Source organism: Shinella sp. WSJ-2 (assembly GCF_003432075.1).
Taxonomy (GTDB): Bacteria; Pseudomonadota; Alphaproteobacteria; order Rhizobiales; family Rhizobiaceae; genus Shinella.
In genome coordinates, this window is the sequence record NZ_QWBU01000015.1 from 1 (window position 1) to 57671 (window position 57671).

The 57671-nt window shown below is 59.3% G+C and carries 45 protein-coding genes and 10 pseudogenes (1 of these 55 running past the window's edge); 33 read left to right on the forward strand and 22 right to left on the reverse strand.

Going from position 1 to position 57671, the window contains the following annotated elements; translation table 11 throughout:
* Positions 1 to 155: 155 nt before the first annotated feature.
* From D0Y60_RS21775 to D0Y60_RS21810, 8 genes are all read right to left on the reverse strand, one after another.
* Positions 156 to 2309 carry a NosR/NirI family protein gene (locus D0Y60_RS21775; RefSeq protein ID WP_117372056.1) on the reverse strand — a complete coding sequence of 718 codons (2154 nt, stop codon included), beginning with the start codon at positions 2307 to 2309 and terminating at the stop codon, positions 156 to 158.
* Between the two features lie 613 nt (positions 2310 to 2922).
* A complete protein-coding gene (locus tag D0Y60_RS21780; RefSeq protein WP_117372057.1) occupies positions 2923 to 3981 on the reverse strand; it encodes an SAM-dependent methyltransferase in 1059 nt (352 codons plus the stop codon).
* A complete protein-coding gene (locus tag D0Y60_RS21785; RefSeq protein WP_117372058.1) occupies positions 3953 to 6610 on the reverse strand; it encodes a nitrate reductase in 2658 nt (885 codons plus the stop codon). Before D0Y60_RS21785 ends, D0Y60_RS21780 begins: the two co-directional genes overlap by 29 nt.
* A gap of 1 nt (position 6611) precedes the next feature.
* The gene (nirD, locus tag D0Y60_RS21790; RefSeq protein WP_117372059.1) at positions 6612 to 6941 is read right to left on the reverse strand and encodes a nitrite reductase small subunit NirD; all 330 of its coding nucleotides are present in this window, start codon (positions 6939 to 6941) and stop codon (positions 6612 to 6614) included.
* A gap of 10 nt (positions 6942 to 6951) precedes the next feature.
* Positions 6952 to 9402: a nitrite reductase large subunit NirB gene (nirB, locus tag D0Y60_RS21795; protein WP_117372060.1), complete on the reverse strand. Its 2451-nt coding sequence runs from the start codon at positions 9400 to 9402 to the stop codon at positions 6952 to 6954.
* 15 nt (positions 9403 to 9417) lie between these two features.
* Complete coding sequence (locus D0Y60_RS21800; RefSeq protein ID WP_117372061.1) at positions 9418 to 10644, reverse strand: nitrate/nitrite transporter; 1227 nt, start codon at positions 10642 to 10644, stop codon at positions 9418 to 9420.
* Between the two features lie 328 nt (positions 10645 to 10972).
* A complete protein-coding gene (locus D0Y60_RS21805) occupies positions 10973 to 12187 on the reverse strand; it encodes a CmpA/NrtA family ABC transporter substrate-binding protein (RefSeq protein WP_117372062.1) in 1215 nt (404 codons plus the stop codon).
* Positions 12184 to 12786 (reverse strand): ANTAR domain-containing response regulator, encoded by a 603-nt coding sequence (locus tag D0Y60_RS21810; protein ID WP_117372063.1) that lies wholly within the window; start codon positions 12784 to 12786, stop codon positions 12184 to 12186. The genes D0Y60_RS21805 and D0Y60_RS21810 overlap by 4 nt, the downstream gene beginning before the upstream one ends.
* Before the next feature lie 716 nt (positions 12787 to 13502).
* Here D0Y60_RS21810 and D0Y60_RS21815 point away from each other — a divergent pair.
* From D0Y60_RS21815 to D0Y60_RS21845, 8 genes and pseudogenes are all read left to right on the forward strand, one after another.
* Positions 13503 to 15455, forward strand: a complete 1953-nt coding sequence (locus tag D0Y60_RS21815; protein ID WP_117372064.1) for an EAL domain-containing protein — start codon at positions 13503 to 13505, stop codon at positions 15453 to 15455.
* A 96-nt stretch (positions 15456 to 15551) separates the two neighbouring features.
* Positions 15552 to 16040, forward strand: coding sequence for a transposase (locus D0Y60_RS21820; RefSeq protein WP_245409264.1), 489 nt, complete (start codon positions 15552 to 15554; stop codon positions 16038 to 16040).
* A pseudogene (gene tnpB / locus D0Y60_RS21825) lies at positions 16037 to 16393 on the forward strand (IS66 family insertion sequence element accessory protein TnpB). The gene D0Y60_RS21820 and the pseudogene tnpB (D0Y60_RS21825) overlap by 4 nt, the downstream one beginning before the upstream one ends.
* 71 nt (positions 16394 to 16464) lie before the next feature.
* A pseudogene (locus D0Y60_RS21830) lies at positions 16465 to 17778 on the forward strand (IS66 family transposase); the annotation flags it as partial.
* A 151-nt stretch (positions 17779 to 17929) separates the two neighbouring features.
* Positions 17930 to 18247: pseudogene (locus D0Y60_RS25265) on the forward strand (transposase); the annotation flags it as partial.
* On the forward strand, positions 18244 to 18597 hold the full coding sequence (gene tnpB, locus D0Y60_RS24655) for an IS66 family insertion sequence element accessory protein TnpB (protein ID WP_147324552.1): 354 nt from the start codon (positions 18244 to 18246) through the stop codon (positions 18595 to 18597). The pseudogene D0Y60_RS25265 and the gene tnpB (D0Y60_RS24655), both read left to right, overlap by 4 nt.
* Before the next feature lie 69 nt (positions 18598 to 18666).
* Positions 18667 to 20268 carry an IS66 family transposase gene (locus D0Y60_RS21840; RefSeq protein WP_117372066.1) on the forward strand — a complete coding sequence of 534 codons (1602 nt, stop codon included), beginning with the start codon at positions 18667 to 18669 and terminating at the stop codon, positions 20266 to 20268.
* Positions 20269 to 20455: 187 nt separating this feature from the next.
* Positions 20456 to 20710, forward strand: a complete 255-nt coding sequence (locus D0Y60_RS21845) for a hypothetical protein (RefSeq protein WP_117372067.1) — start codon at positions 20456 to 20458, stop codon at positions 20708 to 20710.
* A gap of 39 nt (positions 20711 to 20749) precedes the next feature.
* On the opposite strand, the gene D0Y60_RS21850 is transcribed toward D0Y60_RS21845, so the two are convergent.
* On the reverse strand, positions 20750 to 21463 hold the full coding sequence (locus D0Y60_RS21850) for a Crp/Fnr family transcriptional regulator (protein ID WP_117372068.1): 714 nt from the start codon (positions 21461 to 21463) through the stop codon (positions 20750 to 20752).
* Between the two features lie 254 nt (positions 21464 to 21717).
* Here D0Y60_RS21850 and D0Y60_RS21855 point away from each other — a divergent pair, with 254 nt between their 5' ends.
* Positions 21718 to 22086 (forward strand): response regulator, encoded by a 369-nt coding sequence (locus D0Y60_RS21855; protein WP_117372069.1) that lies wholly within the window; start codon positions 21718 to 21720, stop codon positions 22084 to 22086.
* 332 nt (positions 22087 to 22418) lie between these two features.
* Here the strand turns inward: D0Y60_RS21855 and D0Y60_RS21860 are convergent, their stop codons facing one another.
* Positions 22419 to 23681, reverse strand: a complete 1263-nt coding sequence (locus D0Y60_RS21860) for a DUF763 domain-containing protein (protein ID WP_117372070.1) — start codon at positions 23679 to 23681, stop codon at positions 22419 to 22421.
* A 556-nt stretch (positions 23682 to 24237) separates the two neighbouring features.
* On the opposite strand from D0Y60_RS21860, the gene D0Y60_RS21865 reads away from it, so the two are divergent.
* The 6 genes from D0Y60_RS21865 to D0Y60_RS21890 all read left to right on the forward strand — a co-directional run bounded on the left by D0Y60_RS21865 (position 24238) and on the right by D0Y60_RS21890 (position 30501).
* Positions 24238 to 24696, forward strand: a complete 459-nt coding sequence (locus tag D0Y60_RS21865; protein ID WP_147324553.1) for a hypothetical protein — start codon at positions 24238 to 24240, stop codon at positions 24694 to 24696.
* A 27-nt stretch (positions 24697 to 24723) separates the two neighbouring features.
* On the forward strand, positions 24724 to 25836 hold the full coding sequence (locus D0Y60_RS21870; protein ID WP_117372072.1) for a YihY/virulence factor BrkB family protein: 1113 nt from the start codon (positions 24724 to 24726) through the stop codon (positions 25834 to 25836).
* A gap of 97 nt (positions 25837 to 25933) precedes the next feature.
* Positions 25934 to 26551 carry a flavodoxin family protein gene (locus tag D0Y60_RS21875; protein ID WP_117372110.1) on the forward strand — a complete coding sequence of 206 codons (618 nt, stop codon included), beginning with the start codon at positions 25934 to 25936 and terminating at the stop codon, positions 26549 to 26551.
* 159 nt (positions 26552 to 26710) lie between these two features.
* Entirely contained in the window at positions 26711 to 27226 is a 516-nt protein-coding gene (locus D0Y60_RS21880; RefSeq protein WP_117372073.1) for a 2Fe-2S iron-sulfur cluster-binding protein, read from the forward strand.
* The gene (locus tag D0Y60_RS21885) at positions 27223 to 28239 is read left to right on the forward strand and encodes a xanthine dehydrogenase family protein subunit M (RefSeq protein ID WP_117372074.1); all 1017 of its coding nucleotides are present in this window, start codon (positions 27223 to 27225) and stop codon (positions 28237 to 28239) included. The genes D0Y60_RS21880 and D0Y60_RS21885 overlap by 4 nt, the downstream gene beginning before the upstream one ends.
* A gap of 9 nt (positions 28240 to 28248) precedes the next feature.
* Positions 28249 to 30501, forward strand: coding sequence for a xanthine dehydrogenase family protein molybdopterin-binding subunit (locus tag D0Y60_RS21890; protein ID WP_117372075.1), 2253 nt, complete (start codon positions 28249 to 28251; stop codon positions 30499 to 30501).
* 417 nt (positions 30502 to 30918) lie between these two features.
* Here D0Y60_RS21890 and D0Y60_RS21895 read toward each other — a convergent pair whose 3' ends face one another.
* Positions 30919 to 32649: a DEAD/DEAH box helicase gene (locus D0Y60_RS21895; RefSeq protein ID WP_117372076.1), complete on the reverse strand. Its 1731-nt coding sequence runs from the start codon at positions 32647 to 32649 to the stop codon at positions 30919 to 30921.
* Positions 32650 to 32725: 76 nt separating this feature from the next.
* On the opposite strand from D0Y60_RS21895, the pseudogene D0Y60_RS21900 reads away from it, so the two are divergent.
* A pseudogene (locus D0Y60_RS21900) lies at positions 32726 to 34076 on the forward strand (IS3 family transposase).
* Positions 34077 to 34737: 661 nt separating this feature from the next.
* Here D0Y60_RS21900 and D0Y60_RS21905 read toward each other — a convergent pair.
* The gene (locus D0Y60_RS21905) at positions 34738 to 34986 is read right to left on the reverse strand and encodes a type II toxin-antitoxin system VapB family antitoxin (protein WP_117372077.1); all 249 of its coding nucleotides are present in this window, start codon (positions 34984 to 34986) and stop codon (positions 34738 to 34740) included.
* Between the two features lie 597 nt (positions 34987 to 35583).
* On the opposite strand from D0Y60_RS21905, the gene D0Y60_RS21915 reads away from it, so the two are divergent.
* The 6 genes from D0Y60_RS21915 to D0Y60_RS21935 all read left to right on the forward strand — a co-directional run bounded on the left by D0Y60_RS21915 (position 35584) and on the right by D0Y60_RS21935 (position 40491).
* Positions 35584 to 36108, forward strand: a complete 525-nt coding sequence (locus D0Y60_RS21915) for a 2'-5' RNA ligase family protein (RefSeq protein WP_245409267.1) — start codon at positions 35584 to 35586, stop codon at positions 36106 to 36108.
* A gap of 121 nt (positions 36109 to 36229) precedes the next feature.
* Entirely contained in the window at positions 36230 to 37339 is a 1110-nt protein-coding gene (locus D0Y60_RS21920) for a PAS domain-containing protein (RefSeq protein WP_117372079.1), read from the forward strand.
* An 11-nt stretch (positions 37340 to 37350) separates the two neighbouring features.
* Complete coding sequence (locus tag D0Y60_RS21925) at positions 37351 to 37776, forward strand: response regulator (protein ID WP_117372080.1); 426 nt, start codon at positions 37351 to 37353, stop codon at positions 37774 to 37776.
* Between the two features lie 33 nt (positions 37777 to 37809).
* Positions 37810 to 38892 carry a GAF domain-containing protein gene (locus D0Y60_RS25140; protein ID WP_245409268.1) on the forward strand — a complete coding sequence of 361 codons (1083 nt, stop codon included), beginning with the start codon at positions 37810 to 37812 and terminating at the stop codon, positions 38890 to 38892.
* Positions 38893 to 38974: 82 nt separating this feature from the next.
* Complete coding sequence (locus D0Y60_RS25145) at positions 38975 to 40111, forward strand: HWE histidine kinase domain-containing protein (RefSeq protein WP_245409269.1); 1137 nt, start codon at positions 38975 to 38977, stop codon at positions 40109 to 40111.
* Positions 40111 to 40491, forward strand: coding sequence for a response regulator (locus tag D0Y60_RS21935; protein WP_117372081.1), 381 nt, complete (start codon positions 40111 to 40113; stop codon positions 40489 to 40491). Before D0Y60_RS25145 ends, D0Y60_RS21935 begins: the two co-directional genes overlap by 1 nt.
* A 3-nt stretch (positions 40492 to 40494) precedes the next feature.
* On the opposite strand, the pseudogene D0Y60_RS21940 reads toward D0Y60_RS21935, so the two are convergent.
* Positions 40495 to 40791, reverse strand: a pseudogene (locus D0Y60_RS21940) (hypothetical protein); the annotation flags it as partial.
* A gap of 107 nt (positions 40792 to 40898) precedes the next feature.
* Between D0Y60_RS21940 and D0Y60_RS21945 the strand changes: the two are divergent.
* Positions 40899 to 41222, forward strand: a complete 324-nt coding sequence (locus tag D0Y60_RS21945) for a hypothetical protein (RefSeq protein WP_117372082.1) — start codon at positions 40899 to 40901, stop codon at positions 41220 to 41222.
* 1175 nt (positions 41223 to 42397) lie between these two features.
* On the opposite strand, the pseudogene D0Y60_RS21955 reads toward D0Y60_RS21945, so the two are convergent.
* From D0Y60_RS21955 to D0Y60_RS21970, 4 genes and pseudogenes are all read right to left on the reverse strand, one after another.
* A pseudogene (locus D0Y60_RS21955) lies at positions 42398 to 42606 on the reverse strand (DUF2945 domain-containing protein).
* Positions 42607 to 42648: 42 nt separating this feature from the next.
* Positions 42649 to 42951 (reverse strand): hypothetical protein, encoded by a 303-nt coding sequence (locus D0Y60_RS21960; RefSeq protein ID WP_117372084.1) that lies wholly within the window; start codon positions 42949 to 42951, stop codon positions 42649 to 42651.
* Between the two features lie 67 nt (positions 42952 to 43018).
* The gene (locus D0Y60_RS21965; protein ID WP_117372085.1) at positions 43019 to 43498 is read right to left on the reverse strand and encodes a pyridoxamine 5'-phosphate oxidase family protein; all 480 of its coding nucleotides are present in this window, start codon (positions 43496 to 43498) and stop codon (positions 43019 to 43021) included.
* A gap of 276 nt (positions 43499 to 43774) precedes the next feature.
* A complete protein-coding gene (locus D0Y60_RS21970; protein ID WP_117372086.1) occupies positions 43775 to 43984 on the reverse strand; it encodes a hypothetical protein in 210 nt (69 codons plus the stop codon).
* 81 nt (positions 43985 to 44065) lie between these two features.
* Here D0Y60_RS21970 and D0Y60_RS21975 point away from each other — a divergent pair, with 81 nt between their 5' ends.
* The 4 genes from D0Y60_RS21975 to D0Y60_RS21990 all read left to right on the forward strand — a co-directional run bounded on the left by D0Y60_RS21975 (position 44066) and on the right by D0Y60_RS21990 (position 46335).
* Entirely contained in the window at positions 44066 to 44578 is a 513-nt protein-coding gene (locus D0Y60_RS21975) for an Rrf2 family transcriptional regulator (RefSeq protein WP_117372087.1), read from the forward strand.
* 11 nt (positions 44579 to 44589) lie between these two features.
* Positions 44590 to 45342: an NAD(P)H-binding protein gene (locus D0Y60_RS21980; protein ID WP_117372088.1), complete on the forward strand. Its 753-nt coding sequence runs from the start codon at positions 44590 to 44592 to the stop codon at positions 45340 to 45342.
* 15 nt (positions 45343 to 45357) lie between these two features.
* Entirely contained in the window at positions 45358 to 45795 is a 438-nt protein-coding gene (locus D0Y60_RS21985; RefSeq protein ID WP_117372089.1) for a cupin domain-containing protein, read from the forward strand.
* Between the two features lie 93 nt (positions 45796 to 45888).
* Entirely contained in the window at positions 45889 to 46335 is a 447-nt protein-coding gene (locus D0Y60_RS21990) for a carboxymuconolactone decarboxylase family protein (protein ID WP_117372090.1), read from the forward strand.
* A gap of 64 nt (positions 46336 to 46399) precedes the next feature.
* On the opposite strand, the pseudogene D0Y60_RS25150 reads toward D0Y60_RS21990, so the two are convergent.
* Positions 46400 to 46677 (reverse strand): annotated as a pseudogene (locus tag D0Y60_RS25150) (oxidoreductase); the annotation flags it as partial.
* A 127-nt stretch (positions 46678 to 46804) separates the two neighbouring features.
* Here D0Y60_RS25150 and D0Y60_RS22000 point away from each other — a divergent pair.
* Together D0Y60_RS22000 and D0Y60_RS22005 are read left to right on the forward strand one after the other, a co-directional pair.
* Positions 46805 to 47065 (forward strand): LysR family transcriptional regulator, encoded by a 261-nt coding sequence (locus D0Y60_RS22000; protein ID WP_117372091.1) that lies wholly within the window; start codon positions 46805 to 46807, stop codon positions 47063 to 47065.
* Between the two features lie 309 nt (positions 47066 to 47374).
* Positions 47375 to 47848 carry a GNAT family N-acetyltransferase gene (locus tag D0Y60_RS22005; RefSeq protein ID WP_117372092.1) on the forward strand — a complete coding sequence of 158 codons (474 nt, stop codon included), beginning with the start codon at positions 47375 to 47377 and terminating at the stop codon, positions 47846 to 47848.
* A gap of 60 nt (positions 47849 to 47908) precedes the next feature.
* On the opposite strand, the pseudogene D0Y60_RS25155 reads toward D0Y60_RS22005, so the two are convergent.
* Both D0Y60_RS25155 and D0Y60_RS22015 read right to left on the reverse strand, forming a co-directional pair.
* Positions 47909 to 48355 (reverse strand): annotated as a pseudogene (locus D0Y60_RS25155) (transposase domain-containing protein); the annotation flags it as partial.
* Positions 48356 to 48698: 343 nt separating this feature from the next.
* Positions 48699 to 49574 (reverse strand): LysR family transcriptional regulator, encoded by an 876-nt coding sequence (locus D0Y60_RS22015; RefSeq protein WP_117372094.1) that lies wholly within the window; start codon positions 49572 to 49574, stop codon positions 48699 to 48701.
* Positions 49575 to 50165: 591 nt separating this feature from the next.
* Between D0Y60_RS22015 and D0Y60_RS25160 the strand changes: the two are divergent.
* Positions 50166 to 50459, forward strand: a pseudogene (locus tag D0Y60_RS25160) (dihydrofolate reductase family protein); the annotation flags it as partial.
* A 274-nt stretch (positions 50460 to 50733) separates the two neighbouring features.
* Here the strand turns inward: D0Y60_RS25160 and D0Y60_RS22025 are convergent.
* Positions 50734 to 51483 (reverse strand): formylglycine-generating enzyme family protein, encoded by a 750-nt coding sequence (locus D0Y60_RS22025; protein ID WP_245409270.1) that lies wholly within the window; start codon positions 51481 to 51483, stop codon positions 50734 to 50736.
* 196 nt (positions 51484 to 51679) lie between these two features.
* On the opposite strand from D0Y60_RS22025, the gene D0Y60_RS22030 reads away from it, so the two are divergent.
* The 3 genes and pseudogenes from D0Y60_RS22030 to D0Y60_RS25165 form a co-directional block, all read left to right on the forward strand.
* Positions 51680 to 52441 carry a DeoR/GlpR family DNA-binding transcription regulator gene (locus tag D0Y60_RS22030; RefSeq protein ID WP_117372096.1) on the forward strand — a complete coding sequence of 254 codons (762 nt, stop codon included), beginning with the start codon at positions 51680 to 51682 and terminating at the stop codon, positions 52439 to 52441.
* Positions 52442 to 52488: 47 nt separating this feature from the next.
* The gene (locus tag D0Y60_RS22035) at positions 52489 to 56064 is read left to right on the forward strand and encodes a TonB-dependent receptor (protein WP_245409271.1); all 3576 of its coding nucleotides are present in this window, start codon (positions 52489 to 52491) and stop codon (positions 56062 to 56064) included.
* A 310-nt stretch (positions 56065 to 56374) separates the two neighbouring features.
* Positions 56375 to 56652, forward strand: a pseudogene (locus tag D0Y60_RS25165) (IS21 family transposase); the annotation flags it as partial.
* A gap of 215 nt (positions 56653 to 56867) precedes the next feature.
* Here D0Y60_RS25165 and D0Y60_RS22045 read toward each other — a convergent pair.
* A protein-coding gene (locus D0Y60_RS22045; RefSeq protein ID WP_117372099.1) for a calcium-binding protein crosses the window boundary here: on the reverse strand, positions 56868 to 57671 show its 3' portion. The gene runs 606 nt beyond the window's last position; 804 of the gene's 1410 nt are visible here — the last part of the coding sequence; its start codon lies off the right edge, out of view; the stop codon is at positions 56868 to 56870.

Consider the following 57671-nt stretch of genomic DNA (forward strand, 5'->3'; position numbering starts at 1 on the left):
CGCGGGCCGGCGTCGCAAGGCCAGCGGCGCCGAGGCCGAGGGCGGCCGGCCCCATCGTGCCGGCGAGAACCGCCGAGCCTGCCGTGGCGCTGAAGAGCGCGCGGCGGCTCAGCCCCTTGTTTTCCTTCGATTCCATGGTCGGGTTCCTTCTTTGGTTAAACTCTGGCTGCGGGTTCCGGGACCGGGCCCCCGGGGCTCGCCGCGAGCTTGGCTCGCGACTTCATCTTCTTGATCACCACGGGGCATACGGTTGTGGATTGGTAGAGCACTTGGCAGTGCAGGCAGTTGATGCACTCGTTCGGGTTGATCTCGCCGGTCTTGTGGATCGCCTGAACCGGACACTGGATGGCGCAGGTCTGGCAGGGGTTTCCGCACTCGTGGTAGCGCTTCAGCCAGTCGAACATGCGCATGCGCGCAGGGATCGCGAGCGCCGCGCCGAGCGGGCAGAGGTAGCGGCAATAAAACCGCTCGACGAAGAGCCCGGCGACCAGCAGTGCTACGGCATAGGCCACGAACGGCCAGGCGCGGATGAACTTCAGGATGATCGCGGTCTTGAAAGGTTCGATCTCGGCGAGATGTTCGGCCTGCTCGACGCTCATCAGCGAGACGCCGAAAAGACCGAGAAAGATCATGTATTTGACCGGCCAGAGGCGCTCGTGCAGTCCCCAGGGCAGCGTCCATTGCGGAATGCGCAGCTTGCGGGCGATCTGGTTGGTCAGTTCCTGCAGGGCGCCGAAGGGGCAGAGCCAGCCGCAATAGGCGCCCCGACCCCAGAAAAGCAGCGCGGCGGCAACGGCAAACCAAAGGATAAAGGTCAGCGGATCCAGCAGGAACGCCTGCCAGCTGAAGCCGTTCACCAGGCTGCCGAACAATGCCATCAGGTTGACGACCGAAAGCTGCGCATTGGCGTACCAGCCGAGAAAGATCAGTGTGAATGTCAGGAAGACAATACGGAAGATATAAAAGCCCTTGGCGTTCTTGACCGCATAAGTCTGGAAGAAGAACACGCCTGTCAGCACCACCAGCATGGCGGTGAGAACCACGATCTTCAGCTTGGAATCGCGCCAGATGCGTTTCCAGAGATCTGCCTGCGCGCTCACCTCTTCTTGCGGTGAGGCGACGGCATCCTGCTGCACGGGTGGCGCGATCGCGCGCAGGTATCTCTGCGGCAGCTGGTAGCCGAGATCGAAGGTGTGGAAGACCTTCTCGATCGGCCCGACCTCGCGTTGTGCCAAAAGCTGAATGCGGAAGGGCCTGGCTGGATCAAAGCCGAGGCCGGCGGGAATGCGGAACATGTCCATTTCTGAAAATTCCGGCGCGCCAACAAGCGCGATACCGCCGAGCCGGCGATGATCGCGGTCGCGGAACCGCACGGAAACGTCGTCCTGTATAAGCACGATGCGGTCGAAGATGCCGCCGCGCACATAACCCGAGCCCTTGAAGGAGTAGAGGCCGCGTCCTACGACGGCAATGGCGTTCTCACCCTCCTTCAGCCAGCTCCTCAGATTTGCATCCTGGGCTGGACCGAGCAGTGTCTTGCCGATTGCGGGAACCGAAACCAGCGCGGCCTGCATGTCGATGAAGGTGGTCTGCGGCGCTTCGGTGATGGAACGATCGCGCGCGCGTTCGTCGGGATGTTCGGCAAAGGCTGCGTTGACCTGAGCGACATCGAGCGTTAACCGGCGCAGCGTGCCGTCGCCCTCGGCCTCCGCCCAATCGGTAGGACCTGCGGCATCCCGGTCAATCTCAAAGCGCGGCCCAGCCGCGTCCGCTTCCGGCGCGAGCCCTCCGAGACCAAGCGCACGCGCGACCTTCAGTCCAGAGCGGACGATGGAATCGTCGATCACCATCACCGTCACCGTCGCCCCGGAGATGATGTCTACCTCATGTCCCGTGCCACCGGATTTCGCCTCGGCAACGATGTCCAGGCCGGCATAGCTGGCCACCAACGCATTCACCTTCGCTTCGGGTATGCCGATGAGGACGATGGGCTCGGAATGCTTGACCAGCTTGACACCGACAATCCTGGCGTCCGTGCCGATCGCGACGAGCGTATGGATTGGCTTACCGGAATAGCCGGTGGTCCCGACGAAGTCCGATGTCATGAAGACCCAGGCCACCGTCTGGCCGCGCTTCAGCACCGGCGCCACCGCTAGGTCCTCGCGAATCGAACCGAAACCCTCCGCACCGGGCACGAGGTCTGACGCGGCTGCAGCAGGCAGGTACTGCTCCAGAACCGTACGGGCATGGGCGGGCGCCACCAAGCACAGACTGGCACACAGCAAAAGAAGGAGACGTACGATTTTCATTCCAAGGCATTCCCGCGGATCGTTGCGAGACCATTGGATCGTTAGCTCCGGTCAGTCGTTGACTTGTGTCAAATAAAGAACAACTAACTAGACAGTATCGCTGGGTCTGCGAACGGCCGGAAATTCGACGAATGGTCCTCCTTCTCAGACGGTTCGCGCGGCCGTCGAGCACGGTCGCTCCGCGAAACCTGAAGTCAAACAGGCAGTTTACTGTTCCACCGCCTGAGCGCCTATGATTTCCACCTAAGAGCCGCACAGTCGGAAACGAGGAGATGACGAGGGCGTTAACTTCTCCCGGCGTCCCAAATGGAGCCGAAGGGCACCAGCTAGTCGAGGCCGCCATATGGAGTCTGGAGCGTTTCACTCCGGCTTCCGGCATGGCTGGTTCGATTACGCTGGTTAATGATGATTGCAGGCCTCTACCGCCGCAACTTATCGGTGACTTCTCTACGATCAGACCTGTTGTCGCAAGTTCATGTAGAATGCCGCGACGGTCCCAACCTCTGCGACGCCTCTCCAGGCGACATTATTGGATAGTCCCTCGCGCGAGGAACGTCGAGACGCAACGATTTCAGGTGGTGACGATCGGTTAAAGACAGGCCAGAACGTGAGGTCATATAGCTGGCGCCGTGATGCCTGGGACAACGTCGACAGGAATGTTGTGGCGTTTGAGGTGAGCGATCTCGTCCTCGGCCCGCCCGAAGATCACCGGATCGCCGGGTGACAGCCGTACCACGCACTGGCCGGCCATAGCGAACTTGACGATAGTGTCTCCGATCTCTTTCTGTCGGCAGCTCTCGCCGCCGCATCGTTCTACGGGCATGCGCGTCGCCTCGCGGCGCGCCAACTCGAGCACTTCGCCGGGAACCAGATCGTCAAAGAGGATGATATCGGCCGCCTGCAGCGCTCGCACGGCCTTTAGCGTTAGGAGCTCAGCATCGCCTGGCCCCGCGCCGACAAATGTCACGCGACCGATGGCGGGGGCTTCCGCGAGCCGTTCGGCATCAGCGAGAAGCACCCCACCTACGCCCTCCTCCGGCGTATCCAGCGTGGAAAAGACCCTGTCGGAGAACCGCTCCCAGAAAACGCGGCGCGGCTGGCCGGGCTTAAGGCGCAGGTTGACCGCCCCGCGCAGCGACTGTGCCAGCGCCGCCCAAGCCTTCAGGCTGCGCGGCAGAAGCGTCTCGATCTTGCGGCGGATCGTCTGTGCCAGGATCGGCGCCGCGCCGTCCGTCGAGATCGCCACGATCACCGGCGAGCGGTTGACGATCGAGCCGAACTGGAACTGGCAGAAGGCCTGCTTGTCGATGACATTGACCGGCACGCCCGCAGCACGGGCGGCGTTGAAGAACGTTTCCGCATCGTCCTCGCAATCGCCGATCGCCAGCACAGCACCAGCCAGATCGGATGGCGTCCAGCACCGGGCATGGCGCGTCAGTCCTGCCGCCGGATGATCCGGTGGGCGAGCGAAGAGCGCCTCGAAGACCTCGCCGAAGGTTTCCGCATAGACATCAACGCGGGCACCGCAGGCCGCAAGCAGTTCCGCCTTCCACATCGCGGCATCCGTGCCGCCGGCGACGACGACACGTTCACCCTCCAGCGCCCAGAAGACCGGCAGCTTGGCGAGCGGTTCTATGCGCGCTTCATTCCGCGGCGGCTGCGAGACATCCATCGACGATCCCCTTGATCTCGGCGCGGCACGATCCGCAATTGGTTCCGGCATTGAGCGCCTTGCCGACGGCCTCGACGCTGTGGCAACCGCCCCGCACGGCGGCGACGATCTGGTTGACGCCAACGCCGAAGCACGAACAGAGGGTGGCGCCGGGGTCCGGCTTGTCCGCACCCGGCCGGCCGGCGACGAGCGCGAAACGCTTGCGCAGGTTGGCGTGTTCGGCGGTGAGTTGGGCGATCGCCCAGTTGCGGGCGACTGCCACGGGCTCGCACGCTAGGAAGAAGGCGGCGAGAAGCCGAGTCCCGTCGAAGAAGGCGAGCCTGACATCGCCGGTCGGCGCATCCGCATAGCCGAGCGGCTCGACGCCGTCGGGGATGGTGAAGACGCGGCGGCACCAGTCCGCCCAGTGCTGGACCGGCGTGGTGAACGCCAGTTCCAGCCGCCAGCCGCCATCGGCTTTGGCGAGCGCCCAATAGGCCGCATCCGGCTCGACCGGCTTCGCCTGCGAGACGGCGAAGGCATAGTGCCGTGCCTTGAACAGCTTGACCGCGACCGCAACGTTCTTCGAGGCGGGCTGGCCGGAAAAACGGTCGGTGATGGCGGGGACGACGGCATCGATGCGGGCCCTGGCAGCAAACTGATCGTTCCAGTGCATGGGGGCGAAGATGCTGCGCCGCGCCTGGCGTTCGGTGATCAGCGCCCGCACCACGGCGCTGCCCAGCGGGCTCTCGATCTCGACCAGCCCGGCATTGCCGACGCCGATCTCGACGGCATCGCGCGGATGCAGTTCTGCAAAGGGTTCGGCGATGTGGGACGACAGGCGCGCGCTTTTTCCCGTGCGCGTCATGGTGTGCCATTGGTCGCGGATGCGGCCGGTGTTCAGCGTGAAGGGGTAGTCGGGATTGGCGCGGTCGGTTTCGGCGGGCTCGACTGCGACGAAGTGTGCCTTGCCATCCTCATGGTAGAAGCCGCCATCGGCGAAAAAGCGGCTTTCCGTCCTGGCCTGTCCTGCCGGCTGCGGCCATTGGAAGGGTTCAAGCGCATTATAAACAACCTGCCCGACACCAACATGCGCACCGATATCGAAATCACGGCGGCCATCGTTCTCGAAAGCCGAGAGGGCCGCATGTTCGGAAAAGATTTCTGCCGGAGTTTCATAAGCGAAAGCATCGGCAAAGCCCATGCGGCGCGCGACTTCGACTAGTTGCCACCAGTCCGCCCGCGTCGTGCCAGGCGCGGCAAGGAAGGCGCGCTGGCGGGAAATGCGGCGCTCGGAATTGGTGACGGTCCCGCTCTTCTCGCCCCAGCCGAGCGATGGCAGCATAACGTGCGCGTGGCGGGCGGTGTCCGTGTCCTTGATAATGTCGGAGATAACGACAAAGGGACATGCCTTGATCGCCGCCTCGACGGCAACGGCATCGGGCATGGAGACGACAGGGTTGGTCGCCATGATCCACAGCGCCTTGATGCGCCCGTCCGCCACCGCCTGAAAGAGATCGACCGCTTTGAGGCCCGTTTTTTCCGCGATGACGGGCGACGCCCAGAAGCGCTGCACCCGGTCGCGGTCTTCAGCGCTTTCGATGGACATATGGGCGGCCAGCATGTTCGCGAGACCGCCGACCTCGCGGCCACCCATGGCGTTGGGCTGCCCCGTCAGCGAGAACGGCCCCATGCCCGGCCTGCCGATGCGGCCGGTGGCAAGGTGGCAATTGAGGATGGCGTTGACCTTGTCTGTGCCGGACGAGGACTGGTTGACGCCCTGGCTGTAGCAGGTGACGACCTTCCCGGTCGTCGTGAACAGGCGATAGAATTCGCGAAGCTGCATGGCCGGAAGCCCCGTCCGCTCCAGCACCTCGCCGAAGGAAACGCCCGCCGCCGTCTCGAAGGCTTCGGCAAAGCCCGACGTATGCGCCGCGACATAATTCTGGTCGACGGCGTTGTTCGAGACGAGATGCGAGAATAGGCCGACGAACAATGCCGCATCCGTATCGGGGCGGATCGCCAGATGAAGGTCGGCGATATCGACCGTCATGGTGCGGCGCGGATCGATGACCACGACCTTCATGCCCGGACGGCGCTCTTTGGCGGCGGCAAGGCGCTGGTAGAGCACGGGGTGGCACCAGGCGAGGTTGGAACCGGTCAGGATGACGAGATCGGCCAGTTCCAGGTCCTCATAGGTCCCCGGCACCGTATCCGAACCAAAAGCCCGGCGATGGCCGGCGACGGAGGAGGACATGCAGAGCCGGGAATTCGTGTCGATATTGGCCGAACCGAAAAACCCCTTCATCAGCTTGTTGGCGACGTAGTAATCCTCCGTCAGCAACTGGCCGGAGACATAGAACGCCACGGAATCGGGGCCGTGCTCGGCAATCGCGGCGGCAAACTTTGCGGCGACGAGATCGAGGGCGCTGTCCCAGGACGCCGGTTCGCCCCTGATCTCGGGATGCAGGATGCGACCATCGAGATCGATCGTCTCGGCAAGCGCCGAGCCCTTTGAGCAGAGCCGCCCGTAGTTCGACGGGTGGTCCGGATCGCCCTTGACGGAAACGGCACCGTCTTCGGCGACCGTCGCGATGACACCGCAGCCGACGCCGCAATAGGGGCAGGTTGTCTTGACCGCCTGTTCCATCCTATTCGGCCGCCACCATCAGGTCTTCGAGCGCGATGAACAGCGCGCCGCCGTCATTCTTTAGCGCGATGGTCTTCACCGCGCCCTCGTCCACACCGAGCGCCGTGCCGGTTTCCAGCGATATCACCCAATTGTGCAGCGGGCAGGTCACGGCCTTGGCATGAACGATGCCCTGGCTCAGCGGCCCGCCTTTATGCGGGCAATGGTCTTCGATGGCAAAAACCTCGTTTTCTGCGGTGCGAAATACTGCGATCTTGCCCTGCGGAGTTTTCACACAGCGGGCGCCACGCAGCGGGATGTCGGCGATGTTTCCGATGGCAAACCAGTTCATGTCCGACCTCCTATTCCGCTGCCTGTCCGTAGCCGATGGTCGCCATCGGCCGGAATTCATGTTTGTCCTTGCCGGATACGCGCTCCGACCAGGGATCGACCTGGGCGAATTTCTGGGAGAAAACGAAGCGGTCATAATAGGCCTTGCACTTGTCGGCATCGCCCATGATCTGGCGGCGGATCTCGTCGAGCCCGATGCGTTTCGCCCATTTGTAGATGCGCTCGAGATAACGCGCCTGTTCGCGGTACATCTGCGTCAGCGCCACGATGTGCTCCAGCGCCTCGTCCTCGCTCTTCACGAGGCCGAGCACTTCGGTACCCTTGATGTCGAGGCCCGCGGCACCGGCGAAGTGAATCTCGAACCCAGAATCCACGCAGATCACGCCGATGTCCTTGCAGGTCGCCTCCGCGCAGTTTCGTGGACAGCCGGAGACCGCCATCTTCAGCTTGGCCGGCGTCCAGGAGCCCCACATGAACTTTTCGATGCGGATGCCGAGCCCCGTCGAATCCTGCGTGCCGAAGCGGCACCAGTCGGAGCCGACACAGGTTTTTACGGTGCGCAGGCCTTTCGCATAGGCCTGGCCGGAGATGAAGCCTGCCTTGCCGAGATCGGCCCAGACGGCAGGCAGATCCTCCTTCTCGATGCCGAGCAGGTCGATGCGCTGACCGCCGGTGACCTTCACCAGGGGGATCTCGAACTTGTCGACGACATCGGCGATGGCGCGCAGCTCGCCGGAATTGGTCACGCCACCCCACATGCGCGGCACGACGGAATAGGTGCCGTCCTTCTGGATGTTGGCATGCACACGCTCATTGATGTAGCGCGACTGGTAGTCGTCGGCGTATTCATCCGGCCAGTCACAGACGAGGTAGTAGTTGAGCGCCGGGCGGCATTTGGCGCAGCCGCAGGAGGTCTTCCATTCCAGCTCCTGCATGACCGCCGGAATGGTCTTCAGCCCCTTCGCCTTGATCAGGCGGCGCACGTCGTCATGGCCGAGATCGGTGCAGCCGCACATCGGCTGGACGGCGGCGGGATTGTAACTGTCGCCGAGCGTCAGCGTCATCAGCTGCTCGACGAGACCGGTGCAGGAGCCACACGAGGCCGACGCCTTGGTGTGGGCACGCACATCGTCCAGCGACGTCAGGCCCTTTTCGGTGATGGTCGAGACGATCCTGCCCTTGCAGACGCCGTTGCAGCCGCAGATTTCCGCATCATCCGGCAAGGCTGCAACGGCCGCCATAGGGTCCAGCGGAGCGCCCCCCTGATAGGCCTGGCCGAAGATCAGCGTCTCGCGCATTTCGGAGATGTCGGTCTGCTTCTTCTTGAGGTCGTTGAACCATGCGCCATCGGCGGTTTCACCGTAAAGCACCGTGCCGATGATCCTGTTGCCCTTCAGCACCAGCCGCTTGTAGACGCCGGCGGAGGCATCGCGCAGCACGATCTCCTCGCGATCGTCGCCATCGGCGAAATCGCCCAGCGAGAAGAGTTCGATGCCCGTCACCTTCAGCTTGGTCGGCGTATCCGAATGTACGAATGCCGCCCCCTGCTCCCCGGCGAGATGCGAAGCCGCGACACGTGCCATCTCGTAGAGCGGTGCGACGAGGCCATAAACCATGCCGCCGACCTCGGCGCATTCGCCGAGCGCCCAGATGCTGCCGTCGGAGGTCTGCATGCCGTGGTCGACGACGATACCGCGGTTGATGGCAAGCCCCGCCTCCCTGGCAAGCCCGACGCTTGGGCGGATGCCGACGGCCATGACGACGAGCGTCGCCGGGATGATGCGGCCATCCTCCAGTTCGATACCCTCGACCTTGCCGTTGCCGATAATGGCCTTGGTGTTGGCCTTGCAAAGGACCTTGATGCCGCGCCGTTCCAGCTCCTTCTGCAGGAGATAGCCGGCGGCCGGATCGAGCTGCCGGTCCATCAGCGTCGGCATGACATGGAGCACGGTGACATCCATACCGCGGCCGACAAGGCCGGCGGCGGCTTCAAGGCCGAGGAGGCCGCCACCGATGACGACGGCCTTTTCGCGCGACTGAGCGGCGAGCAGCATGGCCTGTACGTCGTCGAGGTCGCGGTAGGTGATGACGCCGGGCAATTCCTTGCCTGGCACCGGCAGGATGAAGGGCACGGAGCCAGTGGCGATGACCAGCTTGTCGTAGCTCTCGGTCACACCATGGTCCGACGTCACCGTCTTGGCATCGCGGTCGATGGCGACGATGCGGTGGCCCTTGTAGAGCGTGATGCCGTGCTTGATGTACCAGCCGTCGCCGTGGATGATGATCTCTTCGTAGTCCTTCTCGCCCGACAGCACCGGCGAGAGCATGATGCGGTCGTAGTTGACGCGCGGCTCGGCGTTGAAAATGGTGATCGCGTATCGGCCCGGCGCCTTTTCGAGGAGGTGCTCCAGCATGCGCCCCGGCGCCATGCCATTGCCGATGATGACGAGTTTCTCGTTCATGGTCTTTCCTTGCGATTACGCTGCGACGGCAGAGACGGAGGGGCGCTCCATCTGGCGGATGGAGAGGTGCATCCAGATCAGCGAGACGGCGACGACGGCGAAGAGCAGCAGGAAGCAGCTCGACCAGAGGCCGCTCGCATCCTTGAGAAGGCCGAAGGCGATGGGCAGGATGAAGCCGCCGAGCCCGCCGACCATGCCGACGACACCGCCGACGGCACCGACGCTATCGGGATAATAGGCCGGAATGTGCTTGTAGACGGCAGCCTTGCCGAGGCTCATGACGAAGCCGAGCACGAAGACCACGACGATGAAGACGGCCGGCGTGATGCCCGAAGGCAGCGACAGGATGAGCGTCGCGACGGCCGAGACGGCGAACATGCCATACATGACGGAGCGTGCGCCCTTGCGGTCTGACAGCACGCCACCAAGCGCCCGAAAGATGCTGCCGGGAATGGAATAGGCGGCGGCGACCATGCCTGCCGTGGCGATGTCGAAGCCATAGACGCCGACGAGGTAACGCGGCAGCCAGAGAGCGAGCGCCACGAAGCCGCCGAAGGCGAAGAAGTAGTAGAGCGAGAAGCGCCAGACCTGGGCCTTCTTCAGCGGCGCGAATTCCTCGCGCAGGCTGCGCTTCGGCCCCTTGCTTTCGCGGCGGCTCTTGAAGGCCGGATCATCGCTCGTGGTGAACCAGAAGAGGCAGGCGGTGAAGATCAGTGCCGCGGCCCAGACTTGCGCAACCATCTGCCAGCCGGCAGCGACGAGAACGAAGGGCGCGACGAATTTCGTCAGCGCCGCTCCGACATTGCCCGCGCCGAAGATACCGAGCACGGTGCCCTGCTTTTCCGCCGGGAAGAACGGCGAGACATAGGCCACGCCGACGGCAAAGGATCCGCCCGCTAGTCCCACGCCGAGGCCGGCAAGCAGCATCTGCGGGAAGGTCGTGGCGTGAGACAGGAGGAGCGTCGACAAGGCAGCGGCTAGCATCGTCAGCGTGTAAACGAGGCGGCCGCCAAAGCGCGGCGTCCACACGCCGAGCAGGATGCGCACCAGCGAGCCGGTCAGGATCGGCGTGCCAACGAGCAGGCCGAACTGGGCTTCCGACAGGCCGAGGTCTTCCTTGATGCGGATGCCGATGATCGCAAAGATCGTCCAGACGGCGAAACAGATGGTAAAGGCGAAGGTGGACATCCAGAGCGCGACAGCGCGTTCACGCGTGGATGTGGGCTGCTTGATCTCAGACATGGCTTCTCCGAGGCCCGACAAGGTCGTGCCGCTCCAATCTCGGGGTTGAAAAACAAAAAGCCACTGGCCAGGCACATGCCCCATGGTTGCCCCATGCGCACGGATCCTGATCAGCGGCTTTGCTGGTGAAGCGCCCGTCGTTGGACGCCGATGTCGTGACCCGAAGGTCTACGCTCTAACAAGCAATCGGTGTGCCAATTTAATCAAGCTATTGATCTTCAATAATAATAATTTCTTCGCGACTCTCGAAGGCTTGGAAGCGCCTCGCTGTTCGTGCATCTACGTAGCCATTTTTTGTGCAGTGCGCATAATTAAGCGCCGCGCACACTCAGCCAACCGTCTGCGACGCGATGTAGGCTTCGACATCATCAGGATCGAAGCGGCCACCGTCGAAGAAGCCGTCGGGACCGAGCGTCAGGACGCCGGAAGATCCGACGGGCGTTGCGACGGTCAAGGCCCCTTCGACCTTAGCGCTGACCGAGGGCATGGCGATACCGAGGTCCTTCAGCGCGGCCCGGTAGATGTCCGGTCGATAGGTCTCCGCCGCAAGGCGCTGGCGCTCCGCCGTATGCCCGATCTGCCGCCAGCGCACCATCTGCGTGTAGAACCAGAGGGCGTGGCTTTTCCAGGGAAAGGTGGCGGCCTTGGCGTTCGGCACGAAGAAATCGCCGACGGTGCGCACCGTCTCGCCACCAACCGGCAGCTTGCCATCGAGGGCGGGAAGCAGCAGGTCCACATCGTGCCCGACATAGGCTGGCTGCGCCAGCAGCGTTGCAAGGGCCGCGTGGTTTTCCGGTCGGGCACACCAGAGCGACGCCTGATACAGCGCAACAAGCAGCGCCGCCATCGCCTCCGGATTGGCCGCGCCCCAGCGTGCATTAACGCCAAGGACCTTTTCCGGGCTCGACCGCCAGATCGCCGCCTTGACGGTGGCCAGATGCCCGCCGCGCCGCAGCACGCCGAACGTGTTCCATGGTTCGCCGGCGCAATAGCCGTCGATCACCCCCTCGGAGAGCGCATCACCCATGTCGGGCGGCGGCAGCACGACGATCTCAATGTCTCGATCCGGGTCGATGCCGCTTGCAGCCAGCCAGTAGCGCAGTTCGTAATTGTGCCCCGAATAGGGATGCACGACACCGAAGCGCAGCGGCGCGCCCGTCCGTACTGCGATGGCTGCGCGGAGCGCCGCGCCATTGGCGCGCGCATCGAGATCGGCCGTCGCACCATGATCCGCCATCGCCTGCCAGAGCGCCGGCGAGACCGTCACCGCATTGCCGCCGAGGCCGAGCGCCATCGGAACGATCATCTCGGGTGCGGGAAGGTTCAGGCCGAGATTGCCGGCGATTGGCATAGGGCCGAGAATATGCGCGACATCGATATGGCGCACCGCAAGACGGTCGCGGATGCTCGCCCAGGAGCGCTCGCGCAGCAAGGTGAGATCGATGCCCTGCGCCTCGGCAAAGCCCATTTCGCGGGCGACGACGAGGAGCGCGCTGTCAAGCAGCGGCACAAAACCGGCGGTGATGGCGTGGCGCGTCGTCATTCCGTTCCTCCGGGGTCGAGCAGGCTGGCCGCCGTGACGAGGCTCTGGGCGATCTCGACGATCTTGCGGTTCTGGTTCATCGCCGTGCGGCGAAGCAGCGCATAGGCCGCCTCTTCGGAGAGCCCGCGCGAGCGCATCAGGAGTCCCTTGGCGCGGTCGATGACCTTGCGGTTTTCCAGTTCCCCGCGCGTCTCTTCCAGCTCCCGGCTGAGACGGGAAAAGGCATTGAAGCGGCTGATCGCCATTTTCAGGATGGGGCGCACCCGCTCCTGCTTCAGCCCGTCGACGATATAGGCCGAGACGCCCGCTTCGACCGCCGCCTCGATGGAGGCCTCGTCGGACTTGTCGACGAACATGGCGATGGGGCGTTTTACGGCGCGCGACAGCTGGAACATGCTTTCCAGCATGTCGCGGTTCGGATTTTCTAAATCGATTACGATAATATCGGGATTGAGATCGGCGATGCGACGCGCCAAGCCATGCATGACGTCGATCACCGTGACCTGGTCATAACCCGCATCCCGCAGCCCCTCTTCGATGATGGCGGCGCGGATGCGGTTCTCGTCGATAACAAGTACGTTCAATTCATTCGGCTTCATATGGCAACCGCACCGAAACCGCGCTGCTGAATTGCTGCGTCGTCGTTTTGCAATGCAGCATTACCGCAGGTATATCAAGCCACTTTATATATGCAAAAGAATGACCGTGGTGAGCTTTCGCGGGGACTAGCGTGAGGTTGATAACGACGCTGGACCGCCTCGCGATCTGCGATTAGACAGCAGTGGCGGAGAGAGCAGCAGCTGCTGCTGTCGAGGGCACGAGTATCCAGGCGGCGCGGTACGGCGATCTCGCGGGAAAGGCCCGAAATGCATCCAGAGTGTACCCCTCCTGCTTACTCTGGTCAGCGCGCGCTGACGAAGTGCCAGGCGCTCAACCGTTTCCCGGCAGCATCGGCCAGCCGACACACTCGTGCCATGAGCGAACCGCCGTTCAAAGACGGCATGCTCCCCGAGTAGGATGACGTTGAACGCCTTACATCGGTTCATGGCCGGCCTGCCGGTTCTACTGCAACTTCGCCCCACAAATCGCAGGCTTTGTTTGAGTCTGGTCGAACCACATCTTAAAAACAGGGACTTCTGCTCGCCCGTAAAACTCTGAACGCACGCTCTGATATGGGGAGGAAGGATGTCCCGAATTTACCCATCGATCAGTCGGGGTCCATCTACGTGACCCATCGAATTTGTTAACCGTACTAGTTTGCGTTGTCGAAGGCATCGATGTGGTATGAATTCACCATAAATTGATGGGCTGAACGATGAATATATGGAATGTGCAGCGCAAGATTCAGCAGTTCATGGCGGTGCAGAGCACGAACCCCGAGCTTTTAAAAGCTCAGTATCGAGCTTTCACCCATCAAATGCCGATGATGTATCTTATTTTGCTTACCAGCACTTGGGCGCTTGCGGTAACGCATTTAGGATTGGCGCCATACTGGCTTACGCTTGGTGTTCCATCACTGTTTACCGTCGGATGCCTATTGAGGGTGTTCTTCTGGCTTCGGACGAGAAATGTCGATCCTTCACCTGAACTCGCGCTTACAGCTTTGCAACGCACCAATCGTCTGGCGGGCGCTATCGCCAGCGCGTTTACACTCTGGTCGTTCGCGCTTGTTCCCTATGGCGACGCTTACACCCGCTCGCACGTCGCATTTTACATGGCGATCACCGTAATATCCTGCATCTTCTGTTTGATGTATTTGCGTTCAGCAGCGTTCATCGTGACAATTGTCGTCAACGGCGCTTTCATCGCATTCTTTGTCTCAACGGCTCAGCCGACATTCGTCGCAATCGCGATCAACATCCTGCTGGTCTGCGCAGGCATGATGTCCATCCTTCTTACGAATTATCGAAACTTCGAGAGCATGGTGGTTTCGAAGCAAAAAAGCGACGCGCTGAGCAACGAGAATTTCCGGCTTGCCAACCTGGACAGCCTTACGGGACTTGGAAACCGCCGCGCATTCTTCGCGGCGTTAGAGGTCAATCTCAGGAGGGCAAGCACTAGCGGAACACGGATGGCTCTCGCGGTTATGGACCTTGATGGCTTCAAGCCTGTCAATGATCTTTACGGTCACTCCGTGGGCGACCGTCTTCTGGTCGACGTTGCCAATCGCTTGTCTGAGACACTGACGGCGAGTACAGCCTTCCGGCTGGGCGGAGATGAGTTTGCAATCATCGCTCCGCTTCCGCCGGAGAATACCGAACTTCTAATCAATGCGAATAATGTCGCTGCGCAGTTGAGGCAACCCTATCAAATGCCAGAAGGTGTCGTCCACATCTCGGCTTCCATGGGGATTGCCGTCTTTCCCGACCTCGCACTGAGCCCAGAGGAGCTTTTCGACCGGGCCGACTACGCGCTTTACCATGCCAAAAAGAGGCACCGCGGCGGCGCGGTCCTTTTTAATACTGCCCATAAAGACAAGATCAACCTCGATGCACGAATTGAGAGCGTCCTAAAGCAGGCGAATCTCGAAAAGGAGCTTTCTCTGGTCTTCCAGCCTATCGTTAATGTCAGCGATCACGCCATCCTCGGCTTTGAAGCCTTGGCTCGGTGGGCCAGCCCGACCTTGGGCGAAGTCTCGCCAGCACGTTTCATTCCTGTCGCCGAAAGAGCCGGCATCATCGGCGAATTGACGAAGACCCTTTTAAGGAAGGCACTGGCTGCTGCTACGTGCTGGGATGCACATTTGCGACTCGCATTCAATCTGTCGGCGCACGACTTGAATTCGAACGAAAGCGCTCTCGCGATCCTGAGCGTTGTCGAAAGAAGCGGCTTTGATCCCAAGCGGCTTGATCTCGAAATTACCGAAACGGCTTTCGCCCATGATTTCGCGCAAATTACTCATTCTGTCGAGATGTTGCGGCGCCTTGGGTGCGGCATATCGCTCGACGATTTCGGCACAGGCTATTCAAGCCTCACACGGCTGCACGCGTTGCCGCTAACTAAATTCAAGATCGACCGGAGCTTTGTTGCGAATCTGCACACGAAGCCTGCGAGTTACAAAATCGTGAAGTCGCTTTTAGCACTGAGTGCAGATATGGGCTTGGATTGTGTCATCGAAGGTGTCGAGACGAAAGAGGAGCTTCAAGCTCTCAAAGCGTTGGGCGGCACCAGTGTCCAGGGTTATCTTTTCTCGCCTCCGCTGCCGGAGGATGAGGCACGATATCTGGCTGCGCAACATACGCATCGGTACAGCCAGATCGCAGTTTAATCAGGGGCCAATTAAGTATTGAAGGTGCGGGAACCAGCATTTGTACATGGCACTTCAAAGTAAGCGGTGTTTTGACCGCACCTTCCGGATCAGTGCGTGATTGACGATGTTGAACCCGAACGAGGGCTTGGACATATGTCGATTTCACAGCTTACGCTTACATCCAGGGATGAAGAGCCGGTGCGCCGGTTCGAGGTTTTCACGGGCAACGGCCGGCGGCGTGAGTGGAGTGGCGAGCGCAAAGCTGAGATCGTCGCGGAGAGCTATGAGCGAGGCGTGACGGTCTGCGCTGTCGCGCGGCGTCACGGATTGACCCCGCAGCAATTGTTCAGCTGGCGTCGGCTCGCCCGCAAGCCGCTCGAAGTTGTGCCTGATGTTGAGGACGTTCCGATGTTTGCGCCAGCGGTCCTGGACGTGCCTACCAAGCGGGTGGCCAAAGAGCCGGAACCGGCGCGTGCGTCGAGAAAGAAGCCGGGGAGCGGCGCAATCGAATTGGAGATCGGCGGGGCGATCGTCAGGATCGCATCCGGCGCGGATGCGGCCACGATTGCTGCCGTCATCCAGGCAGTGAAGGCACAATCGTGATCGGTCCGTCGGGAGCGGTTAAGGTCATGGTCGCCACCCGGCCTGTCGACTTCCGCAAAGGTGCGGAGGGCCTGGCGGCGCTGGTCAAGGCTGAGACGGGTGCTGATCCGTTCTCCGGGGCAATTTACGTGTTCCGGGCCAAACGGACGGACCGGATCAAGCTCGTCTTCTGGGATGGCAGCGGTGTGTGACTGGTCTCCAAACGGCTCGAGGATGGCGAGTTCCACTGGCCCAAAATGCAGAATGGTGCGATGCGTCTGACGGCCGCCCAGTTCTCGGCCTTGTTCGAGGGGCTGAACTGGAAGCGCGTCCATGCGCCGATCGAGACGCGTGTTCCGGAGCAGGCGGGATAGTCGCCGCGACCAATTGAATCAGGCTCGCCCGCGCCCTCGTTTTGGTCGCCGGAATATGCTGTTGTCGTTCCATGACGATGACGGCCGACGAGCTTCCCGACGACCTGAACGCGCTCAAGGCGATGGTGCTTTCGCGCGAACTCGAGAACGCCAGGCTGCGCCAGATCATCAAGGAATTACAGCGCCATCGCTTCGGCCGCCGCGCTGAGACCCTTCCCGAGGATCAGCTTCTCCTCGGGCTCGAAGAAGCCGAACAGGTCGAGGCCGATGGCTTGGAAGATAGGGAGCAGGCATCGAGCGATCTGCGCCGAGAACGGACTGCGAAGCGGCGGATAAACCGCGGATCACTTCCCGCCCATCTGCCGCGCATCGATGTGGTCATCGACATTGAAAGCCATGACTGCCCCTGCTGCGGCAATGGCCTGCATCGGATTGGCGAGGATGTCAGCGAGAAGCTCGACATCGTTCCGGCCCAGTTCCGCGTTCTGGTGACGCGCCGCCCAAAATATGCCTGTCGCGCCTGTGAGGAGGTTGTCGTCCAAGCTCCGGCTCTCGCACGGCTGATTGAGGGCGGTCTTCCGACCGAGGCGACCGTCGCCCAGGTGCTGGTCTCCAAATATGCTGACCACTTGCCACTCTACAGGCAGGCGCATATCTACAAGCGACAGGGGATCGATCTTGACCGTTCGACACTTACCGACTGGGTCGGTCGCGCTGCCTGGCACTTGCGCCCGGTTCATCAAAGGCTGCTCGAGCATCTGAAGGCCTCGTCCAAGCTCTTCGCCGGCGAGACGACCGCCCCAGTGCTCGATCCGGGTCGGGGGAAGACTAAGACCGGGCAGCTCTGGGCCTATGCTCGTGATGACAGGCCATGGCAGGGAGCCGACCCGCCCGGTGTCGTCTATGTCTATGCGCCCGATCGCAAGAGCGAACGCCCAATGGCGCATCTTGATGGCTTCGTCGGCATCCTGCAGGTCGACGGGTACGTGGGCTATCGAGCGCTCGCCGCTGGCAACAGCGTTTCCCTGGCATTCTGCTGGAGTCATGTGCGTCGGCGCTTCTATGAATTGGCGGCGGCCGGTCCCGCGCCTATTGCCAGCGAAGTGCTCAGGCGCATCGCCGAACTCTACAAGATCGAGGACGACATCCGCGGTATCACCCACGAAGAACGTCGCGCCGTCCGGCAGGCCAAGAGCCGTCCGATCATCGACAGTCTCGCGCCTTGGCTGACCGAGCGACTCTCGCTTATCAGCCAGAAGACCAAGCTCGCCGAAGCAATCCGCTACACGATCTCACGCTGGGATGGGTTGATCCGTTTCATCGATGACGGCCGTATCGAGATCGACTCCAATACCATCGAGCGTTCCATCCGGCCGATTGCCCTCAATGTAACCGGTGTTCTGCCCCCACATTGCGCGCTGTCGCGTGATCTGTGATCGGCGTATCCATGGGCAGAACGGGAGTTTCTCCATGGAGACTACACTATAGTTTCTCACAACCAGCAAGCCTGGACGTGAGGTTCACCGACATTGGCCGGACGAGATCAAGGCAAAGATCGTTTCGGAAAGCTTGAGGCCTGGCACGACGGTCAATGAAGTTGCACAGCGCTATGGATTGCGAGCCAACAGCCTTTCCACCTGGCGAACGATGGCGCGGCAGGGCAAACTGATCCTGCCAGCGCCGGAGGATGCGGTGGAGTTCGCGGCGGTGATCGTCGATCCGCTTATTTCAGAACCGCCGCCTAACGCGGTTGGTCGCCCTGAGATCGTCCTCGGTCAAGTGATCATCCGTCTTGAGGAAGGGGCATCTGTGGCCCGGATCGCTGCCATCGCACGTGCCTTGTCGGCAACATGATCTTTCCATCGAACCGTATGCGGATCATGGTGGCGACCAAACCCGTGGATTTCCGCAAGGGTCATGACGGGTTGGCGGCTTTGGTCAAGAACGAGCTGCACAAGGACCCGTTCACCGGAACGGTCTTCGTGTTCCGCTCACGCAGGGCTGACCGGTTGAAGCTGATCTACTGGGATGGCTCTGGGATCGTTATGGCCTACAAGAGGCTGGAAGAGCACCGCTTCACTTGGCCTGGCATTAAGGATGGCCTGATGACACTCACCCACGCCCAGTTCGAAGCCCTGTTCGCAGGCCTAGATTGGCGGCGGGTTCACGCCATCCAGACGAAAACGCCGCAGGCCATCGAATAGCTGCGGCACGATGACTCAGCAGGGCAAATTCCGAGGGTAAATCGGCTTTGGATTTGGTAGGTTTTGGCCATGCTTGATACCGCCGACCTTCCCGATGATGTTGCTGCTCTGAAGGCGATGCTGATCGCGGCGCAGGCACGCGAGGCGGCCAAGGACTCTGCGATAGTCAGTAAGGACGAGCATATCGCCCGCAAGGATAAGCGGATCGAACGGCTTGAGAAGCTGGTCGCAGCCTTCAAACAGGCCGCCTTCGGACGCAAATCCGAGAAGACCGATCCCGACCAATTCGATCTGGCACTGGAAGACCTGGAAACGGCCATGGCTGCCATCCATGCCGAGGATGAGGCGGACGCTCCTGCAGGAAACAGGATTAGCAAGCCACGTGCGATCAATCGCGGCTCCCTTCCAAAGCATCTTCCGCGTATCGAGGAGGTGATTGAGCCAGAAAGCCTGATCTGCGCCTGCGGTGGTTGCATGCACTGCATTGGCGAGGATGTCTCCGAGCGGCTGGACGTGATCCCGGCACAGTTCCGTGTCATTGTCAGCCGTCGCCCCAAGTACGCGTGCCGTGCCTGCACTGACGGTGTCGTTCAGGCTCCAGCCCCGGCTCGCCTTATCCAGGCTGGGCTGCCGACGGAAGCGACCGTCGCCCATGTGCTGGTCTCCAAATATGCCGATCATCTTCCGCTCTATGGGCAGGCGCAGATCATGAGCCGCCAGGGCATTGACCTCGACCGATCCACGCTCGCTGACTGGGTCGGTCGGGCGGCCTACGAACTGCGGCCTGTCTTTGACGCACTGATGGTGGACCTGAAGCGGTCAACCAAGCTCTTCATGGATGAGACGCGTGCTCCGGTTCTCGATCCCGGCTCCCGCAAAACCAAAACGGGGTATTTCTGGGCGCTGGCGCGGGATGATCGACCTTGGAATGGCAGCGCTCCACCGGGCGTGGCCTTCACCTATGCACCCGGTCGAGGCGGGCATCATGCGGAACGGATATTGCAGGGCTTCGCTGGCATCCTGCAGGTTGATGGCTATGCCGGGTATAACAGGCTGATCGCACCAGAGCGCGTCGGCCCGGACATTCAGCTTGCCTATTGTTGGGCACACGCCCGGCGCAAGCTGGTGGAGGTCACTCGCAACGGAACAGCACCGATTGCCGAGGACGGTGTCAAACGGATAGGCGGGCTGTATCGCATTGAAGGAGAATTGCGCGGCCTTGATCCTGAGGCTCGCCTTGCAGGTCGGCAGGAACGATCAGCGCCACTTGTCGCGGGCCTCCATAACTGGCTAATCCATCACCGCGCCCATGTCGCGACCAAATCTCCGCTCGGCGAGGCTTTGGCCTATATCGCCAAATACTGGGATGGTTTGAAGCTCTTCCTGACCGACGGCCGCATCGAGATCGACAACAACAGCGTAGAGCGGACCATTCGTCCGATTGCCCTTAATCGGAAGAACGCACTCTTTGCGGGTCATGATGCGGGAGCCGAGAACTGGGCAACCATCGCCTCTTTGATCGAGACCTGTAAGCTCAATGGCATTGATCCGCAGGCCTATCTAACCGCCACGCTCACCGCCATCGTAAATGGCCACAAGCAGAACCGCATCGATGAGTTGCTGCCTTGGCATTGCCGTACCAGGACCGCACGTGCCTGGAGCTCGGCTTAGGAAGACGGTGACGAGACTTTAGGCAAGGGCCCAGCCTGGCACATCCGGTGATATGTGGTGGAACTTCTCTGCTACCGCTCTGTTGAGGAGTAACCGGGCCTAATCCGACGCCCGCATAGCGCCCGTGCCTCCTTGGTGAGAACAGGTTTGGTCGCGACGATCTCCTCTTCTCGCTGGTGGGCATCCAATGTCACTCTACTTTTTCAACATCTACAACGGCAAGCAGTCCTGTGACGATGTCGGCTCCGAATGCACAAACGTCGCTGAAGTGCGGGCCGAAGCAGTCGGAACCATCCAGGAACTGGTGCGGCACTCTTTGCTGGAGAAGAAGGACCTGTCATCTATGACCGTCAATGTCGTGGATGGCGAAGGCAAAACAGTAATGATCGTCAGCCTCGCGGCTTCCGTCGAAACTGTTGCTGGGTCCTCACTAGCAGCCTAGTGGCCCCACGACCGGCGCAACCCGGCGCACAGCCGACCACTAAAACAGGTCGGACATCAGCCGCCGGTATTCGGCCTCGGGTATTCCGTAGGCATCATGAGCAAATTCCTCAAGGGCTGCCCTATTCTTGATAACCACACTACCCCGATAGGCACGAATGAAGCCGTTTCCCTCAAGGATATGCATGGCGGTGGTAACGCTGGGACGCCGAACCGCCAGCATCATTGACAGGAAGTCGTGAGTGAGGGGCAGCTCGTTCGCCTGAATACGGTCCTCACACATCAACAGCCACCGGGCCAATCGTTCATTTACATCATGGATTGCATTGCAGACGGCCGTATAGGCAAGCTGAACAGAGAACGCCTCGATGGATCGGACCACAACCTTCCAAAGGCTGCGGTTTTCCTCCATCGCAATCCGGAAGCTCTCATAGTCCATCCGATAGGCCTCTGCATCCATCTGCACCACGATATCGTGCGAACTGCTGTCCACACCTGCGGCCGCAGATGTTGGAACATAGCCCTCGTTCCCGAAGATGCCTGCTTCCCCCTGGTATCCGCCAGGCGTCGTAACAACAACCGATGCAATCCCGCTCTCCAGGAAGTAAACATGTTGAATGCTTTCGCCTCTTTTCGCGATCAATGTACCTCTCGGGAGGCTCGCGAGCTCAAGCTGGGGCGCAAGCACATTCATGTCTCGCTCCGGCAAGATGTTGAGTAGCTTGTTCTTGATCTGGGACTGTTGCTGCACCATCGTCACCCCTCCGTGCTGTCGGGTTGACGCACAAAGCCACCCGCCCGTCCAACTTACCTTGACAGATGAACAAGAACAGCAGGGCCGTGTATGTGAGATCGCATTTTTCGTTGACGCGCACCTAAGACATGGGAACCTTCGTCACCGTTACAACTCAATCAGCCCAATCCGCCGCTGATTGATAAGGAACCTATACCAGCGACTGATTGTTGTGTACGATACCGTACATTTTCTCCAGCAGAAACGAGCGCACCGTGCCTGATCCTAGAACCGCCGTTCTCGTGGTCGAGGACGAGGCGTTGATCCTCATTGGCATTTCCGATGATCTGACGGACCTGAACTTTCGCGTTTTCGAAGCGTGCAACGCCCAACAGGCAATCGAGCAGTTGATGCTACACCCTGAGATCGAGGTGATGTTCACCGACATCGACATGCCGGGTGACATGGATGGACTTCGGCTTGCCAAGCTGGTGCGAGGGCGTTGGCCACCAATCAAGATCATCATAACCTCGGGCAAGCATAAGCTCACGAGAGACGATCTTCCGGTTGTTGCCACCTTCATCCCGAAACCATACGATCCGGCTTCGGTAGCTGGTGCTATACACGAAGTCATGGCCAATTAGAGGAAGGTCCGGAGCTAAACACCGGCTAGTAGGCGGCCGACTGATGATCAGAAAACCTGCCTTTATCCAGCGACGACCTAGTTGGCATTTTCAACTGAGGCTTCAATCGCAGCCCTCGTCGCCAATTTCAGAGACAATCCGACTCCAAGTAGATAAAGCCGCCCATCAAGGTGAGACAGCAACATCGCTAACGATTTGGAAGAAGCATTTACCGCATTCTTCTCCCAGACTGCGGGAGGGACAACGCGTCGCAAGGACAACACCATGGCCAGTAAATTCATATAACTCGACGAGCCATTGTTTCGTGGCAAGCACATACTGCGGCGACAAGCCTAATGATCTGAAGTCGGCCTCCTGAGATCTCGTTCCCAGCCGAACACGCTTCGACCATCAAGATCGGCGGAATGGCTGAGTTCAACGGCGACGATCTCCTTTAGGTCTGGCCCCGTCACATAGCGCTCGAGTTGCCGGCTTTGCTCGTCAAGCCTCTTTAGCGCCTGCAGTTCGTCGTCGAACCCCAACCGTGCCTTTCGGATCGCCGATTTCATTACGCCGATCGTCTCGTCATAGACTTTCAACGGCACGGGGAAAGGGTGCCGATCCTTGCCACCGTGGGCAAGCGAAAACCGGGCGGGATCGGAAAAGCGGCATGGCGTTCCGTGCACAACCTCGGCCACTAACGCGAGCGCATGAACGGTGCGCGCCCCCACACCTGGGGTGAGGAGCAGATCCTCGAAGTCGGCGGGTCCTCGCTCGGCTGCCGCGGCGAGATTGCCGTGCAGGCGCCGCATGTTCACGTCGCTTTCGCGAACATCGTGGTGTGTAGGCATAACGAGATGGGGCAAGGTGAGTTGCGCGCCATTTTCGTTCGCGCTGCACGAGGGCACTTTCTCGATTAAGGCCAGTTCACGAATGATACGGTCCGGCCCGAGCGTTCCGAGGAGATCAAGTTGCCTCTCCCGTGACAACTTGGCGCGTGCGTCAGCGAGATTAACGATTTTCCCTTGGTCCCGCCCCTCGATTGCCGCATGCGGCGAGTCTAGGAAACCGCTCAGCCCCTCAGACAGCCAATGATACCGTCGGGCCTGCCGCCGGTCACCGTTCATTCCCTGCTGTATGACAACCCATTTGCCGTCATCGGCAACCACAAAGCCGTGCAGATAGAGCTCGAACCCGTCCTGCACCGCCGCACTGTCTACCTTCGCGACCAATCGGCTGGTCGTTGAGAGTGCCGCGCCATCGAGGCCGACGCGATCGCCGACGCTCATCAGTTCGTCTGGCGTCCTGCGCGACTGGGCGCCGCGCCCGCCGCAGACATGCAGGCCCAGCTCGCCGGAGAGCGGCACCAGACCGCGTTTCAGGGCTCCCAGAACGCTGGTCGTGATGCCAGAGGAATGCCAGTCCATTCCCATGACGGCGCCGAAGGACTGGAACCAGAATGGATTGGCCAGCCGCCGCAGATACTCGTCACGCCCATAGTGATGAACTATTGCCTCTGTGATGACCGCGCCGAGCCGCGTCATACGCTCCCCGAGCCATCTCGGAACTTTTCCGCCATGCAGGGGAAGATCGGCGCTTCCTGCGCGTTTTGCCAATGTCGCGACCTCTGAAATACACACTGAGAGATAGATAACGCAAGATCGACTTACAACGCCGGACCGTTCCGTCCGAAAATCTCACCCAGCTGACGTCCGCTGACTGAACTCTCCACCCTGACGCAAGGAGCAAGTCTGTTCCATCCGCTGCCCGCCATCATTGCCTGGAAAATTCGGCAAGCCGGGAACTTCCCCTCCAGGATTTGGTTTCGGTTGCGATCATGATGTGGAGATCACCCAATGAGCAATAACCCTATCGGTGAGCCTATCCCTCGTGGGATCATAGCCTACCCGGCCCTTGGCGACGCGTCCGATGCGGAGGACGCCGTTTCAAAAAGCGGACTTAACGCTTGGAACGAACTTGCTCAGGTCGGCTTGAGCCTTGCCTTCCTTCCCACTTTGGCATGGGCCAGTTTCATCACGAGCAGCACATCTGTCTGGCAATCATGGACATTTCCCGATTTGCACAGCGACACGACGCCGGTTCAGAACTTTCGTCTGTCGAGGGCAGGCCGTTTCCAAGCTAATTTAGCTGCCTGGGCTTATGGAGGTAGATGTGGATAAAGAACCTACGCCAGCTGTTTTGTCATTGCTTAATGAGCAGGCGGAGCAGAGCGCAAAAAATAAGACACGACTGGACAGGGGACTGGAAGACACTTTTCCTGCGTCCGACCCGGTCTCGATAACGCATACCGCCACCGCGACCGGTTCAAACGCTGTGGAGGCCGAGCACCAGAAGAGTGAACTTCTGGGGCTCCACCCATCGGCCAAGCCCTATGCTTCGCGGGATGATCGTGCCGCCGAGCTTCGCGCGATCCGGCGCGATCTCGAGAACCTCCAGGACCGCTTCCGAGCCGTCACGTACCCCACTGACGCCACCCGTGATAGGGGCAGTGTGATCGCACGCCGTATAGAGCATATGATTAGCGAGCATCCCCTGACGGCCATCGGCGTCGTTACCGCCTTGTCCTTCATTATGGGCGCCGGGTATGGGACCAGAAGGAGAGTCTATTGATGACAGAACCGACTGGTCGTCTCTGAAATGTCGAAAGGTCGTCGCGCGAGCCAGAGGAGTCTGTCAGTTCTGGTCACGTTCGCGGTACTTGCAGGCGTGGGGCTTTGGGCGGAGGCGCAGAAGAGGCGAGCGTCCGCACTCGATCCTGATGAGCAGAAGATCGATGCGCATGGTCGTGAAGCGGAAGTGCCGGAATCGATACCGGTGCGCGGCCTTAGTGACGTATTCTGGCGGGTGTTCCATGAGATTACCACAGACCGGGTGATGCTTATCTCGGCCGGGGTAACCTTCTACCTCCTGCTTGCCATCTTTCCGGCTCTGGCGGCCTTGGTTTCATTGTATGGCCTTGTCGCCGATCCATCGACCATGGCCGATCACCTGAACGCCTTGGCAACCCTTCTCCCACCAGGCTCCTTCGAGATCGTAGCCGACCAGGTCGCTAGTCTTGCGGCAAGCCGGGACCGAACGCTGGGATTGACCTTCTTCGCCGGCCTGATCATCGCACTTTGGAGTACGCGAAACGGCGTTCTCGCGATCTTCGACGCGATGAATGTCGCTTACGATGAAGACGAAAAGCGCGGTCTCTTCAAGCGAAACATGATTGGGCTGGCGTTCACCAGCGGCGGAATCTTGGGGCTCACCGTGTTGATCGGGTTAGTTGCCGTATTGCCCGCTACTCTGACCTATCTTTGGCTGGACGGGTCCGACGAGCGCCTCCTCCTGATCCTGCGATGGCCGCTACTTTTGGTGCTCGCTTTCGTTGCCGTGACCTGTATCTATCGGTATGGACCAAGCCGCGCGCCTGCGCGCCTGCGCTGGCTGACATGGGGTGCGGGTCTGACAGTGGTCGCGTGGATCGTCATGTCCGCCGGCTTCTCTTTCTATCTCAGCAATTTCGCCGACTATAACGCTGCCTATGGAGCATTCGGTGCCCTGATGGGTCTGCTCATCTGGATTTGGCTGTCGGTTGGCATTCTTATCGTGGGTGCCGAGGTGAATGCGGAGCTTGAACATCAGACAGCGCGGGACACGACGACGGGCCCGCCTCGCCCAATGGGTGCGCGCGGCGCCTTCGTCGCCGACACGGTGGGAGCGACGGCTGACGAGAGTAAGAGCAAAGAAGCGAGCTGCACTCCATAGGGCATGGAACAAGCACGCGGTTGAAAGGTTCGGAGTCATTGCGGGAACAACCGGGAAGTGAGGCGGTTGGTATCCATACCCAAATCGTGAGATGGTCATGTCCCTGACTGCCCTGGCACTAAATTGCACGCTCAAGACGACGCACGCCGAAGACCCATCATCGACAGATCGCATGTTGAAGTTGCTCGCTGCCGCGATGGAACCGTTGGGCGTAGCGACGCAGTTCATGCAGCTTGCCGATTACGACATCAAGCCCGGTGTGACCTCTGACGAAGGCGAAGGCGACGCATGGCCCGATATCCGCCGGAGGATCCTCGACGCCGATATCCTGATTATGGGCACACCGATCTGGATGGGCCAGCCCTCCAGCGTCTGCAAACGGGCGCTGGAGCGTATGGACGCCTTTCTGGAGGAAAAGGACGAAGAAGGCCGGATGGTTTCGTATGGTCGGGTCGCCGCCGTTGCCGTCGTCGGCAACGAGGACGGCGCTCATCACGTCTCAGCCGAACTCTTTCAGGCGCTGAACGATGTCGGTTTCACCATTCCCGCCAACGCCGTGACCTATTGGGTCGGGGAAGCGATGGGTTCGGTCAATTTCGTCGATCTGACGGAAATCCCCGAGGTCGTGCGGTCCACGCTCGATCTCGTCGCCCGCAACACGGCGCATGCTGCCCGCCTCTTCAAGGCGCAGCCTTATTCTGGTGAAGAAGACTGACCACAGCGAAAAAGCCAAAGACGAACGACGCAAGGAAGAAAAGAACAGCTTCATCCTCGACTACCGACTGCTTCGGCAAGTCCACCTCACCAATCGTTCAGCGGAACAAAGCCTATCGCCCCCCGTTAGCGACCCATCCTCGTGATGAAAGGCAGCACCATGGACACCGCGCTTGAAGACCGTTTTCCGACCTGTCCCCTCTCCCTCACGATCAATGGCAAGCCCTACACGCTCGACGTCCATCCCTGGACGACGCTGCTCGACCTTCTGCGCAGCGATCTTGAGCTGACAGGCACCAAGAAGGGATGCGACCATGGCCAGTGCGGCGCATGCACGGTCCTCATCGAGGGACAGCGGATGAACGCCTGCCTCAAGCTCGCCGTCACGTTGGAGGGAGCTGCGATCACCACCGTGGAAGGTCTTGGCACGCCTGAGGAAATGCATCCCGTGCAGAAGGCGTTCGTCGAGCATGATGCCTTTCAGTGTGGCTACTGCACTCCGGGGCAGATCTGTTCCACCATCGGGCTGCTGAACGAAGGGCATGCTTCCACGCGTGAAGACATTCGCGAATTGATGAGCGGCAATCTCTGTCGTTGTGGCGCCTATACCAACATAGCCGACGCCATCGAGGAGGTGCTCGCAGATAGAGCCTCCTATCGGGAGGCTGCGGAATGAAACGCTTTACCTACACACGCGCCGAGACCGTTGCAGATGCCGTCGCAATTCTCGCTGACCGCCCGCAAGCCCAATTTCTGGCTGGCGGCACCAATCTCGTCGATCTCATGAAATACGACGTGGAGCGCCCGGACGCGATTATCGACATTAATTCTCTTCCCTTGAAGGAAATCGAGGAACTGCCTGATGGCGGCCTTCGCATCGGCGCGCTGGCGAGCAATTCCGCCGTCGCCTATAATGCCCAGATTCAGGCACGGTTCCCCTTGCTTGCAAGCGCCATCCTCGCTGGTGCCTCGCCGCAATTGCGCAACGCCGCGACGACGGGCGGCAACCTCCTGCAGCGAACCCGCTGTTCCTATTTCTACGACCCCTCCACCCCCTGTAACAAGCGCGAACCGGGCAGCGGCTGCGCAGCCATTGGCGGCCTCACCCGCATGCACGCCATCCTCGGCGCCAGCGACAAATGCATCGCCGTTCACCCCTCGGACATGTGCGTTGCGCTCGCGGCCCTGGACGCGACCGTGGAGGTGGTGGGGCCCGACAGCGCAAGGGACATTGCCTTTGGGGATTTCCACCGCTTGCCTGGGGACGAACCCCAGCGGGACAATACCCTTGCGCGCGATGAGCTCGTTACCGGTATCCGTCTGGAAGCCAATCGTTTCGCCGGCCACCACACCTATCTGAAGCTGCGAGATCGTCTGTCTTATGCCTTTGCTCTGGTGTCCGTGGCCGCCGCGATGGAAATCGCCGACGGTCGCATCGTCGACCTTCGTATCGCGCTTGGTGGTGTAGCACACAGGCCATGGCGCGATCCCCTCGTCGAAGCGGAATATGCCGGTGCGCCGGCGGAGGATGTAACATTCCAGCGCGTGGCCGACCGCCTGCTCTTTGAGGCGAAAGGGCTTGGCGGAAACGACTTCAAGATTCTCCTCGCCCGCAAAGCGATCGTGCGCGCATTGCGCCAGGCAGCTAGCGGCAGGCCCCAAAGTCAAACGCTCAAGGCAATCCAGTAGGAGGCAAGCATGCTCGACCGTTCTAAAATCGTCGGCTCGCCGGTATCGCGCATCGACGGGCCCCTCAAAGTGACGGGGGCGGCCAAATACGCAGCAGAACATTTCGAGCCCGGAATGCTGTTCGGCCATGTGGCGCTCGCCACCATTGCAGCTGGCCGCATCCTGGCAATCGACACGCGCGCGGCGGAACGCTTGCAGGGCGTTGTCAAGATCTACACCCATGAGAACCGACCGAAAGCGGCCTATCGCGATAGCAAGTGGAAGGATGCCGTGGCGCTGCCCGGCCACCCGTTCCGTCCTCTGGAGAATGACCGCGTGCTGTTCGATGGCCAGCCGGTCGCTTTCGTGGTCGCAGAAACGCCGGAAGCCGCACGCGACGCCGCCGGCTTGATCCATGTGCATTATGCCGCCGAAACCCCGAACACCCATATCGTGGCGGAACAGCACAACAGTTACGAGCCGCCGGTCGCGCGCATGAAGCAGTTTCTGCCCCCGCCGCCGCGCGGCGACGCCGAGGCCGCTTTCGCCGCGGCACCGCACAAGGTTTCTGCCGATTATGTGCTGCCAGGTGAACATCACAATCCGATGGAGCTGTTTGCAGCTACCGTGCGCTTTGAAGATGAAGGCAGGCTCACCATTCAAGACAAGACGCAAGGCTCGCAGAACAGCCGCGACTACGTCTGCGGCGTGTTCGGCCTCGACCCCGACAAGGTGATCGTGAAAAACGACTTTGTCGGCGGCGCCTTTGGCCAGGCACTGCGGCCGAAACACCACCTCTTCCTCGCCGTCATGGCAAGCCTCGATCTCAGCCGTTCGATGAAGGTCGAGATGACGCGGCGGGAAATGTTCTATCTCTCCTGGCGGCCGTCCTGCGTGCAGACCGTCTCGCTGGCGGCGGATGACGAAGGCTACCTTCAGGCCGTCCTGCACCACGCGGTGCATACCACCTCCCGCCACGAGGATTACCAGGAGAATGTCGCGAACTGGTCCGGCCTCGCCTACAAATGCGATAATGTGAAAATCTCCTACGAACTCGTAAAGCTCGACCTCGCAACGCCCGGCGATATGCGCGCGCCCGGCGCAGCGAGCGGCGTGGCAGCGCTCGAAACCGCGATGGATGAACTCGCCTGCGAGGTCGGCATCGATCCGCTGGAACTGAGAGTTCGAAACTTCGTCCATCGTGACCAGAACCAGGACAAAGCCATCACGTCCAAGGCGCTGCATGCCTGCTACCGGGAGGGCGCGGAGCGTTTCGGCTGGGTGGCGCGTTCGCCTACACCGCGCTCCATGCGCGATGGCAACGACCTCGTCGGTTGGGGCATGGCAGGCGGAATCTGGGAAGCCATGATGTCGAAAGGCGAAGCAAAGGTCCGCTTGTCGGCCGATGGGCACGTCACGGTCAGCGCGGCGGCCTCGGACATCGGAACCGGAACATATACGATCCTCGGCCAGCTTGCGGCCGAGGTCTTCGACTGTCCGATCGATGCGGTGACGGTTGACATCGGCAGGTCCAACCTTCCAAAGACCGGGGTCGAAGGCGGCTCCTGGACGGCCGCGACCACCGGCTCGGCCGTCCAGGCGGCGGCGAAAGCCGTCGTGAAGACGCTTCTGGGTCATGCCCAGTCGATGGAGAATTCGCCGCTCGCCGAGGCGAGCGAAGAGCAGGTCGAAATTTCTGAAGGACGTCTTGTTCTTGAAGCCAATCACCAGGTCGGCACGGCGATTGCCGACATCATGGCCGCGGCGGGCCTCGACGCAGTCGAGGAGCAGGCCAAGGTGGGGCCGGATATCTTGTCGATGAGGCGCTATGCCGCCTACAGCCATTCAGCGGTCTTCGTTGAGGTCAAGATCGATGAAGAGCTGGGCGTCGTGCGTGTAACGCGCGTTGTGAGCGCAGTCGCGGCCGGTCGAATCCTTAACGCCAAGACCGCTCGTAGCCAGATCCTGGGCGGCGTTGTAATGGGGATCGGCATGGCTCTGCATGAAGAAGGCCTGATCGATCATCGCACCGGCCGCATTATGAATCACAATCTTGCGGAATATCATGTACCTGCCCATGCCGATATTCACGACATCGATGTGATATTCGTTGAGGAGCAAGATCAAAGGGCAAGCCCGATTGGTGTGAAGGGACTTGGCGAAATCGGCATCGTCGGCGTCGCCGCCGCTGTTTCAAATGCGATCTTCCATGCGACTGGCAAGCGCATCCGAAACTTGCCGATCACGATCGATAAGATCCTCGAAAGCGAAGCCGTCCAATGATCAATGACGCCGCTTCGCGACTATTTGTAGCTGGAGTGTATTGATTTTGATGCCCCCAAACTGCGCGCGATCGCCCACGGGGCCGATACCCTCCAATGCCGCTGGATACCCGGTCCGGGGCTCGTGGATGGCGCTATTAAGCTCGTCATTTGAAGGAGCCACGATGAGCGTGGTCTACGCCTGTTCTCGCCCCAGACTGGCACATCGCGTAGGATCACAACGGCCAACTCAGACCTCTCCACGAAAGCCGTCATGGTCGTGAGCAACATCCCCGTTATGTCAAAGGTCGCCGGGAACCGTCGGCTGCCCCCTGCGTCCCCTAGCGTGTGTCGCAATAACCGTGCGGTATTTGTATCTGACCTAATTTCATGTTTGCGACATTCCGACGCTCAGCCAAATGGATCGCGCATGTAGGGTTTAGCTTCGGGCTGGTATAAGTCTGCGCAAAATATTCTCGAGGAATGTTAGCCGCTGAAGCCCGTTTCCCGTTGGGAGCGTGAATATGAGCCGTTCGTTACGGTATTCACCCTGGTAGACCGTCATTATTGCTTCAATTTGCTTGCGGCTGGGCGTCGCTTCGAAAGTTAAAGCTAGGCCGCGTGGTCCAGCGTCAATCTTGCAAATGCCAATTTGGCTGGCAGCAACGCGAAGCCTGGCCAGCCGGATCAAGATGGACACTTCATCAGGCAGTTCACCAAAACGATCTTCAAACTCTTCTTCGAACTCGTCCAAGGCTTTTTGATCACGAGCGCGCAGCAGCCGGGCATAGAGGTTCAGTCTGACCGTGCTGTCCCCGACGTAACCGGATGGTATGATTTGGGTGACGCCGAGGTTGATCGGGACATCCTGCTGTTCGCGAGAGAAACCCTCGGTGCGTGCCAGCACCGCGCGCTCCAACAGCTTCTGGTAAAGACTAATGCCAAGCAGTTTGATGTGACCGGCCTGATCGTCGCCAACAATGTCACCAGCGCCGCGCTTATCGAGGTCCTGCATGCTAAGAGCAAAGCCTGCGCCCAAACGATCGTAGGTCTCCATCGCCGACAGTCTGGCGCGTGTTTCTTGCGCGATGCCGTCTTCGGCCAGAAGCATGGCTGAACCCTGTCTTCGGCTGCGTCCCACTCTGCCACGCAATTGATGCAACTGCGCAATGCCAAAACGATCGGCCCGCCAGGTGAAGATGGTGTTGGCACGCGGTACGTCGAGGCCGCTCTCGATGATATTGGTGGACAACAGAATGTCGCCGTCGCCATCGCCGAACCCGACCATGACCGCGTCCATCTCAGACGCTTTCATTTTAGCGTGTGCGACGCGGACCGAAAGTTCGGGAACGATATCTCTTAGAATTTTGTGAACACCGTCGATATCTTCAATTTGCGGCACTACGACGAAGCTCTGTCCGCCACGGCGAAACTCGCGCAACAATGCAACACGCATCGAAACGCCATCGAATGGTCCCAGCGTCGTTCTAACTGGACGGCGCTTTGACGGCGAAGTCGCGAGAATACTAACGTCCTGGATGCCGATCATCGCCGATTGCAATGTCCGCGGGATCGGGGTTGCCGACATGGTCAATACATGCAGCGCGGGGGAGCGCGACCGCATCGCCTCCTTGTCGCGCGCTCCAAACTTGTGTTCTTCATCAATTATCAAAAGGCCAAGCCGAGCGAAACGCACACTCTTGGCAAGAACGGCCTGGGTGGCGATGACAATCCCAACGTCGCCCGAGGCCAAGCCGGTTTTCACCTGTTCTGCCGTCTTTCGCTCGACCACCCTCGACAGCATCTCGACATTGACGTTCGTGTTGGCAAATCGACGCTGGAATATGAGATAATGCTGCCGCGCCAGAACTGTCTTCGGCGCTATAACCAACACCTGCGCGCCACATAAGGCGACTGCGGCCGCAGCCCTCAAAGCGACTTCGGTTTTCCCAAAACCAACGTCGCCGCAGACGAGGCGGTTCATCGGCCTTCCAGAGCTCAGGTCCTGCAAGACCGCTTGAATAGCGGACGTTTGATGCGCTGTTTCCGAATAGGGGAAACGGCGTACAAAGTCTGCATAAGCCTTTTGAGGCGGCGCAAAAATTTCCGCGGCGATTTCGCGACGACGCTTGGCAAGCCTTTGCAGATGGCGCGCGGTGTCCCGGGTCAGCGCCCTTGAGACAGAACTGGTTTAGTTGAGAAGAGAGGATTTTCGGCTCATCGTAGCTCAATCAAAGGAAGCGAAGATGAGACAGAAATCCGGGCCGCAGTCGTCAGCGTCTGAGAAGACGATCAAGGACATCCGCCGCGCCACGCGCAAGCACCATTCGGCGGAGGATAAAATCCGCATCGTGCTGGAAGGCCTTCGCGGTGAAGACGGCATCGCCACGATTTGCCGCCGCGAGGGGATTGCTGAGAGCCTATATTATAGCTGGTCGAAGGAATTCCTCGAAGCAGGCAAGAAGCGGCTTGCCGGTGACACCGCCCGATCAGCGACCACTGACGAAGTGAAGGCGCTGCGCCTGAAAGCCGCGACCTGAAAGAGGCGTTGGCCGACCTCACCCTGGAAAACCGCCTGCTCAAAAAAAGCATGATCGGGCATGGGGGCGACGACGAATGAGATACCCCGCCACCGAAAAGCTTGAGATCATCCGGCTCGTCGAGCAATCGCATCTGTCGACCAGGCAAACCCTCGACAAGCTCGGCATTCCAAGACCGACGTTCTATAGGTGGTATGACCGGTTCCTGACCTGCGGCGTGGAAGGCCTGGAGGATCGAACGTCCGCGCCGTCACGGGTGTGGAACCGCATTCCAGATGGCGTCAAGGATCGCATCATCACCATGGCGCTGGACCATGCTGACCTGTCGCCGCGCGAGCTGGCGGTGAAGTTCACCGACACGGAAAGCTATTTCGTCTCAGAGGCTTCGGTTTATCGCCTGCTCAAGGCCCACGACCTGATCACCTCGCCAGCCTATATCGTCATCAAAGCCAATGACGAGTTCAAGGACAAGACCACCCGACCGAACGAGATGTGGCAGACTGACTTCACCTACCTGAAAGTCATCGGCTGGGGATGGTTCTATCTGTCGACCATCCTCGACGACTTCTCGCGCTACATTGTCGCCTGGAAGCTGTGCACCAGTATGAAGGTAGAGGACGTCACCGACACGCTCAACCTGGCGCTGGCGGCTTCAGGCTGCGACAAGGTCAAGGTCGAACACCGGCCGCGCCTGCTATCCGACAACGGCCCGTCTTACGTCGCTTCCGATCTCGGTGAATGGCTGGAGAAATACAAGATCGAGCAGGTCCATGGTGCTCCGGGCCATCCCCAGACGCAAGGGAAAATCGAACGCTGGCATCAGACCCTGAAGAACCGCATCCTCCTGGAAAACTACTTCTTCCAGGAAGACCTCGAGGCGCAGATCGCGGCTTTCGTCGAGCACTACAATCATCGCCGATACCACGAGAGCCTCGACAATCTCACACCGGCCGACGTCTACTTCGGGCGCGGCCACACCATCCTGCTCGAACGTGAAAGGATCAAACGAGAGACCATCAGACTGCGCCGCTTGAACCACCAGAGAAAAGCAGCTTAGATCAATCCGAAAACCGAGCCGAAAACTCCATTCTTCCAGAGCCCGAAAAGTCTCAAATCATTCGACGACGGACACGCTGCCCCAGATCGAGTTGGATTGCGGGACGGTTTTTCGACGCGCACCCTTGTACTCAACGACAAAGTTCTTTTGTTGCTTTTTCAAATGTTCGAGGCTCCAAGTGCGCTCAATTGGTCTTTCTCTCATAAATTGTCGTGTATAAAAACGCAAAGTCAAATCCAGCACAAGACAGGGCCGGTCGAGACGTGACGGGCGTGACGAAGACCAGGCCCCGGGAAACGGCCAAGCGCGGCAGCCGCGCGTAAACAATTCAGAAGTGGGGATCACTCAGCGGTTACCGCGTTCGTCAGTTGAATGCGGCGTGCCTGATTCTGATTGAGGCGCGACTATTGAGGACACCCGGCAATGGGAGCAGCGCCGCCCTGATACAGGGCGCTGTTTTCACAGCAGAAAAGCTCGTCCGAGACAGGCGCATATTGCGTGCTAAGTGGAAGGTGGGCGACTACTGATTCTGATGCCGGACATTCTCGGGCGACTGAAAATTATCCACTATTTGTCGACACGCGAGAGTGGATCAGTCGGGTGAAAGAAATGGCTTCCGGCTAGCCGAAGAGAATTGCCACCATCGCGGATGTGTCGACAATCATTTCGGCAAACCGTCCTCGTCATAGAGCAACTCGGCGTGATGGGCATAAGGTCGTTTTAGATGAGCTGCAGCCCTGTCGGCGATCGCCAGAAGTTCTTCCACAGAAGCCCTTCCCCTCTGTTTCTGAATTTGCTCATACCGCTCACGCAGAGCGTCGGTCACGACGCGGCTCATACTCTGTCCGGTCGCATGGGCGATGGCCTGAGCGAGAAGGTCCGCTTCGGGGTCCTTGACATTGAGCCTCATGGAACGGCTCTCCGTTCTACCTGGTTAGACAATATTCTACCATTCTACTTTATTGGGACACGTCGTCCAAGTGAACGTGCGCATGAAAACAGCGTCTTCACTCTGGCTCCGTTTGGACTGGCTTCGATAGGTTGCACAAGCTTTCTTTAACGCCAAAACGACGGGGCCAATCCGATCTGCCAACAGACAACCTATCGAAGCGAGCATCATCGTAGTCATGCCGGCGGCGCTTTGGAGCGTGATGACCTCGCCAACCAGTACCCCACCGACGCCGACTGCGATGGCTGGCGAAACGAAGGCGAACCCCCGGCTCGTGCCGGGCCGATGTCGCGCAAGAGCTGCATATATATGCTGTAGCCGATCAGTGACGCGAAGATGACAAGGAAAAGCCAACCGGCGATAGCTTCCCAGGTCCAGATGGTCGACAGAGCTGCTGCACCCACCGGCTCCAAGACAAGGGTCCAACCCCATCAAGTCAGCTCCTATCAAGGGCGAATTCATCACTTGACAGCATCATGTTATCGAGAGTCCGTCCGCATCCTCTTTGACCGCCGCCGAAATAGCGTGGTCGTGCTCGGCTTGAAACAGGAGTATCGATTGAAGACGCGCTATCCGCTCATTCTCACTGCCCGGATCGAGGAACGGGATCTTGAGCCATTCGACCGACTAAGACAGACGCATTTCCCGCCAAACCGAAACTTCCTCCGTGCCCACCTGACGATGTTTCATCGGCTCCCCGGAGAATATCAGGCGCTGATTGTCGAGCGACTTTACCAAAGGGTCGAGAAAATGAAACCTTTCACAGCCGAGGTCAGTGCTGTCAGGCACTTGGGTGCCGGCGTCGCCTTCGTAATCGCCAGCCCAGAGCTCGATGGCGTTCGTGCGGCGTTGAAAAGCGAGTTTGTATCCTGGCTCGGTCCTCAGGATAGACAAACTTGGCACCCGCACATCACCATCCAAAATAAAGTCACTCGAGCAAAGGCAGATGCACTTCATCGCGAACTATATGTGAACTTTAGCCCTTGTCACATCAACATCGTTGGCCTCGATCTCTGGGCCTATCTTAACGGTCCCTGGCAACATGCTGCCTTCACGCCCTTTGGCCCGACATTCAAAGAGTAGGTAGGCCGTAAACCGAAGGAGAGTTGTATTAGAACAAGAAAATCGCGCGCTAATATACCTAGTTTCGTGGAACAAAACCGCTCCTAGCGCATTCAAAAGCGTTACCATCCCAGGACCCAGCATGACCGACAACGCCCATAACCGGCAGGACGCCAGAGACGCCGGGGAGCGTCTTGTTGCAGGCCACGCTTCTGAAGACCCGTTTGCAGCTGCTTTCAAAGCAACCCGCATGCCTATGCTGATCACCGATCCGCGTCAGCAAGACAACCCAATAATTTTTTGCAATTCGGCGTTCTGTAAACTGACAGGCTACTCGAACGACGAGCTGATCGGCACCAATTGTCGCCTTCTTCAAGGTCCTGATACCGACCCCAGCGCTGTCTCGAGGCTTCGGCAAGCAATTAACGCGGAGGAAGACCTTGCGATCGACATCCTCAATTACCGAAAGGACGGATCCAAGTTCTGGAATGCGCTCTTTGTTAGCCCGGTCCGCGACGCATCGGGCGAAGTTATCTATTTTTTCGCTTCACAACTAGACTTCACGGACATCAAAAGCAAGGAAGCCGAACTCGCCCGTGCCCGTCACCTGGCCGAAGAGGAAGTGGCGCTGCGTACGGCTGATTTGACTGACGCGCTTCGCGCCAAGACCACGCTGGTTCACGAGGTCGACCACAGGGTCAAAAATAATCTGCTTACAATCGCTTCGATCGTCAAGCTTCAGGCCCGCATGACCGAAAATAGTGTCGTCGAACGGACGCTGATGTCGGTCCTCAATCGGGTCGAGGCACTCAGTACTGTTCAACGCAAACTTCTGAACGACGAAGAGGTCGGGCATTTTGATGTTGCCGACTTCGCAAATACTTTGATGCTCGACAAGATTGGTGCACTGAAGCGCTCGGACATACGGATGACGACGGATCTCCGCGAGGTAGTCGTCCCGGCGACTAAAGCATCACCATTGGCCCTCATCATTAACGAACTGGTCGGTGACGCGATACGCAGAGGTCTGAGTGATGGGGGTGGAGAAATCCACCTCGAGATCAGACGGCTCAACGGTCATTTTTTGATCCGGGTCGTGGATACGGTCTCGCCGGTCGATGTCGATCAAGAGGAAGCGGCGTTCAGCGAAACCATGCTTGAGGCATGCCTTAAGCAGCTACGCGCTAAAATGGATCGAGTCGTGACCGGCCATCGGACAGATGTTAGCGTCACGTTGTCCGTTAAGGACTGAGAGGGTTTGCCTTGAATATCTTAATTGTCGAGGACGAAGTCCTGCTTGCCATGGAGTTGGAGAGCGAAGTGGAGGACGCAGGCCATATCGTTGTCGGAACTGCTGTTGACAGCCGGCAAGCTATCGAGCTCATCGATACCACCGCGCCTCAGTTCGCTTTTCTCGATATCCAGTTGCTGGACGGACCGACGGGCATTGATGTCGGCCGCTATCTTTCGGCCAAAGCGATACCATTCGTGTTCGTTTCGGGTAACCTCAAACGGATTCCGGAAGATTTCGCTGGAGCGCTCGGGGCAATCGAAAAGCCCTACACGATGAACGGGCTGCAAAACGCCATGAAGTTTCTTGAAAGCGTCGTCGATGGTCGTGCTACGTCGTTGGTTCCGCCTCCAAGTCTTGTTCTCTCCCCTGCCGTCCTTGCCACCCTTACGGCATGATCAACTCCGCATTTGCGCGGCAAAGGATCCACAGTGAGTTCACCGTCGGAGCACATTGGCGCCGTTCGAAATTCAGGCCTGCTCGATGCTCCGGTCCAGTCAGAATTTCAGGACATTATCGAAGTGGTCAAAGCCGGGCTGAACTGTCCGGTGGCGCTTGTGTCTATCCTGGATGAAGACCGCCAGGTTTTCATTGCTCACCTCGGTCTACCGGATAAATGGGCAGAGGCCGCAGAGACCCCTCTCACCCACTCGTTCTGTCAACACGTCGTGCGCGACAAAAAACCGTTGGTCATCGGTGACGCCACTATCCACGATTTGGTCAGAGACAATCTTGCTATCACGGATTTGGGCGTGATCTCCTATATGGGCGTACCGGTGACGATGCCGGACGGCATGGTGATCGGGGCACTGGCGGCGATTGACGGCGAACCGAGAACCTGGAGCGAGAACGAACTCGAGCTGCTTAGCCGTATCGGCAAGGTGGCATCCAACCAGATCGCCACATTTGTGGCCGAGCGCCGATGGAGTTCGCTGTTCGAACAACTGGAAGAAGGCATCATCGTCGGCTCGGTCGTCCGTGATGTCGATGGTAGCATCGTCGACTGGCGATATGACACCGTTAACCCGGCATTTGGCGAACTGGTCGGTTATCCCGCGGACAACGTGCCGGGCCGCACAATTCGAGAAATTTTCCCAAGCTTTGAAGAAGAATGGGTTTCCGATGTCGCCGAGGTCGTCGAAAGCGGCCAAAATAAGCGATTTGTCCGGAAGGTCGGCACGCTCGACCGCTGGTTCGACGGCTATATACAATCGACCGGTGACGACAAATTTGTCATCATCTTTGTCGAGGTAACGGACCGCATGCAGGCAGTCGAGGCGCTCCGGGATAGCGAGACCAAGCTAAGGTTGATCGTTGAAGGTGCAAAAGATTATATCATCCTGACGATCGATGATAACGAGCTGGTTTGGCGGTGCGCAGGAAACTTTCGGATGGCCGGAAGCCGAAATGCTAGGGCGGCGGTTCGAGGAGATTTTCACACCAGAAGATCGAGCAGCCGGTGTTCCGGGCGAGGAAGTGCGAAAAGCCGCAACCAATGGCGTGCGCATGGATAGGCGTTGGCATCAGGTTGCTGACGGATCAAGGGGGTTCCTCGACGGGACAATTCGACCAGTTCCCAGCCACGGTGCTTCGGCGATGTCAGGTTTCATAAAGGTGGCGCGAAACGCGACATCACAGAAGCTCTCGGAAGACCGGCAACTGGCATTCCTGGAGCTCGGTGACAAAATTCGCGATCTAAACAATGTGGCGGATGTCGCATTCGCTGCCGCAGAGATCATGGCCCGCAACCTCTCAGGTGCAACGAGAGCAGGTTACGGCTTGGTCGATCCTGTCGCAGAAACGGTTCAAATGCTGCCCGACTGGTGTGCGCCAGGCGTTCTTACAGTCGCAGGCCTGCACCAGTTCCGAGACTATGGATCCTTTATCGAAGATCTCAAGCGCGGCGAAATGGTGATCATTCCAGACGTGGCGGCAGACCAGCGCACTTCTGCCTCAGCCGACCTGCTCCATTCGATCGGTATCTCGGTTCTGGTCAATGTACCGATCATTGAGCACGGTGCTTTCGTCGGAGTAATGTTTGTTCATTACGACAAACCTCACGACTTCACGATGGAAGAGCGCGATTTCGTGCGCACCATCGCAGACCGTACGCGAGAGGCGACATCCAGGATCCGCGCCGAACAGGAACAACAGGTCCTCAACCACGAGATCAGTCATCGCCTAAAGAACACATTGGCCATGGTTCAGGCGATTGCGACGCAGACCTTGCGGCCCATCACCGACCGAGGTCCCGTGGAGGCGTTCACGAGCCGGCTACATGCTCTCTCCAAGGCGCACGAGGTTCTGCTCGGCCAGGATTGGTCGTCGGCGCGCATGGTTGCAGTGATCCATTCCGTGCTTCGTCAGCTTTCCATGCCGGAACGCTACTCGATTGCTGGTCCGGACCTTGAACTTGGACCACGTTCGGCGCTTTCCCTCGCACTTCTGATGCACGAACTTGGCACCAACGCCTTGAAATATGGAGCTTGGTCAAGCGAAGCCGGTACCGTGGCCGTCGCTTGGACGACGGAAGGAATTGGCGGAGACAGTACGCTTGTCCTTCAATGGAAAGAGCATCACGGCCCCCCGGTCATCACACCGTCCGGAAAGGGGTTTGGATCAAAACTCATACGTCTCGGATTGATGGGAACAGGCGGTGTCGAAGTCGATTATCACCCGGATGGGCTGAAAGTTACGATGCGCGGATTGGTTTCACAGTTGAGGCAATCGTGATGTCGGTAGGCGAAGTCAGCAAGGAGGTTGCAATCATCCTGGTGGTGGAAGATGAGCCGCTTTTGCGGCTTGCTGCAATCGATCTCATCGAAGCCGCGGGTTATGAAGCCGTTGCAGCTGCCGACGCGACCGAGGCAGTGGCGATTCTTGAGGCGCGCAACGACATTCGTGTCGTTTTCACCGATGTCGATATGCCGCGCGGCGTTGACGGGATGCGCCTTGCGGTCATCATTCGCGACAGGTGGCCACCCATCAAGGTGATCGTCGTTTCCGGTTATCTTGACGACCCTGGTGATCAGATACCTGCTGAAACAGTTTTTTTCGCAAAACCCTACCGTGAAGAGCAGATTGTCGGAACGATCAAGCAGATGCTGCGGTAGTTGGACGAACAAATATAGTTTACCGTCAGCGGTCTGAACCTTGGCGATATCGATATCGACGAGCCCTATGGGGTAGCGCTTGAACTTCGACCGCTTCGGCTTGTCACCCTCCACATCAGGCAGGCGTGATATGCCATGCCGTTGCGGGCACCCGTGCAGTTCAGATCGCGTCAGGTGGGGGATCGAGGGCTGTAGGGCGTAAAGGTAATCGTCTAACGGCAGAAGCGCATGACGCCGGATTGCCACGACCATCGCATCTTCGGCTTCGGTCAGGACGGTGGTCCGCGGTGCCGACGGCCCCGTACTCGACCGTCTCCCGCTTGGAGTCCATCATCGCGCGCGGAACCATAGGTCGCTCTGCGTGTTCTGTCTGCCACGCGGACTATCCCGCTCAAGAGGAGAAGAACATGTTTGCCAAACTCACCACAGTCGCTGCTGTTGCCACTCTTGTAAGCTTTTCGGCTTTCGCTCAGACCAGCGGCGATACGGCGTCCGAGACGACGAATGCAGCCGACCAGGCTCAGATGATGCAGATGGACGAAGCCACCGGTAACGTCTTCTACAGCGACATGAAGGCTCGCACCCTGCGCCCGGAATCCGAGTGGGCGAAGAACTGGGCCGGCCTGACGGATGAGCAGCGCGCCAAGATCAAGTCGGACTGCTCGACGAACGGTGCCACGGCACGTAGCGAGGGTGATACCCGCGTGTGCGAATGGGCTGGTAACAACTAAGCACCCTTCAAAGAAGCGCCATAGGAAAGGTCCCGATTCAGGGGTCTTTTTTGCGTCAATCCACCGCCTGGTAAGGTGGCGGCCGCCCACACCGATAATCTTGATTTACCGGGGGCAGCCGCCGGAAACGGTATTGGCCCCTCACCACAAAGGCCATACCGTCCTCACCAATTAATTCGCTATATGCATAGTTCCGGGCACCCCATTTCCCCCTAAAATTTCGGGGTATTTATACGCCACTTCGGAACCGCAAAGCCCCTCATTCGTTTTTTCACATATTCGAAAAAACGGGAGGATGAGATGTTTCAGGCATCTCTCGCCGCGGGATTTGGCGCGCAGGAGTGGGGGCTGTATGCTTCTGTGAGGGCCGCAGTGGCTTATGATGATGTGTGCTCAAACTACACGATAAACATCACGTTGCAGCCGCAGGCAATCGTCATCGAAGGGCGCGTTCCGCCCGCAGTTGCCTGCCGCGCGCGCTCGATTATAAGAGAAGTTGCGGGCACAACAGCGGTCTCGGACCGCACTTTCTGGCTAGACTAAGCATTCGGTGCACCTTGTAAACCCTGCTACAGCTTCACGCTTAAACGCAATCTAATACTGCTGGAAACACGATCTGGAGGGCACATGCCAGCGCGACCGTAAATTATTTTTGTGGTAATCACCAAAAGCGTCGCGACCCTATTCGATGGTCAGATGATTAGCCTCGCGGGCAATTTTGGGAGCTGTGTTCAAGCTAAGAATGCGCCCATGGACGAGAGCGCCAAAACGGATGGCTTGGCGTACCATCGCCACCTATCGGTTAAGCAAAACGATCTCAAATACCGCTGCTGTCTCGAAGGTTCAAAATCGGCGGACCTACAACAGCGTCAGCCGGCTCCAAGCCGACCGCTGAATAGGACATTACTTCTCGTTGTGGCCTTTCGTTCGTCTGGCGCGGCAGATTTTCAAAAGGCTCTCAACAGTCAGAATACGGACCAACGAAAAAGGCGTGTAACCGCTCCAGCACCCGAGCCCTCGTCTGTCGGCGCGCAGAGGGGGATGGATCTTTGACGCTACAGGGGTAGTTCCTGACAACGTGAAAAGTACATCGACTTCGCCCTGCATTCTGACTGAGCCACGCGGCTCTTTGACAAGCACCCTAACGAATTGAACCGGAGGCAGGAACCAAGCTGTTACGCCTTATGAAGAGCGCCGGGCTTGTGAGCGGCCCGCTTGCCTGTCTTCGTACTCTCGACGATGTACTGGGGATCCGATTTGGAAGCCTTGACCTCATGGCCCTTGATCTTAGTCGCGGTGGTCTGCTTTTTGACGACTTACCCTCAGTCTTCCCCTGGGCTGTTTCCCATTCGACCTTGTCGCCGTTGCTGAGTTTTTTCGCCATACTGATATCTCCTAGGAGTTTGGGGCACGGCGCCGACGAGTGCTATTCGAGCTTGCTGGACGACCAGTCGCGGCCCTCGTCCCCGCCCCATAGTAGCCACGCGATGTAGCCGGCGGACGGATTGTCGTCATCACCGAAATTCTTCGCGCGCTTGTCGACGTTATGCCGCGCAAAGTAGCTCTTCATCCGTTTGACCGTGTCTACACTTAGTTCGCGCTGGTTTTGGAGATCGCGAGCCCGCGCCACGCCGATCTCCGTGCCGCCCCGCTTGAATTTTTCTCGCAGTTCCAACCCTTTTGCTGCCTGTTTGGCGACCGCTGCTGTTGGCTTGAAGGTATCGGTCATCGTCGGCCCTCGTGGTATGTATTAGGTTGCGAGAGAACAGGCGGGCATGGTTTGCCCGCCATCTCAGTTACATCTCAACCTTTGCGTTGTCGCCCAGATCAGGTCTCGTGTTGGTGACGGCTGCGGCGGCCATCTTGATGTAGCTGATCACGGTGCCAGGGCTGTCCCAATATTCGGCCGAGCGTGGCGTGACCTTCAAGATGCGGATCGACGGATCGTCGGCACTGTCCCACCACGCTTTTGCAGGCGTTGACCATAGGTCGCGGATCTTCTCACGATCGTTCTGCACCTCGGCGATCCCAGAAATGGACACATACTTTTGCTCCTTCGAGTCCGCAAACGCCAGGCAGACATTCGGGTGCGCCGCGACCTCGTCATCCTTATGGCTGTCGACGTCAGTGAGGAAATAGAAGGCATTCTCGATGCGCTCGCAATGGGCGGACATTGGCCTCGCCTTGAGGTCTGACCCCGATTGCGTGGTCAGCATGCAGAACCCGATTTTTTCGGCGAGCTCCCAGACCTTTTCGTTTTCATCTTCGACATGCATGCGTGTTTCTCCTATGATGGCCGGAGAAAACGGTCGATAAAGCAGGAAGTTCCGTTAGCGTGGCCAACTGCACGTGCGGTTGGCGCCGTCTGTTGGAAGACCTTTTCCAGGAATGAAAACCACTTTGGGCGGTCACCCATCGATACCGTGAAACGAGCCGCTCATCGTGGTACTCGGCCTGACAGAACTTCGTCAGCGTGTTGCGCTGCTTAACGGTGGGCTTTGACGCAAAACTCATCGCCAAGCCACGAGGCCCAGCATCGATCCTGCAGACACCTATGCCGCAGGCAACGCGAAGTCGGCAACGCGGATCCATGTGGATACCTCATCGGGCAGCTCACCGAAACGGTCGTCGAACCCGTGTTCCAGTTTCAGGGCATACTGATCACCCGCGCAAAGCAATCGAATGTACAGGTTCAGCCGCACCGTCGCCAGCACTGCGTGTTCAGAGAGTTTAACATAACGACTGACGCCAAACAGTTTCATGTGCTCCGCCGGACGCCGTGGTGAGGGATTGACATCAAACCAAATCATAGATATTTTATATCTACGATTAGGAGATCGGTTATGAAACTGAGCGAAGGCGTAGAGCAGGCCATCCATTGCACGGCATTCCTAGCGGGGCTGTCGGAAGACGGCGTCCTGTCGGCGGCCGCGCTCGCCGAACTGCACGGCGTTTCGACGAGTTATCTTCTGAAGCACCTGCAGGCGCTGTCTGGCGCGGGCATTGTTGCGACGACGCCGGGGCCGAAGGGCGGCTATCGACTGGCCAAGGCACCCAAGGACATCAGCCTCCTCGACATCGTCCTCGCGGTCGAAGGACCGGCGCCCGCTTTTCGCTGCGCGGAAATCCGCCAGCGGGGGCCGAACCCGCTGCCACAGCGCTACTTTACGAAACCCTGCCAGATCAACGCCGCGATGCTGAGGGCCGAGAAGGCATATCGCGCAGAACTCGCCAAGGTTTCCGTCGCGGACCTTCTGGCGGATCTTGGCGCAGACGACGACGGTGGTATCGCCGCCCGCGGATGCGCCTTCCTCGAACTCCACGAACGCAAGACGGGCAATCGCGCGTCGTTTTAGGAGGAAGCACCATGAGCGAGATGAAGAAGGTCGCCGTCATCGGCGGCACGGGCCTGATCGGCTCGAAGGCAGTGAAGCTGCTGCAGGAAGCCGGCCACGAAGCCGTGGCCGCCAGCTCCCGTAACGGGATCAATGCCTACACGGGCGAAGGACTGATAGAGGCGCTTGCGGGTGCCGACGCCGTTATCGACGTGTCCAATATGATGTCCTTCGACAGGCAAGCCCTGGTTGACTTCTTCAGCACGTCGAGCCGCAACCTGACGAGCGCCGGAAAAGCTGCGGGCGTGCGCCATCACGTCGTGCTCTCGATCGTCAATGCCGATCAGATCGAGGCCAACCCTTACATGGCAGGCAAGTTGGCGCAGGAAGACGCAGTCGCATTGTCGGGCCAGGCCTATACCATCGTCCGAGCAACGCAGTTCCACGAGTTTATCGAAACCCTCGTCGGCGCATATGCAGCCGACCGCGTGGTGAACGTGCCGGATATCGACTTCCAGCCGATTGCTGCCGACGACGTTGCCGCTGCCCTGGTGGAGGCCGCGGTGGGCGAGCCTAAGAACGCAACCGTCGATCTCGCCGGGCCGGAGCGGGCAACCTTAGAGTCATTCATCCGGGCGTATCTCGGCTCCAAGAGCGATGCTCGACCTGTGGCCGCCGACGCAGCAGTCGACTACTTCGGAGCTCCGGTCGTCGCAGGCTCTCTGGTTCCCGGCGGAGACTACATCAAAGGCCGCGTCACGGTCGCCGAATGGCTTAAAGCATAGAAGGAGCGCACGATCATGAAGACCATTGCATATGCGGCTGCGGCACTCGCGGCCACCCTTGCCACCTCGTCCGCTCACGATGTCGCTAAGCCAGGACTAGCCTACGATACGAAGGACGCTGAGGTGACGCTCGTCTACGAGCATCCCCTGCCCGACGTCCTTGGCAAGAGCGTCAAGGGCGTGCTCGTCGAATACGGGCCGGGCGGGTACAACTCCGCTCACACACCTGCGAAGTCCGCACTCATCTACGCCACGGTTCTCGAGGGAGCGATCCAGAGCGCCGTCAACGGCGACGAGACGAAGACCTTTACCGCTGGTCAGAACTTCACCGAGCTGCCAGGCGACCGCCGTGACGTCAGCGCCAATGCAAGCAAGACCGAGCCGGCGAAGCTGCTCGCCGTCTTCGTCGTCGATACCGACGACACCGTCCTGACGACGCCGCGCAAGCCATAGCGCTACCTACCAGATCCACCCCCCCACCACCGCACAAGCAACGACGGTTTCACCGGCGAACGGAGAACCGCGTCCACAAGAAAGGAAAACAATATGTCCCGCATGAACTGGTCCGAAGTCGCCCCGGACGGCGCAAAGGCGCTGTTTGGTGTCCACCACTACGTCACAGCCAAGACGAACCTGCCGGCCGAGCTGATCCACCTCGTCTTTCTGCGCGTGTCGCAGATCAACGGCTGCGCCCACTGTATCGACATGCATAGCCGTGATCTCCGCAAGACGATGTCCGTCGACAAGATCACGCTGGTGCCGGTGTGGGACGAGGTGCCGCACCTGTTCAGCGACCAGGAGCGGGCCGCCCTCGCCTGGGCCGAGGAAGTGACGAACGTTAGCCAGACCCACGCGTCTGACAAGGCTTATGCGGCCGCTGCGGCCGCCTTCGAACCCAAGGACCTCGTCGATCTGACGATCACGATCGCCGCGATGAACGCCTTCAATCGTCTCGGCGCGCCGTTCCGTCTTCCGGTTGCGGCAAAGGCCTGATCGCGTCGCAACGCTCCGAAGAAGCCGACCTGCCGGTCCGTTCGTGGTCCGGCAGTTACTTCAACTACAGCGGCGATGAGACCATCCGCGTCGCCATCTCCCACAGTCGGAAAGCGTTTTCTAGATCGACTGCGTATCTCGCGAGCCCCTTGAACGGTCCTAATCCGCGATCATCGACGACCGGCGCCTCCTGGTAGTCGTCGAAATATCTACCGGGATACCCTCCACCAGAGGCGAGCCCGCGAGCAGCACCGACGTGCCTGCCCCTTGCTCCATCGTCTTGCGCAGATGCTCGGCCGTCCGAAGGCCGCCGGTATGCTTCTGAAGTCACGTGGCAATTGCCCGAACGGGATCGGTGATGTCGTGATCTTACTCTTTCAGGCACTCGACCTGCCCGAACGATAAACGCATGGCATTCGTGAACCAGATGAATTAACGTTACACGCAATGATGCCGATAACTCGAACAGTTGGCTCACTCCTCCGGAGAGCTAGCTGCATTTCTTGCCGTCGCCGAGCACGGAGGGTTTCGCACTGCATCTCGAACGCGCGGCCAGACGCCGTCGGTACTAAGTCACGCAGTCGCCGGACTCGAGAGACGTCTCAAGGTAAAGCTCTTCCACCGTTCGGTTCGCAACGTATCGCTAATGGACCCCGGACGCAGATTGGCCGAGTGGCTCATGCCAGCTCTCATCGAAATTTGGCCGGCAGGCAAGGAGTTGCGCGAATAGACGACCACCCCCTCCGAACTCGCGCAGATCTGCGAGCGCCAGAGACGAAATGGCCAGCTTTATGGGCACGCTTGACGGAGGCTTTCACAACCGTTGTGATTTGCTCAGCGCCGCTGCGATTTCCTCACCTGCGGCCGCCTGCTGCTCGCTGCATTTGGCAAGATCATTGTGTTGATATGCCAGCGGTAGTATTCCGACACATCGATCTAGCGTTCTGGCTGCCATGGAAGCTGCCGCAGAAACATTGACGGTAACACTGCGCTGTACCCTGGCGTTGTAAGTGTGCACAAATACGCGATAGAGGATGGCATGAACAATATTTCTGTTAGGCCCCTTCTGCCGTCAGATGCCGATTCTACGGCCGACATTTTTCTTCGCGCAATTCGCGAGGTTGCTGCCAAAGATTACTCGCCGGGACAAATCAACGCGTGGGCACAGATTGACGACCGAGCGACATGGGCGAACCGAAGGGCCAGTCGCGCTGCCTGGATAGCCGAATTGGAGTACAAGGCGGTCGGATTCACCGATCTTGTCTTAGATGGATATATCGACATGATGTTTGTCCATCCTGAATATCAGGGACTGGGTGTTGCCAGCCTTTTGCTGGAGCAGGTTGAGCAGAAGGCACGAGAACTGGGACTCAACCGCATCCATACAAAAGCGAGCATAACTGCGCGACCATTTTTCGAGCGGCGAGGGTTTCGCGTCCTGAAGAGCCAGCAGGTCAAAAAACGCGGGGAGACGTTATCCAACTTTATAATGAACAAGGGTCTTGTCGCGTAGGTATTCAACGACCGCTTCGAGCTGACGGAAGACTCTAGCCGTTTGTCCGGCGCAAAAAGTCCACGGCATTAGCTCGGTGATCTGGCTCTGCCTGCGGCTGTTGACGATGGAGATCAACGCTGCGCTCAGATAGTCGAACGGATCGACAGCGTTGAGCTTGCAGGTCTCGATGAGCGAGGCGATGGTCGCCCAGTTCTCCACTTCCGCATCGTATCCAGCAAATAGAGCAGCATTGTCTCGACCCAACGCAATCGACCTGATGGTCCGCTTCACGGTATTGTTGTCGAGCTCGATCTGACTTTCGACAAAGAAGACACAGAGCCCATCCCAGTATTCGGCAATTCAAGTAAGCGCTTCGTCGAGCGGCGATTTGCCGGCGACGCGCGCGATGAAGCGTCAGCCAAGTCAGCGATAGGCCTGTTCGCTCCTACCCCCGGCGATGCGACGTTCTGCCGTGAGACTGCGCAACTTTACGTCTACCCGATAGAGTTCGCCAATCCGCCGCATGGCTCGCAAGCCGCCGAGGCAGTTGCAGATCAAGCTTTCTGGCTCGATGACCTCTTCGACACGACGATTACACGGTAGCTGCCGAGCAGCAGATAGACGACAGTATGTTTAAAGTGGCGCGGCTCCGAAATGCGAACAGATAATCCAAGATTTTCGGGGCATGCAACCAGTCCTCGATCGCGATATCTAGGGCGTATCGTCGGGCGTAAGCGTGCATACCTTTCCAAAGCCGCGCGTTTGTGGAACGCCTCGCCAGCAGTCGTGAACAGCTGATTAGCACTTGGCTCGGCGCGAGGAAGTCCTGCATCGACGAAGCGCCTCACGATAGGATTAGGCTGGCGGCTCAATTGCTCGAGCTTGGGCGTTTACCGGCGAACACATCCCGGTGGGATTTTAGCAGCCTTGACAGTCGGTCAGCGACTGCGCGGACATCGCTGCGATGCCGGTCGTCGTTGTTCATGACGATCCATTGACGATGGCGCAGTTCGGGAATTTCGTTTCCCGCCCGTTCCAGCCTCGGATCGAGGTCGCCCACAAAACAAGGCAAGACTCCCACACCTGCGCCGGCCCTGATTAGATCCCTGAGCGAACGTGGGCGATTGACGATGACCGAAACGCGTTCGGCCGCCTGCTGGCGCGGCCAGCGCAGATAAGCGGAGACGGCGTTCTCATCATCGACTGCGATCCAAGGCTCCGGGCCCTTCCATTTCCTATTGCGGGCTTTGTAGCTCGCGTAGGCTACCTCGCCTGCCGGCATTGCGGCGAGGTTCGATTCTTCGGGCTCGAAGGCGCGAATGCCGATATCCGCCTCCCGATGCGAGAGACGAGCGCGCTGTTCGGCAACATTCAGATCGATGCGAAATTGGTCACGGGGCGTGCGAATCAACGACATGTTCTGGCAAAGCAACCACGCAATCCATGTTCCGAGGCTAATTCGAACCAGTGACTGGCCCGCCGTGCCGCCTCGCCAGTCCTCTATCCGTCGACTTCCGGCCTCCAGCTCGGCGAGATGCTCCAGCAGCTGGCTGCCGTCACTCGTCAGACGATAGCCGGTCTGACTGCGCAAGAAGAGTTCGCGCCCCAGCGCCTGCTCCAGTTCGACCATTCGACGCCCAAGCGTCGCCGCACTTAAGCCGGTCGTTTCGGCTGCTGCGGTCAACCCGCCCTGACGGGCGACCGCTAAAAATAGTTGATAGGCATCCCAAGCTATGTCTTTCATAAATGAAAGACATACTACGTTATCGTCTGTCGCAACATCCATTTTCGTAGGATAGTTCAAAGGCCTCGTTGTTTAAGAGGACTTTACTGATGCATGAGATCCACGCTGTCGTTGCCGCCGCACTTTTTAATAATTTACGGGGTCGCAAGGACCGATCGGAAGACGAATTCTATGCTCAATTCAGCCAACTTCCGTGGCGAAGATGCGCGAAAGCCATCAGCACCCTCCGTAGCTTGCTCCATCGAAAGCGATGATATCGGGTCGCGCTGGTCGTCCATGACGACGACGAAGCGATCGCCTTCTCCGTCCGAAAACTCTGCTCCCATCTCGTCGGCGATCCTATCATCTGGACGAGGACAAACGCTGCGTAATTGTGGGACGAAGCGGCGGAGACGGTGCTTTGCACCGGATCGCACGGGGTGCGAACGAGCACCCATCACAGCCAACCGGCGATCCAAGGCGGGAGCGCGATCATGGGCCCTTCGTAGATCGCGGCATCGAGTCGCGCGAGAACCGAAGAAAGCCGATTGTGGCGTCGTTGCGGTGTTTCAAGACATCTACGGCAACCCCCCGGATTTGATCGAATATGCTCCAGTCGAGTATCCTAAAGAGTCGCTTGAGGTCAGAGACAGTGTTGACGACCTCATCGCCGAGCTTCGAGGGCTCGACGATGGTGATGGTTAGATGCAGGGCGAAGGGATCCTGCAGATGGCGTTCATGGAACGCGGCGCGCTGGATGAAATCGAGATCTGCATAATTCCTGAGCTGCTTGGCGGTGGGCGGCCTCTTTTCCCGCCAACAGGCTTCAGGTCGAGCCCGGAATTGATCAGTGCAAAGACGCTCGACAAAGGATGCGTCTGGCTCCATTATCGGCGTTCATTCTAACTCAACGCCCCCGTCTCTTTTTGGCGCAAAGGCGAAAGAAGCCGGGATGGGGCTGCCTGCTCCTGAGCACGAGCTGTATATTGATTGCCACTGAGAACTGGCCCCGGCGTTTTCACCGAGAAGTGGCCAGCCTGTTCGGTATGTTTCGGGTTTGCGGTGTGGCCAAGTTCCTAGCTTCTCTTTCGTCGTTCTGGGCTCATGGGCCGAGCTATTCTTGAAGCGGAAGCCGTCGTTGCCAGCTTCTAGGATATGCCGGTCGAGGACAGGTTCTAGACTAAGCACTCACGGCAATCCGGAACCCCAGATCATCAATCGCGAATGTCGGATGGCTGCGGCGTCGGTTCGTGGCAAGACAACCGCGCGGCTGGTCTGCCCATCCTCCGCCGCGGAAGACTCTGTACTGACCATAGACGCTTGGGTCATAAACATCATCGCACCACTCCCAAACGTTTCCCAGCATGTCGTGCAAACCCCAGTTGTTTGGCTTCAGTAGGCCTACCGGCCGGGTTCCGCCCCCAGAGTTTCGCTCATACCATGCTATGTCTTCGAGGTTCCCGAAGCGGGGACCTAGAGTGCCTGCACGGCAGGCAAATTCCCATTCTGCTTCGGACGGGAGCCTGAATCCGACGCGCTCTCCGCTTGACACCGCGTCCCCGCCGTCAGGATCGAAAGTGTAGTACTTTGGCATATCAAAAAGCGACGACATGCGATTGCAGAAGCTAGCCGCTTCGAGCCAGGAGACATTCTGAACTGGGTGATACTGTTCGCTCTTGGCCGGGGTTTGTCTTTCCATTATCTCAGCATACAGCAAACGGGTAACGGGATACCGGCCCAGCTGGAACGTTTCAATTCTCTCGGTCCAAACTGTGTTCGTCCTGTCGTCGCGCATTTTTATGGCGCCAGCTGGTATCTGAATTAAGTTTTCTAGAAATGATTTCACATTCATGCTTAATGCAATTGTTTCGCGCGATGATTTCAAGCCATGCCCACTGTAAGAATACAAGATATAATAAGAAACCTTCATTGTAGTCGTGCAAGCAGAATTTGCGGAAGCGCAATGGTCGTCGCGTGACAGCCGTGCGCTGTCCCGCATTTAACATCGAGATACTCTCGCTGCGCCGCCACACACAGGCGGGATGCGGCAGAAATGATAATTTCACGCACGTTATTGCGCGATTCGTAGACTCGTGCAATGTCGTGCTGCGGTCAGAGGAGGCGAAATGCTAACCACAGAGCGTAAAGCGCTGCTCATGGCCGCGCTCGACAAAGACGGTCGGATCATTGCAAAAGAGTTCAGCCGGAAGCTGGACGTGTCGGAAGACACCATTCGCCGCGACCTTCGGGAACTCGCGAGCGAAGGTTTGCTTCAGCGCGTTCACGGAGGGGCCCTCCCTGCTTCGAAGGCACTTGCTGACCTCTCCACACGAGGCAACGTTTCCGCGGATGACAAGACGGAAATTGGTAAGATAGCAGCAGCTATGGTCAAGGAAGGGCAGATCATCTTTCTCGATGGCGGCACTACAACCGCTCGATTGGCTCGCGCTCTGAGAAAGGATATCAGTCTGACAGTGGTCACCCATAGCCCGGACATTGCATCTGCACTTATCGACCACTCAAGGGTCGAAGTGGAGGCAATCGGCGGCCGCATCTTTAAACACTCGAATGTCGCAATAGGAGCGGTGGCGATCGAAGCTATTTCGCGGATCCGTGCAGATATCTACTTTATGGGGGTGACTGGCATCCACGCTGATTATGGATTGACGACCGGTGACCGCGAGGAAGCGGCGGTAAAGCGCGCGATATGTAGCCGGTCCGCCGAAACTATTGCCCTTGGTTCCAGGGAGAAGCTTGGTTCAGTTTCGGCATACAGCGTCGTGGACTTCGGCGTTATCGACAGCGTTGTGGTGAGCAAAAGGTGCCCTGAAGAGTTGCTCATCCCGCTCCGCACTAAAGGCGTGCAAATAATGGGCAGGTCGACTTGAGTAGCCATCAAGAAGTCAGACACGCATTGAGAATGGGCGTTGCGGCGATGGCTTTCGTTTGGAATGTCGGGCCGGCTTTTGCCGACGTGCTCCCGCGCGTCTCCGCCGCAGACGGCTCCGTCGTGGAGCGAAAGTCCGGCGAAGAGGTGCAGTTCGTCGAGGCCCAGGACTGGCGTGGCGTCGAGGTCAACCAGGACCTGCTGGCCGGCGACACGCTGCGCACCAATGCGCTGGGCAGCCTCGCCATCCGCTTTGCCGACAATACCCTGGTGCGCATGGCGCGCGAGACGGTGTTGCGTGTCCGCAAGATCGACGGCGCCTCCGATAGCCTGCTGAACCTCGAAGGCGGCACGATCTGGGGCCGTGCCGAGCGCGGCGGGAGCGGCATCGTCATCGATACGCCGGCCGCAGCAGCCGCCATTCGCGGCACCGACTGGGCGCTCAACACAAACGGCAATCGCACTACGCTCACCGTGCTCGAAGGCACCGTGGAACTCAGCAACGCCCAGGGCAGCGTCACCGTCAATCAGGGCGAAGGGGCCGTGGCGACCCTAGGGCAGGCTCCGCGCAAATATGTGCTCGTCAATCTCGACGAGCGGGAGCAGATCCTACTCTATGGCGACATCCGCGGCCTGTTCATCACGCTGCCGATCTCCGGCGAGGATACGATCGACGCGCGCGGCGCTCGGCGGCGGCTTCTCGACAAGCCGGAAGCGTCGCGCAGCCGGGAGGACTGGCTGAAACTCGCCGAACTGGCGCTGAGCGTCGATGGCCGCAAGGCGGCGGAGGACGCCCTCTCGCATCTGCCGCGCCCCCTTCCCGCAGCGATGGAGGCACGCGTGACGCTGGTCCAAGCGATGATCGCTGGCAACGCACTGCGCTATGATGAAGCGATCCGGCTGTTTCGCAAGGCGCGGCCTGGACTTTCCGGTGAACGGCGCGTGATGGCCGACTATGGCGAATGGGTCGCCGCATCGCTCGCCAATCCCGATACGAAGAAGGCGCCGCCCTATCTCGCCCGCACGCCGGCCACCGCAGGGGAAGCCTCCGTCCAGGCCTCGGTCGTCGCCCATCTGGATGGCCAGGCGGAGGCGATTGCCCTTCTCGAAAAAGCGGAGAAGCGATTTCCCGACGACGCCGGCCTGACGGCCATGCGCGCAAGCCTTCTGCTCGAGCTTGACCGGCGCGAGGAAGCACACGTCGCCCTCGACCGCGCCCGGGCGATCGATTCCGACGACATCGGCTATCTAACGACGAACGCCCGCTATCTGTCGGCCGTTTCAAGCGATATCAATGGCGCCCTCGCCGACCTAAAACGCGCTGTCGAGATCGCCCCGGGCAACGACGCTGCATGGGATGATCTCGCCGGCATCCAGAGCGATCGCGGCGCCACGATTGAGGCGGACGCCGCCCATCGCCGCGCCGTCGCGCTCAACCCTGACAATATCGCCGTCCGCACCAACTATGCCCTGTTTCTCATGGGTCACGAGCAGATGACCGCGGCAAAGCGCGAGCTCGACGCAGCCGAGGCGCTAGACCCCGACACCTATGCCGTACTGGCTGCCAAGGGGCGTTATCTCCTGCGCATGGGAAAGACGGACGAGGGTACGAAGGTTCTTCTGGAAGCGGCGGCCATCAACCCGACCTATGGCAATGCTCTGGTGGGCCTGGCCATCGCCAGTTACCAAAGCGGCGCCGTCGCGGAGACTGAACAGGCGCTCGACAATGCCGACCGCTTCGACAGGGACGATCCGACGATCGCCATGATCCGCGCCGGGGTCGCCATCGACCAGTTCCGCGCCGACGAAGCAATCGAGAGCGCGCGCGAAGCCCTACGCCGCCGCCAGGTGCGCGGCGGCTACTATTCCGGCTATGACGTGCACCGTCAAGCGTCGTCCGTTCTCGGCGATGCGCTGGAAAACATCGGCTTGGCGGAATGGGGAAAATACCACAAGGCACGCGCCTATGATCCATTCCTCGCCGCAAGCTATGACGACGAACAAGCCGCGGGGCAGTTCAACCCGTTCGTCACAACACCGCCGACCGGCCTCGACCGATTCGGTACGGGCTCTATTTTCCTGCCCACCAACATCCAGAACTTTCTGCTCGACCCGATGGGCGTCGCCTCGCAGCAGCGCATCAACGCGCTCGAAAGCCGGGCGTTCATGGAGACCTCGCTGACAGGCGGATTCTCCGCACAGCCAGGTGTCAGTGGCTGGAGCAGCGACATCAGCGTGCACGGCACGAATTATGACGTCATTCCGCTCAGCTACAACTTCCTGGGCCAGATTTCCCGGCCGGAAAGTGTACGCGAAAACGACAGAAGCGATTTCGAAGGTGGGGCATTCGAGCTGGGCCTGCGCCCAACGCTCGCAGACAACATCTATCTCTTCGGCCATCTCAACCAGACGCGCATCGGCTATCCGGGCCAACTTTTTTTCCCAACGCCAAACGACGAGGTTACCAGCAGGGGTGACACAATCGGAGGCGGCTGGAGCCACACGATCTCCGAAAAGAATGTCGTCCAAGCCTTCGCCATGTACGAACACATGGACTCGTTTCAGCATTATGAGGGCGTCGACGCCATCGGTCCCTTCGCGTTTGAGCAGACATCGGAAAGTGACAGCATCAGCGGCGGTGTAAGCCACCTTTTAGCCGCAGGGCCGCTGACCGTGCGCTATGGTGCAGAGATATACGACCGCACCTCGTGGAATGTCGCTCGTGAGTTTGACCTGCCATCAGGTGATGTTTTCTCTGAGGTGCATTATGCGTCTGACTGGCAGGCCAGGCGTATATACGCCGACGCTACTGTCGATATATCGGACGACCTGAAGCTTCAGACCGGCGCTTACTATTCCTGGTTCGATTCTCGAAGCGGAACCTTCGAGGCGGTGGATCCCCGTTTCGGGGTCGCTTGGGCGCCCCTGGAAAACCACTGGATGCGTGCCGCCTATCGCCGCGACACGCAATATCCGGTCAGCCAGACCCTATCGCCCGTTTCCACCGTCGGCCTGGTGCCGCTCGATATTCCGCTATTCATGGAAGGCGAGAAGGAAACCGTCATGCTGCGGTGGGATGCGGAATGGAGCGATCGCTTCTTCACCTCCGTCGATTATCAGCATGTAAGGTTCGACGGCCTAAGCCTGGGCATCCCAGGTCTATCCGGCCTCTTCGATACGGCAACCGGCGAGATCGACCGGGTCAATGTCAGCGCGAATTATTGGCTCGGGGATGGATTGGGTCTGTTCGGCTCGTTCACATGGAACGATAGCGTGGACACGACCCCGCTGATCGGCGGCGACACACGGGTTCCGCTGGTTCCCGACTATTTCGCGCAGATCGGCTTCACCTATGTGCATCCCTCTCGCGTGACCTTCAGCCTTGCGCAGAACTTCATCGGCAAGCGGGTGGGCGGCAAAGGTTACGAACCAGTCTTCGGACCGTATTTCGTCAATGTTGAAAACTACGCGACGACCGATGCGGCGCTGACTTGGAAATCGCCGACGGGGCATATCGAGCTCGGCCTGACGCTGCTAAACATCTTCGACAATCATGTCGATATGGCCTACGAGGTACCAGGTCCGCGACGCAGCCTTCTTGCTGTCATGCGCGCCAGTTTCTGATTCTTGTTGGCTAGGTTGCGCCGTCAAGAATCAGGAGAGCATCATGGTCACGAAACCCGCAACCTCTGCCTCCCCTCTCCCTGCATCCGTGTCTCACGCACTTGCATCGTGCCTCCCGCTCTTGGAGATGGAGATGGAGCCACTCTCGGTATTGTCGACGGCGCAGCCACACGTGGTGTCGTTGGCGGTCCAGTTGAAGCCGCGGTGGGGCGTCGCTGAGGCGATCGCTTGTTCTGCCATTGATACTTCAACCATGTTGTCGGGTATCGTACCTTCATCCTTAACCAATGATTCAGCGGCCCAACTTAACGACATCATTGTGGTCATTGCGGAGGGCCCGATCGTCTGTGAGCATCCACGCGTAATGGATCGCTCCCATGACCGACCGTGACAGACGATATACGACCGGCGGCACTATCTGGCGGTGGTGCAGCGTAAGCCCGGCGCTTTGCGCAATGGCACTCCGTTCATTGACCTACCGCTGCATTAAAGAGCTTGCAGCAATATTGCCTGAAGAAGCCAGGTGGCGATCGCGAGACGGTCGATATCCTGGCCCTTGTTCTCCAGCACGACGAACAGGCCGTGCTGCAGCGCTCGCTCTGCGGCATTGCGAGTGGGCAAGCCCGGCCGTCTTCGAAGGATCATGTGAGCCATCTCAACCGTTGAACGTGTTGTGCGTGTCGGCGCTGCACGTGAAAAACTCACGCCAGCCGCTCGCCGGCGACAAAATTCGCCCGGTTAGAGTGCAAGCCGTGACCACCTCTGGAGCTGTTCACGCGTTTCCGAACGGCTCATATTGAGAACTAAACGATCTGAAAGTCGGACGCGGAGAGCAGATATTTGTTGGCGATAGTGGCGAACTGGATCGCAGCGGAGCCGGATCCACCACCGTCACCGTCGTAGAAGAGCGAGCCATCATCGGTATCATGGAAGATGCGATCATCGGCCTGCATCGCGGAAACGTTCTTCCCGGAAGAGAAGTTCACTGCGTTAAGCGCCACCGGATAGACGGTTCCCGTCGTATCGGCGGGCCATGCCGCGAAGGTCTCATGGTTGAGCTGGATTTTGTCACCCTTGGCAAAATCCTTGATGATATCGATGCCCATAGCGCTGACGGTCAGCGGTCCGGGTGCCCAGTAGTCCGCATTGTATCCGCCGAACTGGAATGTATCGGCACCAGCGCTACCGCTGAGCGTATCCACGCCGCCGCGGCCGTTCAGCACGTCGGCACCGCCGCCGCCGTTCAATGTGTTCGCAAAGCGGTCACCTGTGAATGTATCGTTGCTATTGCCCCCGTTGATCTGCTCGAAACCGTAGACATAGTCCTCGACGGCCGCGGATACACCGCCCCGTCGCGCTTCGGTGTAGGCGAGATCTACAGACCAGCCGCCGCTTTCCGTGCGCAAGTCCAGCGTATCGAAGCCGTTGGCGCCCTCAAGGAAATCGCTGCCGCCCCCACCGGTGATCGTGTCATTGCCGTAGGAGCCGTTGAGCGAATTGTACCCGGCATCGCCGACGAGCGTGTCGTTGCCGCTCCCGGCGTAGATGGACTCGATGGCCGTCAGCTTATCGTTTGCCACGCCGTTGATGAACGCCGTCACCGTTGC

Coding starts and splice junctions, on each gene's coding strand:
- D0Y60_RS21990 (WP_117372090.1), top strand. CDS start 45,889: ATGTCCCGCATGAACTGGTCCGAAGTCGCCCCGGACGGCGCAAAGGCG.
- D0Y60_RS21785 (WP_117372058.1), bottom strand. CDS start 6,610: ATGGAACAGGCGGTCAAGACAACCTGCCCCTATTGCGGCGTCGGCTGC.
- tnpB (WP_147324552.1), top strand. CDS start 18,244: ATGATCTTTCCATCGAACCGTATGCGGATCATGGTGGCGACCAAACCC.
- D0Y60_RS25145 (WP_245409269.1), top strand. CDS start 38,975: ATGTCAGGTTTCATAAAGGTGGCGCGAAACGCGACATCACAGAAGCTC.
- D0Y60_RS21880 (WP_117372073.1), top strand. CDS start 26,711: ATGGACACCGCGCTTGAAGACCGTTTTCCGACCTGTCCCCTCTCCCTC.
- D0Y60_RS21890 (WP_117372075.1), top strand. CDS start 28,249: ATGCTCGACCGTTCTAAAATCGTCGGCTCGCCGGTATCGCGCATCGAC.
- nirD (WP_117372059.1), bottom strand. CDS start 6,941: ATGAACTGGTTTGCCATCGGAAACATCGCCGACATCCCGCTGCGTGGC.
- nirB (WP_117372060.1), bottom strand. CDS start 9,402: ATGAACGAGAAACTCGTCATCATCGGCAATGGCATGGCGCCGGGGCGC.
- D0Y60_RS21850 (WP_117372068.1), bottom strand. CDS start 21,463: ATGGTGCAGCAACAGTCCCAGATCAAGAACAAGCTACTCAACATCTTG.
- D0Y60_RS21920 (WP_117372079.1), top strand. CDS start 36,230: ATGACCGACAACGCCCATAACCGGCAGGACGCCAGAGACGCCGGGGAG.
- D0Y60_RS21935 (WP_117372081.1), top strand. CDS start 40,111: ATGTCGGTAGGCGAAGTCAGCAAGGAGGTTGCAATCATCCTGGTGGTG.
- D0Y60_RS21975 (WP_117372087.1), top strand. CDS start 44,066: ATGAAACTGAGCGAAGGCGTAGAGCAGGCCATCCATTGCACGGCATTC.
- D0Y60_RS21945 (WP_117372082.1), top strand. CDS start 40,899: ATGTTTGCCAAACTCACCACAGTCGCTGCTGTTGCCACTCTTGTAAGC.
- D0Y60_RS21960 (WP_117372084.1), bottom strand. CDS start 42,951: ATGACCGATACCTTCAAGCCAACAGCAGCGGTCGCCAAACAGGCAGCA.
- D0Y60_RS21985 (WP_117372089.1), top strand. CDS start 45,358: ATGAAGACCATTGCATATGCGGCTGCGGCACTCGCGGCCACCCTTGCC.
- D0Y60_RS21810 (WP_117372063.1), bottom strand. CDS start 12,786: ATGAAGCCGAATGAATTGAACGTACTTGTTATCGACGAGAACCGCATC.
- D0Y60_RS21775 (WP_117372056.1), bottom strand. CDS start 2,309: ATGAAAATCGTACGTCTCCTTCTTTTGCTGTGTGCCAGTCTGTGCTTG.
- D0Y60_RS21870 (WP_117372072.1), top strand. CDS start 24,724: ATGTCGAAAGGTCGTCGCGCGAGCCAGAGGAGTCTGTCAGTTCTGGTC.
- D0Y60_RS22035 (WP_245409271.1), top strand. CDS start 52,489: ATGGCTTTCGTTTGGAATGTCGGGCCGGCTTTTGCCGACGTGCTCCCG.
- D0Y60_RS21970 (WP_117372086.1), bottom strand. CDS start 43,984: ATGAAACTGTTTGGCGTCAGTCGTTATGTTAAACTCTCTGAACACGCA.
- D0Y60_RS21885 (WP_117372074.1), top strand. CDS start 27,223: ATGAAACGCTTTACCTACACACGCGCCGAGACCGTTGCAGATGCCGTC.
- D0Y60_RS21815 (WP_117372064.1), top strand. CDS start 13,503: ATGAATATATGGAATGTGCAGCGCAAGATTCAGCAGTTCATGGCGGTG.
- D0Y60_RS22015 (WP_117372094.1), bottom strand. CDS start 49,574: ATGAAAGACATAGCTTGGGATGCCTATCAACTATTTTTAGCGGTCGCC.
- D0Y60_RS21875 (WP_117372110.1), top strand. CDS start 25,934: ATGTCCCTGACTGCCCTGGCACTAAATTGCACGCTCAAGACGACGCAC.
- D0Y60_RS21905 (WP_117372077.1), bottom strand. CDS start 34,986: ATGAGGCTCAATGTCAAGGACCCCGAAGCGGACCTTCTCGCTCAGGCC.
- D0Y60_RS21780 (WP_117372057.1), bottom strand. CDS start 3,981: ATGGATGTCTCGCAGCCGCCGCGGAATGAAGCGCGCATAGAACCGCTC.
- D0Y60_RS21805 (WP_117372062.1), bottom strand. CDS start 12,187: ATGACGACGCGCCACGCCATCACCGCCGGTTTTGTGCCGCTGCTTGAC.
- D0Y60_RS21845 (WP_117372067.1), top strand. CDS start 20,456: ATGTCACTCTACTTTTTCAACATCTACAACGGCAAGCAGTCCTGTGAC.
- D0Y60_RS21980 (WP_117372088.1), top strand. CDS start 44,590: ATGAGCGAGATGAAGAAGGTCGCCGTCATCGGCGGCACGGGCCTGATC.
- D0Y60_RS22025 (WP_245409270.1), bottom strand. CDS start 51,483: ATGAAGGTTTCTTATTATATCTTGTATTCTTACAGTGGGCATGGCTTG.
- D0Y60_RS21840 (WP_117372066.1), top strand. CDS start 18,667: ATGCTTGATACCGCCGACCTTCCCGATGATGTTGCTGCTCTGAAGGCG.
- D0Y60_RS22030 (WP_117372096.1), top strand. CDS start 51,680: ATGCTAACCACAGAGCGTAAAGCGCTGCTCATGGCCGCGCTCGACAAA.
- D0Y60_RS21965 (WP_117372085.1), bottom strand. CDS start 43,498: ATGCATGTCGAAGATGAAAACGAAAAGGTCTGGGAGCTCGCCGAAAAA.
- D0Y60_RS21800 (WP_117372061.1), bottom strand. CDS start 10,644: ATGTCTGAGATCAAGCAGCCCACATCCACGCGTGAACGCGCTGTCGCG.
- D0Y60_RS22005 (WP_117372092.1), top strand. CDS start 47,375: ATGAACAATATTTCTGTTAGGCCCCTTCTGCCGTCAGATGCCGATTCT.